The 56,995-nt window shown below is 48.6% G+C and carries 63 protein-coding genes, 1 tRNA gene and 1 pseudogene (2 of these 65 only partly in view); 13 read left to right on the forward strand and 52 right to left on the reverse strand.

Going from position 1 to position 56,995, the window contains the following annotated elements:
- From gltX to IEW70_RS11835, 5 genes are all read right to left on the reverse strand, one after another.
- A protein-coding gene (gene gltX, locus IEW70_RS11815) for a glutamate--tRNA ligase (RefSeq protein WP_188648131.1) crosses the window boundary here: on the reverse strand, positions 1-220 show its start. 1,268 nt of this gene lie to the left of the window's left edge; 220 of the gene's 1,488 nt are visible here — the first part of the coding sequence; its start codon is at positions 218-220; the stop codon falls past the left edge of the window.
- Between the two features lie 233 nt (positions 221-453).
- Complete coding sequence (ispF, locus tag IEW70_RS11820) at positions 454-936, reverse strand: 2-C-methyl-D-erythritol 2,4-cyclodiphosphate synthase (RefSeq protein WP_188648132.1); 483 nt, start codon at positions 934-936, stop codon at positions 454-456.
- Entirely contained in the window at positions 929-1,624 is a 696-nt protein-coding gene (gene ispD, locus IEW70_RS11825; RefSeq protein ID WP_229751957.1) for a 2-C-methyl-D-erythritol 4-phosphate cytidylyltransferase, read from the reverse strand. The genes ispF and ispD overlap by 8 nt, the downstream gene beginning before the upstream one ends.
- Before the next feature lie 85 nt (positions 1,625-1,709).
- A complete protein-coding gene (locus IEW70_RS11830) occupies positions 1,710-2,792 on the reverse strand; it encodes a PIN/TRAM domain-containing protein (RefSeq protein WP_188648134.1) in 1,083 nt (360 codons plus the stop codon).
- Between the two features lie 80 nt (positions 2,793-2,872).
- A complete protein-coding gene (locus IEW70_RS11835; protein ID WP_188648135.1) occupies positions 2,873-3,364 on the reverse strand; it encodes a CarD family transcriptional regulator in 492 nt (163 codons plus the stop codon).
- Between the two features lie 267 nt (positions 3,365-3,631).
- On the opposite strand from IEW70_RS11835, the gene IEW70_RS11840 reads away from it, so the two are divergent.
- Positions 3,632-4,027 (forward strand): DUF1573 domain-containing protein, encoded by a 396-nt coding sequence (locus IEW70_RS11840; protein WP_188648136.1) that lies wholly within the window; start codon positions 3,632-3,634, stop codon positions 4,025-4,027.
- Between the two features lie 186 nt (positions 4,028-4,213).
- Here IEW70_RS11840 and pssA read toward each other — a convergent pair whose 3' ends face one another.
- The 9 genes from pssA to IEW70_RS11885 all read right to left on the reverse strand — a co-directional run bounded on the left by pssA (position 4,214) and on the right by IEW70_RS11885 (position 14,235).
- Positions 4,214-4,927, reverse strand: a complete 714-nt coding sequence (gene pssA / locus IEW70_RS11845; RefSeq protein WP_188648137.1) for a CDP-diacylglycerol--serine O-phosphatidyltransferase — start codon at positions 4,925-4,927, stop codon at positions 4,214-4,216.
- A gap of 99 nt (positions 4,928-5,026) precedes the next feature.
- Positions 5,027-6,106 carry a DNA integrity scanning diadenylate cyclase DisA gene (disA, locus tag IEW70_RS11850; protein WP_188648138.1) on the reverse strand — a complete coding sequence of 360 codons (1,080 nt, stop codon included), beginning with the start codon at positions 6,104-6,106 and terminating at the stop codon, positions 5,027-5,029.
- Between the two features lie 4 nt (positions 6,107-6,110).
- Positions 6,111-7,493, reverse strand: a complete 1,383-nt coding sequence (gene radA / locus IEW70_RS11855) for a DNA repair protein RadA (protein ID WP_188648139.1) — start codon at positions 7,491-7,493, stop codon at positions 6,111-6,113.
- Between the two features lie 177 nt (positions 7,494-7,670).
- Positions 7,671-10,121: an ATP-dependent Clp protease ATP-binding subunit gene (locus IEW70_RS11860; RefSeq protein ID WP_229751958.1), complete on the reverse strand. Its 2,451-nt coding sequence runs from the start codon at positions 10,119-10,121 to the stop codon at positions 7,671-7,673.
- Between the two features lie 81 nt (positions 10,122-10,202).
- Positions 10,203-11,297, reverse strand: coding sequence for a protein-arginine kinase McsB (mcsB, locus tag IEW70_RS11865; protein ID WP_188648140.1), 1,095 nt, complete (start codon positions 11,295-11,297; stop codon positions 10,203-10,205).
- Positions 11,298-11,308: 11 nt separating this feature from the next.
- Entirely contained in the window at positions 11,309-11,836 is a 528-nt protein-coding gene (gene mcsA / locus IEW70_RS11870) for a protein-arginine kinase activator protein McsA (protein ID WP_188648141.1), read from the reverse strand.
- Positions 11,837-11,840: 4 nt separating this feature from the next.
- A complete protein-coding gene (locus tag IEW70_RS11875; protein ID WP_188648142.1) occupies positions 11,841-12,311 on the reverse strand; it encodes a CtsR family transcriptional regulator in 471 nt (156 codons plus the stop codon).
- Positions 12,312-12,452: 141 nt separating this feature from the next.
- Entirely contained in the window at positions 12,453-13,148 is a 696-nt protein-coding gene (locus tag IEW70_RS11880) for an MgtC/SapB family protein (protein ID WP_188648143.1), read from the reverse strand.
- Between the two features lie 346 nt (positions 13,149-13,494).
- The gene (locus IEW70_RS11885; protein ID WP_188648144.1) at positions 13,495-14,235 is read right to left on the reverse strand and encodes an HAD family hydrolase; all 741 of its coding nucleotides are present in this window, start codon (positions 14,233-14,235) and stop codon (positions 13,495-13,497) included.
- Between the two features lie 169 nt (positions 14,236-14,404).
- On the opposite strand from IEW70_RS11885, the gene IEW70_RS11890 reads away from it, so the two are divergent.
- From IEW70_RS11890 to IEW70_RS11905, 4 genes are all read left to right on the forward strand, one after another.
- Complete coding sequence (locus tag IEW70_RS11890; RefSeq protein ID WP_188648145.1) at positions 14,405-14,620, forward strand: hypothetical protein; 216 nt, start codon at positions 14,405-14,407, stop codon at positions 14,618-14,620.
- A gap of 128 nt (positions 14,621-14,748) precedes the next feature.
- Positions 14,749-14,943, forward strand: a complete 195-nt coding sequence (locus IEW70_RS11895; RefSeq protein WP_188648146.1) for a hypothetical protein — start codon at positions 14,749-14,751, stop codon at positions 14,941-14,943.
- Between the two features lie 105 nt (positions 14,944-15,048).
- Entirely contained in the window at positions 15,049-15,957 is a 909-nt protein-coding gene (locus IEW70_RS11900; RefSeq protein WP_229751959.1) for an ABC transporter ATP-binding protein, read from the forward strand.
- The gene (locus IEW70_RS11905) at positions 15,944-16,756 is read left to right on the forward strand and encodes an ABC transporter permease (protein WP_229751960.1); all 813 of its coding nucleotides are present in this window, start codon (positions 15,944-15,946) and stop codon (positions 16,754-16,756) included. Before IEW70_RS11900 ends, IEW70_RS11905 begins: the two co-directional genes overlap by 14 nt.
- A 169-nt stretch (positions 16,757-16,925) precedes the next feature.
- Here IEW70_RS11905 and IEW70_RS11910 read toward each other — a convergent pair whose 3' ends face one another.
- The 15 genes from IEW70_RS11910 to IEW70_RS11980 form a co-directional block, all read right to left on the reverse strand.
- Positions 16,926-17,711 carry a carbon-nitrogen family hydrolase gene (locus IEW70_RS11910; protein ID WP_188648147.1) on the reverse strand — a complete coding sequence of 262 codons (786 nt, stop codon included), beginning with the start codon at positions 17,709-17,711 and terminating at the stop codon, positions 16,926-16,928.
- 554 nt (positions 17,712-18,265) lie between these two features.
- On the reverse strand, positions 18,266-19,357 hold the full coding sequence (locus IEW70_RS11915; protein WP_188648148.1) for a site-2 protease family protein: 1,092 nt from the start codon (positions 19,355-19,357) through the stop codon (positions 18,266-18,268).
- Between the two features lie 148 nt (positions 19,358-19,505).
- Entirely contained in the window at positions 19,506-19,889 is a 384-nt protein-coding gene (locus tag IEW70_RS11920; protein ID WP_188648149.1) for an ABC transporter permease, read from the reverse strand.
- Entirely contained in the window at positions 19,886-20,572 is a 687-nt protein-coding gene (locus IEW70_RS11925; protein ID WP_188648150.1) for an ABC transporter permease, read from the reverse strand. Before IEW70_RS11925 ends, IEW70_RS11920 begins: the two co-directional genes overlap by 4 nt.
- Positions 20,569-20,733, reverse strand: coding sequence for a permuted SH3 domain-containing protein (locus tag IEW70_RS11930; protein WP_505712053.1), 165 nt, complete (start codon positions 20,731-20,733; stop codon positions 20,569-20,571). The genes IEW70_RS11925 and IEW70_RS11930 overlap by 4 nt, the downstream gene beginning before the upstream one ends.
- Before the next feature lie 12 nt (positions 20,734-20,745).
- Positions 20,746-21,384: an efflux RND transporter periplasmic adaptor subunit gene (locus tag IEW70_RS11935; protein WP_229751966.1), complete on the reverse strand. Its 639-nt coding sequence runs from the start codon at positions 21,382-21,384 to the stop codon at positions 20,746-20,748.
- Between the two features lie 72 nt (positions 21,385-21,456).
- Complete coding sequence (gene yknW / locus IEW70_RS11940) at positions 21,457-22,143, reverse strand: YknW family membrane protein (RefSeq protein ID WP_188648153.1); 687 nt, start codon at positions 22,141-22,143, stop codon at positions 21,457-21,459.
- Positions 22,144-22,396: 253 nt separating this feature from the next.
- Positions 22,397-23,119, reverse strand: a complete 723-nt coding sequence (locus IEW70_RS11945; protein ID WP_188648154.1) for an amino acid ABC transporter ATP-binding protein — start codon at positions 23,117-23,119, stop codon at positions 22,397-22,399.
- The gene (locus IEW70_RS11950; RefSeq protein WP_188648155.1) at positions 23,119-23,781 is read right to left on the reverse strand and encodes an amino acid ABC transporter permease; all 663 of its coding nucleotides are present in this window, start codon (positions 23,779-23,781) and stop codon (positions 23,119-23,121) included. The genes IEW70_RS11945 and IEW70_RS11950 overlap by 1 nt, the downstream gene beginning before the upstream one ends.
- A gap of 32 nt (positions 23,782-23,813) precedes the next feature.
- Positions 23,814-24,539: an ABC transporter substrate-binding protein gene (locus IEW70_RS11955; protein WP_188648246.1), complete on the reverse strand. Its 726-nt coding sequence runs from the start codon at positions 24,537-24,539 to the stop codon at positions 23,814-23,816.
- A 381-nt stretch (positions 24,540-24,920) separates the two neighbouring features.
- Positions 24,921-24,996: transfer RNA gene (locus IEW70_RS11960), tRNA-Ala, on the reverse strand.
- Between the two features lie 140 nt (positions 24,997-25,136).
- Positions 25,137-26,402, reverse strand: a complete 1,266-nt coding sequence (locus tag IEW70_RS11965; protein ID WP_188648156.1) for a glycosyltransferase — start codon at positions 26,400-26,402, stop codon at positions 25,137-25,139.
- A gap of 397 nt (positions 26,403-26,799) precedes the next feature.
- The gene (locus IEW70_RS11970) at positions 26,800-28,980 is read right to left on the reverse strand and encodes a tetratricopeptide repeat protein (RefSeq protein ID WP_188648157.1); all 2,181 of its coding nucleotides are present in this window, start codon (positions 28,978-28,980) and stop codon (positions 26,800-26,802) included.
- 574 nt (positions 28,981-29,554) lie between these two features.
- Positions 29,555-30,457 (reverse strand): glycine betaine ABC transporter substrate-binding protein, encoded by a 903-nt coding sequence (locus IEW70_RS11975; protein ID WP_188648158.1) that lies wholly within the window; start codon positions 30,455-30,457, stop codon positions 29,555-29,557.
- Positions 30,458-30,940: 483 nt separating this feature from the next.
- A complete protein-coding gene (locus IEW70_RS11980; protein ID WP_188648159.1) occupies positions 30,941-31,246 on the reverse strand; it encodes a hypothetical protein in 306 nt (101 codons plus the stop codon).
- 61 nt (positions 31,247-31,307) lie between these two features.
- Between IEW70_RS11980 and IEW70_RS11985 the strand changes: the two genes are divergently transcribed.
- From IEW70_RS11985 to IEW70_RS11995, 3 genes are all read left to right on the forward strand, one after another.
- Complete coding sequence (locus tag IEW70_RS11985) at positions 31,308-31,472, forward strand: transposase (protein ID WP_188648160.1); 165 nt, start codon at positions 31,308-31,310, stop codon at positions 31,470-31,472.
- A 218-nt stretch (positions 31,473-31,690) separates the two neighbouring features.
- On the forward strand, positions 31,691-32,110 hold the full coding sequence (locus IEW70_RS11990) for a transposase (protein ID WP_229751961.1): 420 nt from the start codon (positions 31,691-31,693) through the stop codon (positions 32,108-32,110).
- A 270-nt stretch (positions 32,111-32,380) separates the two neighbouring features.
- Entirely contained in the window at positions 32,381-32,794 is a 414-nt protein-coding gene (locus tag IEW70_RS11995; protein ID WP_188648161.1) for a YxiG family protein, read from the forward strand.
- A gap of 259 nt (positions 32,795-33,053) precedes the next feature.
- On the opposite strand, the gene IEW70_RS18675 is transcribed toward IEW70_RS11995, so the two are convergent.
- The 4 genes from IEW70_RS18675 to IEW70_RS12010 form a co-directional block, all read right to left on the reverse strand.
- Positions 33,054-33,158 (reverse strand): YxiF family protein, encoded by a 105-nt coding sequence (locus tag IEW70_RS18675; RefSeq protein ID WP_444543240.1) that lies wholly within the window; start codon positions 33,156-33,158, stop codon positions 33,054-33,056.
- A 61-nt stretch (positions 33,159-33,219) separates the two neighbouring features.
- The gene (locus IEW70_RS12000; protein ID WP_188648162.1) at positions 33,220-33,507 is read right to left on the reverse strand and encodes a hypothetical protein; all 288 of its coding nucleotides are present in this window, start codon (positions 33,505-33,507) and stop codon (positions 33,220-33,222) included.
- Between the two features lie 562 nt (positions 33,508-34,069).
- On the reverse strand, positions 34,070-34,447 hold the full coding sequence (locus tag IEW70_RS12005) for a hypothetical protein (RefSeq protein WP_188648163.1): 378 nt from the start codon (positions 34,445-34,447) through the stop codon (positions 34,070-34,072).
- Positions 34,444-34,704 carry a hypothetical protein gene (locus IEW70_RS12010; RefSeq protein WP_188648164.1) on the reverse strand — a complete coding sequence of 87 codons (261 nt, stop codon included), beginning with the start codon at positions 34,702-34,704 and terminating at the stop codon, positions 34,444-34,446. Before IEW70_RS12010 ends, IEW70_RS12005 begins: the two co-directional genes overlap by 4 nt.
- A gap of 254 nt (positions 34,705-34,958) precedes the next feature.
- Here IEW70_RS12010 and lepB point away from each other — a divergent pair, with 254 nt between their 5' ends.
- Genes lepB through IEW70_RS12030 form a run of 4 tightly spaced genes read left to right on the forward strand, consistent with a single transcriptional unit; the run spans position 34,959 to position 37,711 of the window.
- Complete coding sequence (lepB, locus tag IEW70_RS12015) at positions 34,959-35,426, forward strand: signal peptidase I (protein WP_188648165.1); 468 nt, start codon at positions 34,959-34,961, stop codon at positions 35,424-35,426.
- An 18-nt stretch (positions 35,427-35,444) separates the two neighbouring features.
- Positions 35,445-36,047, forward strand: a complete 603-nt coding sequence (locus IEW70_RS12020; RefSeq protein ID WP_188648166.1) for a Yip1 family protein — start codon at positions 35,445-35,447, stop codon at positions 36,045-36,047.
- Positions 36,048-36,077: 30 nt separating this feature from the next.
- On the forward strand, positions 36,078-37,118 hold the full coding sequence (locus IEW70_RS12025) for a hypothetical protein (protein WP_188648167.1): 1,041 nt from the start codon (positions 36,078-36,080) through the stop codon (positions 37,116-37,118).
- 20 nt (positions 37,119-37,138) lie between these two features.
- Positions 37,139-37,711 (forward strand): hypothetical protein, encoded by a 573-nt coding sequence (locus IEW70_RS12030; protein ID WP_188648168.1) that lies wholly within the window; start codon positions 37,139-37,141, stop codon positions 37,709-37,711.
- 127 nt (positions 37,712-37,838) lie between these two features.
- On the opposite strand, the gene IEW70_RS12035 is transcribed toward IEW70_RS12030, so the two are convergent.
- The 18 genes and pseudogenes from IEW70_RS12035 to IEW70_RS12120 all read right to left on the reverse strand — a co-directional run.
- Positions 37,839-38,861 (reverse strand): hypothetical protein, encoded by a 1,023-nt coding sequence (locus tag IEW70_RS12035; RefSeq protein WP_188648169.1) that lies wholly within the window; start codon positions 38,859-38,861, stop codon positions 37,839-37,841.
- 27 nt (positions 38,862-38,888) lie between these two features.
- Positions 38,889-39,968: a Tle-like phospholipase domain-containing protein gene (locus tag IEW70_RS12040; protein WP_188648170.1), complete on the reverse strand. Its 1,080-nt coding sequence runs from the start codon at positions 39,966-39,968 to the stop codon at positions 38,889-38,891.
- A gap of 20 nt (positions 39,969-39,988) precedes the next feature.
- Positions 39,989-40,501 carry a hypothetical protein gene (locus tag IEW70_RS12045; protein ID WP_188648171.1) on the reverse strand — a complete coding sequence of 171 codons (513 nt, stop codon included), beginning with the start codon at positions 40,499-40,501 and terminating at the stop codon, positions 39,989-39,991.
- Between the two features lie 26 nt (positions 40,502-40,527).
- Positions 40,528-41,295, reverse strand: a complete 768-nt coding sequence (locus IEW70_RS12050; protein ID WP_188648172.1) for a polymorphic toxin type 44 domain-containing protein — start codon at positions 41,293-41,295, stop codon at positions 40,528-40,530.
- Positions 41,296-41,352: 57 nt separating this feature from the next.
- On the reverse strand, positions 41,353-41,883 hold the full coding sequence (locus IEW70_RS12055) for a hypothetical protein (RefSeq protein WP_188648173.1): 531 nt from the start codon (positions 41,881-41,883) through the stop codon (positions 41,353-41,355).
- A 344-nt stretch (positions 41,884-42,227) separates the two neighbouring features.
- The gene (locus tag IEW70_RS12060; protein ID WP_188648174.1) at positions 42,228-43,022 is read right to left on the reverse strand and encodes a hypothetical protein; all 795 of its coding nucleotides are present in this window, start codon (positions 43,020-43,022) and stop codon (positions 42,228-42,230) included.
- A gap of 37 nt (positions 43,023-43,059) precedes the next feature.
- Complete coding sequence (locus IEW70_RS12065) at positions 43,060-44,100, reverse strand: hypothetical protein (protein ID WP_188648175.1); 1,041 nt, start codon at positions 44,098-44,100, stop codon at positions 43,060-43,062.
- Between the two features lie 31 nt (positions 44,101-44,131).
- Positions 44,132-44,500 (reverse strand): TadE/TadG family type IV pilus assembly protein, encoded by a 369-nt coding sequence (locus IEW70_RS12070; RefSeq protein ID WP_188648176.1) that lies wholly within the window; start codon positions 44,498-44,500, stop codon positions 44,132-44,134.
- 21 nt (positions 44,501-44,521) lie between these two features.
- Positions 44,522-45,100 (reverse strand): flp pilus-assembly TadE/G-like family protein, encoded by a 579-nt coding sequence (locus IEW70_RS12075; RefSeq protein WP_188648177.1) that lies wholly within the window; start codon positions 45,098-45,100, stop codon positions 44,522-44,524.
- Between the two features lie 3 nt (positions 45,101-45,103).
- The gene (locus IEW70_RS12080) at positions 45,104-46,423 is read right to left on the reverse strand and encodes a VWA domain-containing protein (protein ID WP_188648178.1); all 1,320 of its coding nucleotides are present in this window, start codon (positions 46,421-46,423) and stop codon (positions 45,104-45,106) included.
- Positions 46,424-46,484: 61 nt separating this feature from the next.
- Entirely contained in the window at positions 46,485-46,688 is a 204-nt protein-coding gene (locus tag IEW70_RS12085) for a hypothetical protein (RefSeq protein WP_188648179.1), read from the reverse strand.
- Positions 46,689-46,791: 103 nt separating this feature from the next.
- Positions 46,792-47,706: a type II secretion system F family protein gene (locus IEW70_RS12090; protein ID WP_188648180.1), complete on the reverse strand. Its 915-nt coding sequence runs from the start codon at positions 47,704-47,706 to the stop codon at positions 46,792-46,794.
- A 14-nt stretch (positions 47,707-47,720) separates the two neighbouring features.
- Positions 47,721-48,647, reverse strand: coding sequence for a type II secretion system F family protein (locus tag IEW70_RS12095; RefSeq protein ID WP_188648181.1), 927 nt, complete (start codon positions 48,645-48,647; stop codon positions 47,721-47,723).
- Complete coding sequence (locus tag IEW70_RS12100; protein ID WP_188648182.1) at positions 48,647-50,020, reverse strand: TadA family conjugal transfer-associated ATPase; 1,374 nt, start codon at positions 50,018-50,020, stop codon at positions 48,647-48,649. The genes IEW70_RS12095 and IEW70_RS12100 overlap by 1 nt, the downstream gene beginning before the upstream one ends.
- Before the next feature lie 11 nt (positions 50,021-50,031).
- Complete coding sequence (locus IEW70_RS12105; protein WP_188648183.1) at positions 50,032-51,210, reverse strand: CpaE/TadZ family protein; 1,179 nt, start codon at positions 51,208-51,210, stop codon at positions 50,032-50,034.
- A gap of 31 nt (positions 51,211-51,241) precedes the next feature.
- Entirely contained in the window at positions 51,242-51,985 is a 744-nt protein-coding gene (gene cpaB / locus IEW70_RS12110; protein WP_188648184.1) for a Flp pilus assembly protein CpaB, read from the reverse strand.
- 152 nt (positions 51,986-52,137) lie between these two features.
- Positions 52,138-52,587, reverse strand: coding sequence for a prepilin peptidase (locus IEW70_RS12115; protein WP_188648185.1), 450 nt, complete (start codon positions 52,585-52,587; stop codon positions 52,138-52,140).
- A 331-nt stretch (positions 52,588-52,918) separates the two neighbouring features.
- Positions 52,919-53,545, reverse strand: a pseudogene (locus IEW70_RS12120) (gamma-glutamyltransferase); the annotation flags it as partial.
- 712 nt (positions 53,546-54,257) lie between these two features.
- Here IEW70_RS12120 and IEW70_RS12125 point away from each other — a divergent pair.
- Complete coding sequence (locus IEW70_RS12125) at positions 54,258-55,127, forward strand: glycerophosphodiester phosphodiesterase (RefSeq protein ID WP_188648187.1); 870 nt, start codon at positions 54,258-54,260, stop codon at positions 55,125-55,127.
- 423 nt (positions 55,128-55,550) lie between these two features.
- On the opposite strand, the gene lysS is transcribed toward IEW70_RS12125, so the two are convergent.
- Positions 55,551-56,995, reverse strand: partial view of a lysine--tRNA ligase gene (gene lysS / locus IEW70_RS12130; protein WP_188648188.1) — the 3' portion only. The gene runs 43 nt beyond the window's last position; only the last 1,445 of its 1,488 coding nucleotides appear in the window; the start codon falls outside the window, past its right edge; it ends in the stop codon at positions 55,551-55,553.

Consider the following 56,995-nt stretch of genomic DNA (forward strand, 5'->3'; position numbering starts at 1 on the left):
CCATGCCCTCATCCCAATCGATTCCGAGCCATTTAAGGCCGTCCATCTGTTTTTCCGCAGCTTGTTCTACATTCCGTTCCACATCCGTATCTTCGATCCGGACGATAAAAGAACCTCCATTTTTGCGGGCCCACAGATAACTGAAAAGCGCCGTCCGGGCTCCCCCGATATGCAGATGACCTGTAGGGCTGGGAGCATATCGTGTACGTACTTCTGCCATGGTCCATCCTCACCTCGTTGATTCGATCCAGTTCAGGAAAGGCTCTATCCCTCTTGACGCGCTCTCTTCAACTTGCTTGGTACACCGATGGATCCTCGCGGCGCCTTTTTCTTTCGTTTTCGACGGAAAACGGATGCACCGCATCATTTGAAAAAAATGGATTTTTATCACCAAATGCGCATCTTGGCCAAAGAGCTTCCCACTACCCATGTTCGCTGATACAATCTTGCACCTTATGAAGTTTCTTTCACCAGCAGCACCACCGCCATGGCGGCGATCCCTTCTTCCCGGCCCGTAAATCCAAGCTTTTCCGTCGTAGTAGCTTTGATATTGATATCGGATAATTCCCCTTGCAACAGCTCCGCCACCCGCTCCCGCATCTGCGGAATGTAAGGAGCCATCTTCGGCTTTTGGGCGATAATGGTGGCGTCCACATTGCCGAGGCGATAGCCGGCTGCATTTACCATCTCCCACACCTGCTTCAACAATTCCGCGCTGTCTGCATCTTTATAACTCGGATCCGTATCCGGAAAATGTGTTCCGATGTCTCCTTTACCCACTGCACCCAACACCGCATCCGTGATTGCATGGAGAAGCACATCGGCATCCGAATGCCCCACCAGTCCTACAGGATGGGGTATTTCTACGCCGCCCACGATGAGGGGACGGCCGATGGCAAACTGATGTACGTCAAAGCCTTGTCCAATTTTAAACATCCTGGGTCCCTCGCATCTTCCAAATTGCTTCTGCTACAATCCGATCATCCGGAGTGGTCAGTTTGATATTGGTATAATCCCCTTCTACCACCCGGACATCGATACCCATCTCTTCCACCAGCATCGCATCGTCGGTGGCGAACAATCCGGCTGCCTGTCCGCGTTCATGCGCTTCCAACAGAAGCTCTCTGCGAAAAGCCTGGGGTGTTTGCACCGCCCACAACCGACTGCGATCCGGGGTTCCTTCCACCACGCCGGCGTTCGAAACCTCTTTGACCGTATCCTTGAGCGGTACGGCCAAAACGGCAGCGCCATGCATTTTCACAGCATCGAGAAGTGCGTTGATCCGATCATGGGTCACAAAGGGGCGCACAGCATCATGCACCAGCACCCACTCGCTACGCGATTCCTTCAGCGCTCGGTAGACGCTGTGCTGCCGCTCTGCGCCTCCTGTCACCAGCCGGATCCCTTTCTCTGCTAAGCCGGAAGCGTCCAGCAACTGCACCGTCTGTTCCCAATCATCCTGACTGACAGCCACTACAATCTCATCCACTGCAGGATGCGTCACAAACACCTGTAGTGTACGGATAAGGATCGGCTCTCCCGCCAAGTGAAGAAACTGTTTGCTCTGACCCGCCCCCATCCGCTTCCCTTTCCCTGCGGCAGGAATAATTACGCCCACGCTCACCTGTTCAAAGTCTCCTTTCAACACACAGCATCGCCCGGCGACGGTCATTCCTTCGCCCGGGCGATGCGGATCAGCGCATATCCGGTTAAAGCGCGCGTTCCAGCAATTTGGGTTTGGCGAAAATCATTCTCCCTGCTGATGTTTGTAACACACTGGTGACAAGAACGTCAATCCGCTCTCCAATGTATTCTCGGCCGCCTTCGATGACGATCATCGTTCCATCGTCCAAATAAGCGACTCCTTGGCCATGTTCTTTCCCATCCTTAATCACTTGGACGTTGATCTCTTCACCAGGCAAGACCACCGGCTTCACCGCATTGGCCAAATCGTTGATGTTGAGCACTTTGACTCCTTGCAGCTCGCACACCTTGTTCAGGTTGAAATCGTTGGTCACCACTTTGCCGGAAAGCACCTTGGCAAGCTTGACCAGTTTGCTGTCCACTTCGGAAACTTCTTCAAAGTCCCCCTCGTAGATCAGGACGCGCATGTTGAGTTCTTTTTGAATCTTGTTTAGAATATCAAGCCCTCGACGGCCGCGATTCCGCTTCAGCACATCGGAAGAATCAGCGATATGCTGCAATTCTTCCAGTACAAAACTAGGAATCACCAGTGTCCCTTCAAGGAACCCGGTACGGCAAATATCTGCGATCCGCCCGTCAATAATCACGCTGGTATCGAGGATCTTGTGCTCCACATCGTCTTTTTTTCCTTTGTCTTTGGACGGGCGTCCCATAGTAAAGAGGGAAATCAGTTCGTCACGCTTTTTGTATCCAACCCGGAAACCGAGATAACCCAATAAGGCACTGACGAACAACGGTAGTACTGCTGCAACGCCAGGCAGAGGCAGTTTGGAGATCGGCGGTTCGATCAAAAAAGCTACGATAAGACCAAAGATCAAACCAAGGGCTCCAAACAATGTATCCGCCGCGGGTATGCGGGTCAAGCGGTCTTCACTCCACCGAATCCACTGAACCACATTTCCTGAGAACCACATGGTGGCAATATACAGGAGGATTGCCCCCAATACAGCTCCGATGTAACGGGGGGCAGGCACATCACCGAAATTCAGCGGGGATTGGCGAAGCATCTCGAACAGAGTAGGGCCCAAATAGTATCCCAACGTTGCTCCGATCACTGCGAAAGCAAGTTGTACAAATCGTTTCAGCACGGGGCTTCACCTCCTTATTCACCATTATAGACAAACCCTACCCAGGAAAAACCTGCGAATGGGATTTTATGTGAATCCGTTTATGCTTTTGCGGAGGATGTGACTGTCTCATCCAATAAGTCCAGCGCCTGCCCTTCATCCATGTTTTTGGCTAAAGCCAGTTCACTGACCAGAATCTGGCGGGCGTTGTCCAACATCTTGCGTTCCCCGGTGGAAAGTCCCTTTTCTTTTTCTCGGATCATCAGAGTACGGACGACATCAGCCATATCATATATGTTCCCGCTTTTCATTTTATCCAAATTGGCGCGGTAACGGCGGTTCCAGTTACTTGAAACATCCGACTCGGGCACCCCCAGCCTTTGGATCACTTCTGCGATCGTCTGTTCGTCCACCACCTCGCGCAATCCGATATTGTCCACCTTGGCCATCGGAATCATCACTTTCATGTCGCCGATGGGCATCCGCATGACATAATATTTCTGTGACTCCCCGAGGATCTCCTTTTCCTCTATGGATTCGATGATTCCTGCACCGTGCATGGGATAGACCACCTTGTCGCCGACGTTGAACAAATAACCCACCTCCAAGGGCAATATCTTTTTCCAAGATATCACATCCTTGGGTAAAAGTCAATAATTTTAAAACAAATATATTAGCACAGGGAAAACAGGTACGTCAATATGTATTTCCCAAAAAAATAAGGTGATGCTTTTCGCTAAAAATTGACACCTCTCCTTGGCCGCCGATATAATAAAGCTTAGATTGAATCTTCTGTCGTTTCCGGCATTCTTCACCAAATCCGCCGGCAACCAGGCCACTGAAGGAAGAGGTGAAACCCCATGAAAGATAACGGATTAAAAGAGTTTCAACTTCAGGTATCTGATTTGCTGCTCCGTCACCGTAGTTTGTTGGATGTTTCCTCCAAATTCCAAGAATCCAACGCCCGTGTCAACCGTGCACTGATGAAGGCGGTTACCGAATGCGGATGTATCCAAGTGAAAGCCCGACGGCAACCCTTCAAAAAAGGAACCGCTTTGTCCGCCATGAAAAGGGAGCTGGAAACCCACGTTACCGGCAACTTGTGCGACCATTGTTCCGATGTCATTCAATCGGAAATGGGGAAAAATTTATTTTATTTAACGGCATTGTGCAATACACTGGGCCTGGAATTGGAACATGTGGTAAACAACGAGGCCAAAAAACTATCCACCCTTGGTGTATTCAATTTGCGGTAAACGAGCGGGGCATAAAGTCCTATCCTCATGTTCGCCGATCATCGACTATCCCCTTCCTTTCTTTTTTTAAAAATGTAAAAACCTTGTTGTATCTTTCATAACGATTTTCGTCATCAAAAAGTTGCGGAAAGTCGCACATGTTCAATTTCCGTTCACGAAAAAACACCTCCCGCAACGGGAGGTGTTTTAAGGCTTCAGTTCTTCGATGGGTTCTTCCCCGTTTTCTCTTCGCCGGCGAGCCACTGACCGCTTCACTCCATAAAAAGCATAGAGGGCCAATGGAATAAAGACGATCTTCGGAAACTCCTCCGGAAAGCGCGCGGCCATCCATCCCAACAAGATAATTAGCAAGGGAGCAACCCAATAGGCACTCCGGGGGATTCCCATCTTTTTGAAGTTGGGATACTTGATTTGGCTCACCATCAAGAAGGAGAGAAACAACATGCCCAAGACCATAAACACCGGGCTGGCCACCAGATCACTGTATAACGCCATGGTAGCCAATACTCCGCCCGCCGCGGTAATGGGCAAACCGATAAAATATCCCGGGATTCCCGGATGAACGTTGAAACGGGCCAAACGAAGTGCACCGCAAATCGGGAAAATAGCGGTAATAATCCATCCTGTCGGACCGATCTCGTGAAGAAGAGAAGTATACATAATAAGTGCAGGTGCAACACCAAATGAGATCACATCCGACAGCGAGTCCAACTCTTTTCCGAATTCGCTCTGCGTGTTCAGCAACCGGGCAACACGACCGTCGAGACCATCGAGAAACATACCGATGATCACCATGATCGCCCCATATTTCCATTCGCCCTGAACCGCGAGAATCATGGCTACTATGCCTAAAAACAAGTTCCCAACGGTTAAAATGCTGGGCAATGCTCTTGCAAACATGTCAGGGACCTCCTAAATGTTCGATAGATATTCGCCAGGGGCTGGGCGAAGACCCCCTCCTTCCAATGCACACGGCACGGTGTTACCATTCTAGGGAATTTAGATATGTCTGTCAATAAAGACTTGTTCCTGAATTCGCTTTAACCCTTCTTTGATGGCCCTTGCCCGAACATCCCCGATACCTTCCACATCGTCCAATTCCTCGATGGTAGCCATCATGATACGGGGAAGTGTCTCAAACTTATCGATCAGCTTTTGGATAATGGGTGCCGGCAGCCGGGGAATTTTGTTCAATATACGGTATCCCCGTGGAGCCACTGCTTCTTCTTGGATATTTGACACACCGCTGTAGCCAAGGATACGCACGATATTGGCATGTTCCAAAAGCTCATCCGCAGACAGCTCCTTCAAGGCGCTGAGAACAGCGGAAGGAGACTGGCACTTGGGTTCCTTGCAGTAATCCTTGATCAGAAGGTACGCTTCTTCTTCCACATTTACCACCAGTTCTTCCAACTGCATGCTGATCAGGCGGCCTTCGGTACCCAGTTCATGAATGTAGCGCTGGATCTCACTCTTGATCCGTAACACCATTTCAATCCGTTGAATCACCATCGCCACTTCACTTAATGTAACCAGTTCCTCAAATTCCAAGGCACTCAGGTTCGTAGTCGACTGATCCAATACGGATTTATATTTTTCCAGGGTTTGAATCGCCTGGTTGGCTTTGGTCAGAATCACCCCGATATCTTTCAGGGCATAGCGGTAGTTCCCTTGATACAAGGTAATGACGTTGCGCCGCTGGGAAATGGAGATGACCAGCTTGCCGGTCTGGCGAGCTGTACGTTGTGCAGTGCGGTGACGAATCCCCGTCTCTGTGGAGGGGATGGAAGAACTGGGTACCAGCTGGGCATTGGCGTACAAGATGCGCCGTCCATCATTGCTCAAAATAATGGCGCCGTCCATCTTGGCCAACTCGTACAAATATGCCGGAGAGAAGGGACAGTCGATGTGAAAACCGCCGTCCACCAATTCCCGGACGCTGTCGTCATAGCCTACTACAATCAATGCACCCGTCTTGGCTCCGAGAACATTGTCCAATCCTTCCCGAAACACGGTTCCCGGTGCTACCAGACGCAGTATCTGACTTTCAAACACGCTGTTTTTGCTTTCTTCTTTCACCGGTTTACCCTCCCAGCGCCACTTCCAACGCTTCTTCCACTGTATGAACCCATACCAGATCGATCCCCTTAGGAGGTGTCCACCCCCGCCGGTTTTTCGCGGGAACGAATGCACGTTCAAAGCCCATATTGTGAACTTCCGCCACACGCTGTTCCAATCGGGTGACTCCGCGAACTTCTCCGGTCAGGCCCACTTCTCCGATAAAAACATCCTTGGGACGGGTTGCCCGATCCCGGAAGCTGGAAGCGATGCTGACCGCTACAGCTAGATCGACAGCCGGTTCATCCAACCGGACTCCGCCTACCACATTGACATAAGCATCTTGGTTTTGCAAGAACATACCCAAACGCTTCTCCAAGACAGCCATGATCATCGTTACCCGATGATGATCCAAGCCGGAGGCCATCCGTTTGGGAGTGGCAAAACTGGTGGGTGCCACCAAGGCCTGCATCTCAATCAGAACCGGCCGGGTCCCTTCGATGCTGGCGGCAACTGCGGAACCCGCAACTCCGGAAGGTCGCTCCGACAAAAACATTTCCGAAGGGTTGGCCACTTCCGCCAATCCGGCATGGCGCATCTCAAACAGGCCGATTTCGTTGGTTGAGCCGAAGCGGTTTTTGACTGCCCGCAACACACGGTATGTATGATGCCGTTCGCCTTCGAAATATAATACGCAGTCGACCATATGCTCCAACATGCGCGGACCCGCAATGGCTCCTTCTTTGGTCACATGACCCACGATGATCACGGCCACCCCGCGCCCTTTGGCCAATCTCATCAACCGACCGGTACACTCCCGCACCTGCGCCACACTGCCGGGAGCCGATGTCACCTCCGGGTGATAGACGGTCTGGATGGAGTCGATCACCACTAGTCTGGGATTCACCTCGTCCACCAAACTTTCCACCGCGTCCAGGTCCGTTTCCGCCGCTACAAACAACCGGGCGTCCAACGCATCCAACCGGTCGGCCCGAAGCCGCGTCTGTTCCGCCGACTCTTCGCCCGACACGTACAAAATGGGCATATCCCGCTGTGCCAACCGGTGGGAAGCTTGCAACAACAGCGTAGACTTGCCGATTCCGGGATCCCCGCCAACTAAAATGAGGGAACCCGGAACCAACCCCCCGCCCAGCACCCGATTCAGTTCACGAATCCCGGTATCCGCCCGGGGCTGATCCAGTTGTTCCACCCGCGTGATGGGAGTGGCAGACTGCCGGGTCCGGCCCGGACTGCTGAGGCCCCAGCCCTTTGCCTTTCCGGCGCTGCCCGTGAATGTCCGCTCTTCCACCATTGTGTTCCATTGACCGCACCCCGGACAACGTCCCATCCATTTGGGTGATTCATACCCGCATTCTTGACATGCGAATTTGGATTTATTTTTAGCCACCTGAGCGACCCCTATTCGTTCGGTTGGTTTCCTCCCCATTATATCAAATCCTTCACAAAACAGAAGTCCCGGGCTTTCATCCAGGTCATGGACAACCGATATCATTTTCTACACCGATGTCACGTAACCTCAACAACAAGCAAAAACCCCCTCCAAAATGGAGCGGGTTTGCTTTTCTTATTTGGACTCAGCCGCTGCTTTTTCCGCTTTTTCTACGGTCAGCTCCCCGTCTTTCACATCGATGGTGAGGGTGTCCCCGTGTTTGATGTTGCCTTTCAGCAATTCCTCAGAGAGGCGGTCTTCGATGTGTTTTTGAATCGCGCGACGAAGCGGACGAGCCCCGTAAGCGAGGTCAAATCCTTCTTTCGCCAGTTTCTTTTTGGCGGCTTCCGTCAGGATAAAGTCGATGTCCTGTTCTTTCAGGCGTTTGCGGAGTTGTTCCGCCATCAAGGAGACGATTTCCTTAAGGTGCTCCTCTTTCAGGGAGTGGAAAACGATCACATCGTCAATCCGGTTAAGAAATTCCGGACGGAAGCTCCGTTTCAGCTCCTGCATCACGTTTTCCTTCATATTTTCGTACTGGTCTTTATCCTGATCACCCACAGCGAAGCCCAGCTTGGTGTTTTTGCGGATCAAATCGGCCCCGACGTTGGAGGTCATGATCAACACTGTGTTGCGGAAGTCGACAGTCCGCCCCTTACCGTCGGTCAACCGGCCGTCTTCCAACACCTGAAGCAGGATGTTGAATATTTCCGGATGCGCTTTTTCCACCTCGTCAAAGAGAACGACGGAATAAGGCTTGCGACGGACTTTCTCCGTCAGCTGGCCGCCTTCCTCATACCCCACGTATCCCGGCGGAGAACCGACAAGGCGGGAGGTGGTGTGCTTCTCCATGTATTCGGACATATCAATCCGGATCATGGCATCTTCATCCCCGAACATGGCCTCCGCCAAAGCACGCGCCAGTTCGGTTTTCCCGACACCGGTGGGTCCGAGGAAAATAAAGGAGCCGATCGGGCGCTTGGGGTCTTTCAGACCGGCACGGGCCCGGCGGATCGCCCGGGAGATGGATTTGACGGCTTCCTCCTGGCCGATCACCCGTTTGTGCAAGATCTCCTCCATGTTGAGAAGGCGTTCCGACTCTTCCTCCGCCAACTTTCTCACCGGAATGCCGGTCCAGCTAGCTACCACTTCGGCGATATCTTCGCTGTTCACTTCGGAATCCGTGCGGCCCTGATCTTCTTTCCACCGATTGCGGGTGTTTTCCAGCTCCTCACGAAGCTTCTGTTCCTTATCCCGCAGGGAAGCCGCTTTTTCAAACTCCTGGCTTTGCACAGCGGCGTCCTTTTCTTTGCGCACTTCCTCCAACTTTTGCTCCATTTCCTTCAATTCCGGAGGAACGGTGAAGGATTTGAGACGCACTTTGGAAGCTGCTTCGTCGATCAAGTCGATCGCTTTGTCCGGCAGGTAACGATCCGTGATATACCGGTCGGACAATTTCACCGCCTGTTCAATCGCTTCATCGGTGATTTTTACCCGGTGATGGGCTTCATAGCGATCCCGCAGCCCTTGCAGAATCAACACCGCTTCTTCCGGTGTCGGCTCATCCACAATAATCGGTTGAAAACGGCGTTCTAAAGCCGCATCTTTCTCGATATATTTCCTGTATTCATCCAAAGTGGTGGCACCGATGCACTGCAGATCTCCCCGAGCCAGCGCCGGTTTGAGAATATTGGAAGCATCGATGGCTCCTTCCGCCCCGCCAGCACCGATCAGAGTGTGCAGCTCGTCGATGAAAAGGATGATATTGCCGGCTTGCCGGATCTCATCCATAATTTTTTTCAACCGGTCTTCAAATTCACCCCGATATTTGGTTCCGGCTACGACCGTTCCCATGTCCAGGGTCATCACCCGTTTGCCCCGTAAGGTTTCCGGGGTTTCCCCGTCCACGATCTTCTGGGCCAAACCTTCAGCCACCGCTGTTTTTCCAACACCGGGCTCCCCGATCAGCACGGGGTTGTTTTTGGTGCGCCGGGACAAGACCTGAATCACCCGTTCAATCTCTTTGCTCCGCCCGATCACCGGATCCAGATTCTCTTCCCGGGCCGCCTGCGTCAAATCCCGGGCCAGACTGTCCAGAGTCGGCGTATTCGCGTTGTTGGCGCCGCCGCCTTGATGCGAAGATACCGCCTCGGAACTGCCGAGCAGCTGCAGCACTTGTTGGCGGGCTTTGTTCAAGCTGACGCCCAGGTTGTTGAGCACCCGCGCAGCCACGCCTTCCCCTTCCCGGATCAGGCCGAGCAGGATGTGTTCCGTGCCCACATAGGTGTGACCAAGCTTCCGGGCTTCGTCCATAGATAGCTCGATCACTTTCTTGGCACGAGGCGTATAGGCGATATTGGCGGGCTGTCCTTGCCCCCGGCCGATGAGGGATTCCACTTCTTTTTGGATTTTTTCCAAGCCCAGCCCCAATCCTAGCAGCGCTTTGGCGGCAATTCCTTCTCCTTCCCGAATCAAGCCGAGCAGAATATGTTCCGTACCGATATTGCTGTGTCCCAGGCGGACAGCCTCTTCCTGGGCCAAAGCCAGCACCTTTTGCGCACGTTCTGTGAAACGTCCAAACATCATGAGCTTAGCACCTCACTCGGGATAGTTATCGTCTCAGCTTCAAGCTTTTTCGAGCTCTTCTGCTTTGCAAACCGGAGATCCTTACCTAGTCTTCCCCGACTCTTCCGGATTCCCCTCGGTGGACAACCGCTCCCGGATCAACACAGCTCGGCGAATATCCCGTTCTTCGGGATCCAGGCGCTGTCCTGCAAATTGTTGCAAAAAGCCTGGCTGGGTCATCACCATCAGCTCGTTCATCACCGATGCGGAAACATTGTTGAGCAGTCCCATGTCCACCCCCAGTCGGACATCGGACAGCCGTTCCATTGCCTCTTTCGTACTGATGAAGCGGGCATGGGACAAGATGCCATAGGATCGGTGAATACGGTCTTCCAACTGAATCGGGGAAGTCTCCCGCAATCGGCGCCGCGCATTCTGTTCGTGCTCAATCATTTGCATGACGACGCCTTGCAGCTTGTCAATGATTTCATCTTCCCTCTGTCCCAAGGTGACTTGATTGGACACCTGATACAAATTGCCTAAAGCTTCGCTGCCTTCACCGTAAATTCCTCTCACAGCCAACCCTACCTGAGTAATGGCCGGAAACAGACGATTCAACTGTTGCGTCATCGCCAACGCCGGTAAATGAACCATCACCGACGCCCGAATCCCGGTCCCTACATTGGTGGGGCAGCTGGTGAGAAAACCGCATTCTTCGTTAAAGGCATAGGATAAATGCTCCTCAAACCAATCATCCAACTGGTCAGCCAACCGCCAGGCATCATCCGGCTGAAATCCGGGAAACAAACACTGGATCCGCAGATGATCCTCTTCATTGATCATGATACTGACCGCTTCATTTTTGCTGAGGATTACCGCCCCATGACGGGACTCTTCCGCCAATTGGGGGCTGATGAGATGTTTTTCCACCAACACCCGCTTTTGCAGTTCGTTAAGATCATCCATGCGAATCAGTTCGGCATCCCCCAACACCGGGTGCTTCTTGGCCTGGTGAAGGGCTTTCTCCACCCGACGCACCACTTCGGCAGACTGAGAGGAAGTGGCCAACATCGGAAAGGGCAACCCTGACAGGTTTCGGGCGATTCGTACCCGGCTGCTGATCACGATGTCGGATTGGGGACCTTTCCCCTTCATCCACTCACTCAACGCATGCTGGATAAACCGTTGCAGTGACATGCGGCTCCCCCCTAACTTTCCAATTTCTCCCGAAGGGCCCGGATGCGATCGCGCAGGCGGGCCGCTTCCTCAAACTCTTCGTTGGCCACCCGTTGATTCAATTCGCTTTTGAGACGCTCAATCTCCCGCTGGATCTTCAACTGCCCTCCGGTTCGCTGCGGCACCTTTCCGCGGTGTGCCGTATGACCGTGCACCCGGCGAAAGAGCGGACCCAAGCGCTCGCGAAATGCTTGATAACAGTCGCTGCAACCGAATCGTCCGATCTTGCTGAACTGACTGTAAGTCAAGCCACAAGTGGGACAGCGCAGAGTCTCTTGTTTTACTCCGGTTTGCTCTTGGCCGCCCGCTTGGGGATGACTGTCAAAGTTCAGCAACCCGGAGAGCAAATGATGGATGGAAAAGCCGCCTTCGGCTCCCGGCATTTGTTCTCCCTTCTCTTGTGCACACACTTCACACAGGTGAAACTCCGTCTTTTCTCCATTGATGATTTTGGTGTAATGAAGTGTGGCCGGTCGTTTGCCGCACTCTTGACAGAGCATCGACTCACTCTCCTTTGCTCGCAAATAGGGTCGTTACCAGCGCACGCATGATCCGTGCCCGCACCTGGTCCCGCATACGGACCGGCAGCTGCAGGACATCCCGGGAGATCACCTTCTTCGCCATCCTGGCTTCCCGATCCGACATCACTTTTTCTTCCTGCAGCCGATCAATCACATCCTCCGCCGTCGATTGGGTAATGGCATCTCCGATCTGCCGCATCAAGACGTCAAAGTAGGCTTTGGGAGAAGCAAACCGGACCTTTCGGATGCGAATGTAGCCGCCGCCTCCCCGTTTGCTTTCGACTATATATCCTTTTTCCACTGTAAAACGCGTACTAATCACATAGTTGATCTGGGAGGGGACGCACTGAAACCGGTCGGCCAGTTCGTTCCGTTTGACTTGAATGGCTCCAGAAGGAGCTTCCTTCAATGCTTTGACCAAATATCGTTCGATAATGTCCGAAATACTGGGCATCGGACTACCCTCCACTGACTTTGACTAACTTTGACTTTCTGACTTTATTATAGCGGAAGGGAAGGGCCTTGCCAAGAGGGGCGCTTCTATAACATTTTTTCCGGAACCCTTTCGGTTTCATACAGGATTTTTCGGATTTCTCTAATCCGTCTTCACTTCCTTGACACCAGAGATCTCTCTGGCCGCTTCTACGAGTTTAACCACAGAGATCCCTTCTGGCAGGCGTACCGTAAACGTAATCTCAATGGTTTCTTCCGAGGGATCTCCTTCATCGATCCGCACTTTGCGTACACTGCCTCCCACTTCACCGATGCTGGTAGCCAGCTCGCCCAGTTTTCCCGGCTCATCCGCCACCAAAATACGAATCAGCTTCAGGCGTTTGCGGGTAAATATAAACCGTTCCAGCCTGTTCAACACCTCTAAACTGACCAACGCCAACACCGTGGTCACCACCGCCGGAAACACAAACCCGGCCCCTGTTGCCAAGCCGATCCCGGCTACGACCCACAGAGAAGCGGCGGTCGTCAAACCGCTGACGGTAAGCCCCTGGCGTAGAATCGTACCGGCCCCTAAAAAGCCGATGCCGCTCACCACTTGGGCTGCCAGCCGCGCTGGATCCATCCGCACATTTTCTTCATCCACAAAATCTGAAAATCCATAGATGGACAATAACATGATTAAAGCCGATCCCACGGAAACCAGGATATGAGTCCGGAGTCCGGCAGGATGATTGTTATGCTCCCGTTCCCAGCCGATCAACCCGCCGAGCAGGGTAGCCACCAACAATCGAACCGTAGCTTCGCTGTGAGAAATTACCCATACGCTGTCACTGTCCATGTTCGCCGCCCTCCTTTTAAGTTTCATACCCGTATCTACCATATTATGTTTGGGATCGGGGAGGATAAACCATGAATTTTAGCGGCTGGATGACTGCTTTACCTTCCACCAGCCACCCCCCAAGAATGGATACCCACCCCTGATTGTTTGAAATCTCACAAACTAGCTGGAGGCAAGATATGTGTCAAAAAGAAAGCCGAAAAATCGTTTCCGTCAAAGGACACCGTCCCAAAAAAGGCCGATCCTGGAATTAAAGTGCCAGTGGTACTAGGTGAGCAGATCCATCGAATCTCCATGATGAAACGATCCGCTATGGAAATCCAAGTCATAAAAACCTGTGTGAAGCTCACCCAATACCGTCTGCTCCTGCCTCACTACCCAGCTGTTTCTTCGGGGATTTATCCGTAAGGCTCCCTACGGTTTCAACCACGGCTGAAAAAGAATCCGCTACGACATCCGCCTCTGCCAACTCCGTCTCGGCACTAAATTGCGGATAACCGGCATAGCGACAGCCGATAACCGTAAGCCCGTTGGCTTTACCCGCCCGAACATCCGAACTGCGATCGCCGACCATATATCCCTGCTGCACACCATGGGATTCAATCAGGCGCTGCACCAGATCTTCCTTCCGGGCCGTGTGATAATCCCCGGCAGTGTACACACCTGTGAAAAACTCACTCAGCCCGTAAAAGTCCAAGATCCCTCGCACATATGGACCCAAACCGTTGCTGGCAACAAAAAGCGCCCAGCCCCGTGCTTTCAACCTGTGAATACCTTCCGTCACACCGGGATAAAGTTCGCCCATGCCTTCGCTGATACACTCCAGTTCATGTTCCAACCACCACCGATCCGCTTGTTCCCGTACCTGTTCCTCCGCATCCGGCAACAAACGCTCCCAAATCTCTTCCTGAACCATGCCGAAAGTAGCCGTTACCTGCTCATCCGTCGGTGTCGGACCTGTATACAAGCCCGTTCTCTTCAGCCGTTGAACCGTGCGATGAAACGCCGGTACCGCCACTTTTTCCGTCTGAAACAATGTCCCATCCATATCAAAAATCACTGCATAGGGTTGAACTTGTTTATTCATTTGGCCCTCTCCTCTCACCTGACGTAACAATTGGGTGAATCATACAATGAGTCGCTCCGGCGGACAAGCCTGTTTTAATTTTTTCACTATTGACAATAGATCTAAAAGCGAATTACAATAAGTTCATCGTTTGAATGGTTTCCATTTTTTTCGAGAGGAGGTCGTCATTATGATCAAGCACGGATCGATTACAGCCACCAACGGGATTCGTCTGTCTGTTGCAGGTCGTACAGCCGTTCGTCCTGTTCGTAAAGTCATTGCAACCGTCACGGGGGCAGTCGTCCCTGTTGCTGTGCCCGCTGCCGGTCTCACCCAAGGCACCCGTATGTTCACAAGCATATATCACTATCGACGACCTCTGCGAAGGGTGAATCCCACTCCTTAATTACCATCCATCAAGGGTAAACCGCCGCAGGTCGTCCAGACTGCGGCTTTTTGCATCCAGTATTCGTTCCTCACCGCAGTCCGATCACGGTCTGCGGCGTTTTTTATTTCTACAGGAGGGATGAGATCATGTTTTTGGATCATTACAGTGTGGATCACTATGTCCAACAAAAACAAAGGGAAGTGGAGCAGTACCGCCAGATGCCCAGGGATCTCTTGCCCGCGCTTTTTGACCGAATATCCAAACGGAAGCGCCGAGGCTTTAGAATCACGATCCGAATCACCATCGAACGGGAAATAAAAGAGCAAAAGCCGATCGCTTAGTGGAAAAAGCATCTGTAGCTCAAGAACATCCGCCGTTATAAAGTACGGTGGCAGGCAGTGGGTTTGTCTCTGCTGCCTGCTCTTGCCACCGAAAGGAGCTGGATCATGCCGAAGATGTTGGAAAAACACGCGGAAAAAGCCGCCGAGACTACAGTTTGTCCATCGTCTCCACTTGATCTCCCACAGGTTTCGGATACCGATATCGCGATTTGTTGTGAAGCGGTTTGCAAAAGTTTTTTTGAGCCGGTAGAAGGCAGCCGCAGTTGGCGCAACGGTTTTCTAGGCGAAAAAAAGCGCGTACAGGCAGTGGACCATGTATCCTTGGAAGTACGACGGGGAGAGATCTTTGGTGTGCTGGGTCCCAACGGTTCCGGCAAATCGACACTGATCCGCCTGATGTCCACCCTGCTCTTACCGGACAGCGGCACCATCCAGGTGTTTGGAAAGGATGTCGTGCAGCATCATTACGAAATCCGCCATTGGATCAACCGGGTTTCAGTGGAAGCCTCTTTTTTCAAGAAACTGTCTGCGGTGGAAAACCTCCGCTATGCGGCACGGATTTACGGGTTACCCGTGAAGCAGGGGGAGGAAAAAGCACTCCACATCCTGAAGCGTTTAGGCATCTCCAAAAGCAAGGCCTACTCTCCTCTGGAGACCCACTCCCGGGGGATGCAGCAAAAAGTAGCCATCGCCCGTGCATTGATGACAACGCCCGTCTTGATCCTGTTGGATGAACCCACCACCGGGCTGGATCCCAAATCCAAGCGGGATGTCCAGCAGTATGTGGCAGAGGTAAAAGCCACCCATGATGCCACTATGATTTTAACCACCCATGACATGGATGAAGCGGAAAAGCTGTGCGACCGGGTCGCCATCATCGACCGGGGAAAAATCATCGCTCTGGACACGCCGCAAGGGTTGAAAGAGCAAGCGGGAACCGACTCCTTGGAAGAGGTGTTCTTCCGCTTCACCGGTGTAGATTGGGAGGAGGTCTTGGCAGATGAAAGCCGTTAGCCAAATAAACGCCATGTACGCCTTTGTGGAACGCAGCTTCCGGTTGATCCGCCGCTATTTGGCGTGGGAAGCGGTCTTCCTGTTTTACAACATTATCAACGCCCTCACGATCGGCCTCATCGGGATGACCAATCCCATCGCTCCCGAAAAACAGGGCGAGGTCGTGTTGTACTTGGTGGTGGGTGCCTTATTTTGGGGCTTTATGTCGGTGTTGTTTGAAGAGGTCTCCAACTCGATCACCTGGGAGCGGTGGGAGGGTACGATCGAGTATACTTTTATGGCGCCGATCCGTCGCATCACTCACCTCGCGGGGATGTGTCTGTTCGCCATCCTGTATGGAATGTGCCGGACGACGATCGTACTGCTGGCGGTGGTGTTCTTTTTTGATCTGTCGATCGATCCGGGGCGGATCCTGACAGCCTTGGTCGTCTTGTTCACCGGGAGTCCGGCCTTTATGGGGCTGGGTCTGATCGCAGCCATTCTCCCGCTATTGTCTCCGGAACGGGGTGCCCAGGCTACCCACATCATTCAGGGATTGATCCTGCTGGTTTCCGGTGTCTACTACAGCGTGTCGGTGCTTCCCGGTTGGTTACAACCACTGTCGATGATTTCTCCAGGAACCTACGCCCTGGAAGCGGCGCGTGCCGCCTTGCTAAAGGGAGCCGGTATCCCCGAGCTGCTGCCCCAATTGCTTATTTTACTTTTGACCGGCTTGGTCCTGATTCCCCTGGGACTGTGGATATTCTCGCTGGCGGAACAATATGCGATGCGTACGGGGAAACTGAAACGAAACGGGTAATGAACCAAAAGATGAAGAACGAGCAGGTAAATCAAGACAGACGGTCGGATACTGGAAAGAACTCGAGGGGCTCCGAGACAGCTGACGAACCCATCGTGAGATGTCGGAACGGTCTTCCGTCTCTGCTCCAATACATTCACACAGCACATTGTTTGTTATTTAGTATCCCTTAATAGAGTTCGGGCACCCGGCTGGAGAAAACGGGGACGTCTTTGCGGATTTTTGAAACGAGATCCAAGGAGAGCTCCGCCCGGAGGGTTTCTTCCCGGTCTTCACTGCCCGTTGCAACCACTTCTCCCCACGGGTCGACGATCATTGAAGTCCCGGCGAAATCCACCCCGTCATGGGAACCGACGCGATTGCAAGAGACGACGAACATCTGGTTTTCGATCGCCCGGGCCAGCTGGAGCGCTTTCCAATGATCTTTCCGTGCGCTCGGCCACTCGGCGACGATATGTAGAACCTGGACGCCCTCCAACGCCAATTTCCGCGCCAACTCCGGAAAACGCAGGTCATAACAGATAATCAGCCCCATTTTGACGCCATCTAGCTCGAATCCCTCGGCTTTGTTCTTTCCGCCCGCCAGGTACTTGGGCTCGTCCAGCATCGGGACGAGGTGGATTTTGTCGTATTGATGGACGATGTTTCCTTGTCGATCCACTACCAAGGCGGTGTTGTAAAACCGTTCTTCTTTCCGGTTGGCTACCGAGCCACCGATGATGTGGACGTCGTATTTGTTTGCTAATTCCTGTAAAAAGGATGTGCTCGGCTCGCTATCGCGGTCGGCCACTTCATCTAGCCGCGATAATGTGTAGGCGGTGGTCCACATCTCCGGCAGTACGACGATGTCCGGCTTGTTGGTTTTAACCGTTTCATCTAACCAAGCTCTCACTTTGCGGCGGTTTTGTTCCGGATCCCCTGCGACGACATCCATCTGATACACCGCATACTTCATATTGACTTCCTCCTGTCTTCAGGTTGCTCGTGCATCCATCGGTAGGCGTACGAGAGATGTTCAGGGCATCTGCGAACTCATTCTCCGTATAGTACACACCCGTTGAAAGCTTGTCCGATAGAATCGCCGTCTTCAACCGCTTGTAGGCGGCCTCATGCATAGTCTCCCTCTTGATCGCCGACCCGATATCAATTTCCACACCTTTTTTTAATGTTTTATGTATACATAATACACGATATATAAAACAGAAGCGAATTAATAGTCGGACTTTTTTATTAGTCATCTCCTCCTTTTGTCGAGTGTACACGTTTCCTCCATCTTTATTATTCCTTTGGTTTTTCCTATGATATTAGACGTGTAGTTTGGCTCTCCATTCTTTATTCGCAAAACAACGAACAGCCGGTTCCTGAACCATCAACGCGTCAATCGTGTTGGGAGATATGATCTCCTTTTTTCTATTCCTTTTGGTCCCCTAATCGAAGACAACCTAACATCACATGACAAAGCGCCGTCCAAGCAGACGGCGCCTTTTCCCATGCGGTTTTCCTTTACATTCAACTGACCACCATCGGACCTCTGGGAATCGTTTGTTCCAACATGGCGACCATATACACCAAAAAGACAGCCAGGCCCAAGCGAACTCGTGCGGGAACACGGTAATATTCCCGGTCCCGTCGCAGGACGGTCTCACTTTCACCCGGCAAGTAATCCGCTGTCATATGCATACGCACTTTCCGTTCTCCCCGGGGAGTGGTTCCCTGTTCCGTTTTCAACAGGCGCACCCGCCGAAAGCCCCCGGTAAAACCGTTAAAACGATGAATGACGCCGACGCCGGGATAGTACACATCACACCAATGCTGCTGGTTCTCCACTTCACAGTATTGGTGGAAGGGCAAATCCCGCTGATGTTCTTCCGAGGGAATCCACATACCCGACTGTTCAAAAAGAGCCGTATCCACGTCGGCTGCAAATTTTATCGAGCGAGCGCCGGCCCGTTTTCGGGAAATAAAGGACTCCCACAACTGCCAAGCAAAGAGAAGCCAAATGAGAATCAGCAGCCAACTCATCGTATATACGATCAACACCAGACCGCCAATCAAACCCAGTACCCAGAACCACCGGGAGATAGCGGTTACGATCCGTCCCCCGTCGAGGGGATGAATCGGCAGCAAGTTAAACAGATTCAGCATAAACCCAATCAGGGCGATGGCGTACAGGACCTCCACTCCCGTCCAGCGAGCGAGCAAGAAAGCCAGTACGGCTCCCACGGTTCCCAGAAGAGGTCCGCCCAGCGCGATATAAGCTTCCGTCCTGGCGTCCTGAGGCTGTTTCTTCATTAGGATCAAGGCGCCTAAAAAGGGAATAAACACCGGAGCGGTCACTTTCAGCCCCTTTTGCTTGGCTGCCAGCACGTGGCCCATCTCATGAATAAAGATCATGATAACCAGACCGATGGAGAAGGTCCAAGGAAAGATCAAGGCATAAGTCCCCACCATCAGCAACATGCTCCACAGCGAACCGCCCACTTTTCCCAATTTGAGCAGCCCCGGCAGGTACTTCAATCCGCCCAGAATCAGGGCGCCGATACCTCCGAGTCGCCCCCAAAAGCCTCCCCGTTTTCTTTCTCCCCTATGCTTCAAACCCATGGGAGCCCCCCCTTTCGTCAACAAGATTCGACCGCAGTTTATCATATATTTATTTCCCCGCCTATCCCCTTCTACTCTTTTGTCGGGAATCTTCCTTATTTTTCGGGAAACGGCGAAACAAGCAAAGGACTCCCGTAGGAGTCCTCTTTCAATCATACCGCAAACACTCGATCGGGTTGAGGCGGGCTGCTTTGTTGGCCGGAAGAAGGCCGAAGACGACGCCGAACAGCATGGAGAACCAGACCGCACCCACAGCCACCCAGGGGGAGATCACCGCCGGCAACGGGGATAGGATTGCGATCAGCCCCGCCGCTCCCGCTCCCAATCCGATCCCGAGGATTCCCCCGATCACTGACAAAGTGACGGCTTCTATGAGGAATTGAACCAGGATCTGACCCCTCGTTGCTCCCAGAGACATGCGGATGCCGATTTCCCGGGTCCGTTCCGTGACAGAGACGAGCATAATGTTCATTACGCCGATACCGCCGACCACCAAAGAAATCCCGCCGATGCTGCCGATGACAATCGTCATGATATTTTGATTCCCTTGACGATCTGCTCCAGGTTCATCACCTGGTAATCCCCTTCGGTCCGGTGGTTCCGGTTAAGGATCTGGATGGCCTGGTCACCGACGGATTGAATCTGATCCGCCTTTTTCACCTGCAACGTGAGTTGGTTGATCTGGTTTTTGCCAAAGACGCTTCGCCACGTCTGATACGGCAGATACACTTCCGACTGGGTAAACGAGCTGAACACACCCTTGGGCGGTTCCAAAACGCCGATAACCCGCAGCGGCTGTTCCCCCACCCGGATCACTTGGCCCACGGGGTTTTGGTCCGGAAAAAGGTCTTCCTTCACCTTCGGGCTGATTACCGCTCCGGCGTTCCCCCGCAAAAAATCGGTCGGTTGAAACAGCCGCCCCGCCTCCGTTCCTTGATTTTGCATCTCCATAAAGGCATTGCTGTTGATCCCGAAGACAACCACCTGATCCAGCTTTTCCGAGCGGTAGTAGACATCTTTCATGTCATAGCTGGTGGACAGCACCGGGCGATCCAGACACCCGATCAGGTTCATCAACGTGGATTTGCCCGATCCGGAGGGACCCATGATAGCGACATACTCCCCTTCTTCCACTTCCAGATCGATTCTCTTTAATACAGGGACGGATAATGTACCGGACTGATACGTTTTGGTGACGCCGGTCAACTGAATCATGGGGCTTTCACTTCCGAGCCGTTTTTCAGCTCGGGATCCGGCTGCACGATCACCTGATCCCCTGCTTTTACACCGGAGAGGATCTCCACCCGTTTCCCGTCGCTGATGCCCAGTTTAACTTGCTTTTGTTTGGCCACACCCTTTTCCACCACATAGACCACCTGCTTGCCGTCTCACTCCACCACCGTACTTTGCGGAAGCGACTTCACTCGTTTCGGATCCGTCTGGATCTCGGCCATCAGACGGGAACCTAGCTTTAACGGCAGGTTGTGCTCCAGCTCAATGGTCACCGGATAACGAATCTGCTCCGACTCAGCCGATCCCTGCTTCTGGCTTTTTTCCGGCAAGTAGGCGACCTCTTTCACCCGACCCTTCCACTTTTTCTCGGGAAGAATATCCGACTGCAAAGTGACGCGCTGCCCTTTCTTCAGCTTCAGGGCATCAAATTCGGATGCTTCCGCAGTCACTTGCTGTTCATCCAGATCAGCAATCACCACCACCGGTTCCGATTCACCGCCCAATCCCGACGCCGGGTTTTCGTTTACCTGAATAACCGTTCCATCTTTCACACTACGAACGGTACGAACCGGGAGCTCATACCGAAAGAGGGCGGCACCCTCTTTCACCTTGTCGCCCGGCTTAACCCGAACCTCCCGGATTTTTTGCCCTTGATCGGCATAAATCTTCTCCTGATCCACCGGTTCCAGCGTTCCGGAGGTGATCACCGTCTCCTGAATTGTTTTCGTTTCCAAGGAAGCCACTTTTACTTCCTCAGCCTGATTATTATTTTTGACGATACCAGCTGCCACCATGCCGCCCACCAATATGGCAATCCTATCCACACTTTTTTATTCATGTTCGGCCTCCAAAGGTTCCTCAAAACATCACTGCGGGGGTCCGAAGGTTTCACCCACGGCGGCAGTTACAGCGGCCAGTGCCAGCCCCGCCGCATACAGGATCAAAGCGACGGCCCACCCTTTGCCGCGGGATACCTGGCCAATCACCGACAGACCCAGAGCGGACACCGCCAGATTCCACAGTGAGAACACTTCAATTCCGTTCAATATCCCCGATAATGCTCCTTTCGCCGAAATCAAGGCACCCAGGCTGGTCGGTAAAGATTCCGGATTGTCACCGGGTCCGGCTGTCCACAGCACAGCGACATAAACCACATTGGCCAACAGCGGAAAAATCCCCAGGTAGGTGTTCATGGAATACAGCTGTCCAAAGGTGGCCTCCCCCTGAAACAACATCATCAACAACCACTGCACCAGCGAATACAGGAGGAACAAGAGCGGGATGACGAACAGAGTAGTAACCGCGATGGTCCCCGCCATGATGGTGGCGCCGTTCTCCCCCATCACCGCCAATTGTTCCTGATACAACGGATGCTCCGCCATCTTCAAGCCTGCCAAATAAGCGACCACCGCCGATAACAGCATAATGGTGATCAATGCACCAACAAAGCGGGGCTGTTGGCGAATCCGCTCCATCTGCTTCCCCGGTTCCACTAACATCCCCCACATGGACGGTTTTTCCGCCGCTGCTGCGCGTCCCAGTTCGGCATTCACATCCATCCCCCCTGATTCATTGCAAAATCGATTGATTTTTCCCCCTGTTTACATTCCATCAAAATAAAGGGAAACCCTCCACCAAATGTACGCCTGTTTGCAGAAAAAAGAACGTTTCACTCATTATTCATACATCGTTCCATAAGCGGAGAAAAAAGGCTGCTCCAATGAGCAGCCTCTGTTTTATGACAAACCTCTTGGTTCCAGAAAAAAGAGGCTTTTCTACCCGTCGCTTCCTCTCCGACGCGGCAAGTCACAACACTTTGCTCAAAAACTCCCGGGTCCGTTCTTCTTTCGGATATTCGAAGATTTCTTCCGGCGTTCCTTCTTCCACGATGCGCCCTTCATCCAGGTAGACCACTTTGTCCCCCACTTCCCGGGCAAAGCCCATCTCGTGGGTGACGATCACCATGGTCATACCCTCCCGGGCCAGCTCCTTCATCACACCGAGCACTTCCCCCACCAGCTCCGGGTCCAGAGCCGAAGTGGGCTCGTCAAACAGCATCACCCGGGGCTCCATCGCCAAGGCCCGGGCAATGGCCACACGCTGCTTCTGACCGCCGGAGAGTTGGGAGGAGTAAGCATCCGCCCGATCTGCCATCCCCACTTTCTCCAAGTAGGAAAGAGCCAGCTTTTTGGCCTCTTCTTTTGCCATGCCCTTCACCTGAACCGGGGCTTCTATCACATTTTCCAGAACGTTCATATGAGGAAACAGGTTGAAGTGCTGAAACACCATTCCTACCTGCTGCCGCACCCGGTTGAGGTCATCCTTGCGGGGATCCACCAGTTGTCCCTGAATATAGATCTCCCCGCTATCCTCGATTTCGAGAAAGTTGAGACAGCGCAGCAGCGTACTCTTGCCGGAACCGCTGGCGCCGATCAACACCACCACATCGCTTTCATTCACCTGCAAGTCGATGTCTTTTAACACATGCACACGGCCAAAAGATTTGTTCAGCTTTTTTACCTGGATCATCAGCGGGTCCCTCCATCCACATCCAAACGCTTCTCCATCCGGTTCAGCAACAAGGTGAAGATCAATACCAGCACCAAGTAGTACAAGCCGTTAATGGCATAGGTCTCAAACTGCTGATAGTTGGCCGCGGCCTCCGACAGGGCCACGCCGTACAAATCGCTGACACCGATGTAAGCCACCAGGGAGGAGTCCTTCAATCCGATAATGAACTGGTTGCCCAGCGGAGGCAGGGAGCGTTTGAAAGCCTGAGGCAAAATAATGCGCCGCATCGCCAGCCGCTGGGACATCCCGAGGGACCGTGCCGCTTCCATCTGTCCCCGGTCGATGGACTGAATCGCTCCCCGGAAGATCTCTGCGATATACGCCCCGGCATGAATGCCCAGTGCCGCTACCCCGGCGGTAAAGCTGTCCATGTTGATCCCGATCTGGGCCAAGCCGAAGTAAAAAAAGGCGATCTGCACGATCAAGGGCGTTCCCCGAATGATGGTGATATACAGATTGGCCAGCCACTGCAGCGGTTTGATGGATGAAATCTTAAAAAAAGCAAACACCAGTCCCAACACCGTGCCCAAAATCAATGACAGGGCGGTAATCTCAATTGTGACCCAAGTCGCTTCCAAAAACGAGGACATTGTCGATCGAAAAATCTCTCCAAATCCCATGCCGTTGTATAACCCTCCCTCTCCCTATTCCATCAATGGAGAATATTTCGACGAAACCACTTCTTGCTGATCCGGTCATAGGTCCCGTTCTCTACGATGCGATCCAGCGCCTGATTGATCGCTTTCACCAACTGTGGATTCCCCTTGCGTACGGCGATCCCCATCTCATCCTGGGTTAAGGGCTTGCCCACTTTATCGATAGGCAGGTGATCGTGCAATATCGCATAATCCCCCAGTCCTTCGTCGGTGATCACCGCGTCCACCCGTCCGGTGGGCAAATCCTGCAGCGCAGTCACATCACTCGTGTATTCCTTGATATCATCGGAATACTTCAGGGCCTCGTCCTTGTAGGTGGTCGCTTTCACCACCCCGATCGTCTTTCCTTTCAAATCTTCCGGAGACCGGATGTCCCGGTTGCCTTGATCCACGAAGATTTGGGCTCCCGAACGATAATAGGGTTTGGAAAAGTCGACCGCCTTTTTCCGCTCTTCCGTAATGCCCATACTCCCGATCACAGCATCATATTTGCGGGTTTGCAACCCGGCGACAATCGTTTCAAAAGGATTGGTCACCGGCTTCGGCTTCAGCCCCATTTCCTTGGCCAGGGCCTTGCCGATCTCTACGTCAAACCCTGTCAGCTCCCCTTGTTGGCGAAAGTTGTAGGGTTTGTACAACCCGCTCATGGCGAAGGTGAGCGTCCCTTCTTCCCTCAGCTTCCACTTCCTCACTCCCTCGCTGGAACCACATGCGGTCAACATCAGCACCAACAGCAGTGTCACCACGCCACCCGTCCACCATCGTTCATTGAAAATCGTCGGCTCCCCCTTCTATCGGTTTGTACACCAAAAAATATGTAGTCACAGTCCGCAATATGAAAATCTGAAAAGAGGGAAAATTCCCCTGGTTCTATGCTATAGCAAAAAAACCCCCCGGGCAAAAGACCTTTCGGGGGTTGTAACGGGAGTGGGCCGACTCAGATATAGTCCAAAGGGATTACAGCCACATCTCGCCAAAGTCCCATCAGATACTCGAATATCCGTCCAGATCGGCTCAAATGTTGTTACATTTCGCCATACTATCTAAAAAACGCACCTAAACCGGTGCGAAGAGGCCGTGACAATCTCCTTCATATAGATGTTTGGTGGAGCTGAGCGGGCTCGAACCGCCGACCTCCTCGTTGCGAACGAGGCGCTCTCCCAGCTGAGCTACAGCCCCACGAGAAAAGCACATCCTGCGCAGACACCATCATACTACGAATACCGAGCCCGATTTGTCAAGCGCTATTATTATATATACAGCCGGATTCAGTTGAAAAGAATCTCAGCGGGGAATTGAACCGATTTCTCTCCCCGCCGTCACAATTGCCGCAATTGCGGCTTGATGGAGTAATAGTTGCTTTCCTTTTCATGCTCTTGTTCCGTATAGATGTTTTCATACAGCTGAATCAGCCGCTGTCGCTCCGACTCCCACTTCCACGTGTTTCGCGCCTTTATACAACCTTGAATAAATGGCCCCGGGTCAGCCAGCATCTCCTGTAACGCCTTGGCCACTCCGTCCGGATCCAGCGGATCGACGGATTTCCCCGCGCCGCTCTGGCGGATGGGCAGGGTTTTGCCTGGTTGAGGACTGGTCAATACCGGCACACCTGCATGGATGTATTCGTGGGTGGATGTCGGTGTCGCCAGATCACTCTCCCGAGAAGTACGGGTGTAAAAGACCACTCCGATATCCGCATGACAGGTGACAAACAAGAGATCCTCCGGCAACAGCGGCGGGTGGAAAAACACCCGGCCATCTACACAGTGGTGAAGTGCCCACCGCTCCAAGTACTCCTTCCATTCCCCGTAACCGATCATGACCAGCTTTACGTTCTCCGGCAGATGACTGACCGCCTCGATCAAAGTCTCCAAGCCCCGATTGCGAATGAATACTCCCTGATACAATACGATCTGGTCCTCCGGCTGCAGCCGGAACCGGTTGTGAAAGTATCTCTTCTTTTCAGGAAGCTCGGGCAAAACAGAAGGAACGTTGCGGATCACGACGGAGCGGAGGGAATCGTTCCGCTTGCGAAACTCCTCCTCCATCAGTTCGTTGGTTGTAATCAGGCAGTCCACATGGTTGATCCACCAGGATTCCGCCTGATAACCAACCATCTTTTCCAGCCGTCCTTTGCCGTATTTCTCCCGATACAGCTCCTGGCAGTCGTAAATGAGGGAGATGCCTTTTTTCCGTTTCAGATAGACGCCGATACTGAGGGTATTCAAGTCGTAACAATGGACAGCATCATAGGAAGCTTGTTCACACAACTCCCACACTTTTTGAGCAAACTGGCGCTGTGCCACCACATCTTTCGCCATTTTGACCACCGGGGTGCGTACCACTCGGTATACACCCTGCTTCAGCCGCTGATCCGCTTTTCGTTCGACGTAACTTTTGATGCGACGGGTGGAGATTGGGAAACGCAGCAAGCGGATTCGTTCATGCAGTTCCGGCGGAGGCTGAAGGGTGGTATGCAAGCAGGCGATGTCCACCTCCCAGCCGGCTTCGGCCAGTGCCACAGCTTCGCGTTGTACCCGGGCAGCATAGTGAATGTCTCTCATTAAAATCATTAATACACGCATGATCGCCTTCCTCGCTTTTTTTAGCTTTCAGCACTTCCGGCGCTGGTCCCTCGATGTCCACTCCGGAAATCCGGGCTTCACTTTACTCTCAGTCATTGACCGCCTACCTTGATCTTCTCCAGGGACGCGACAGCTTGGAGCAAAGAAAAGAAGCATTACAGTCTGCAGAAAAAGCAAGGTCCGCCAGTTTGTTGGCAATAGAACGTGTTCGCTTATTCCGAACACCGACACTCTCTTGTCCACTGCCACTTCCAAAAAAGACGGGGGCACAGGGGGAAGGAAGGATCTTGCGAGTCCATGATCCGTCATGTTTTCCGGGTAGACAGCCATGCCGCGTTGACGGGAAATCACCTCACCTGCCGGTATGACAATTCTCCCCCTATTCCCCATACCGGCTTTATTGTGCCGACTGTGCCGCCTTTTGGTAGGTGCTGTTGCCGGGTTCCAGGTTGGCAGCCGTCTGGAAGCACTCCGCCGCCTGATCCTTCTCTCCCAGCTTGAATAAGGTAATTCCCAGCTGGTACTGGAAGAGGGCCGTTTTAGGACTGATCTCCACCGCTTTGGCAGCGGAGTGGGCTGCGTTTTTATATTGACCGAGGTAATACTGGGCGACAGAGAGATGGTAGCGGGCGATACCGCTCTGTGGATCCAGCTGTACGGCTTTTACCAGATACTGCAGGGCTTTATTGGCCAATCCCTGGCGTTGGGCGGATCTCTCCTTGGCGGAAAGGGACTTATCCTTCCCCACCTGTTTTCGATCCTCCAAATAAATAACACCCGTCGTCAACCAATACTCGCTGCGTTTGGGATCCAGCTTGGTAGCTTTGATGGCGTTTGCTTTGGCATCCGCATATTTTCCCTGATCCAGCAGAAATACGGCCAAATCATGATAATACAGCGCATTGTCCGGCTCTCTCTCGATCGCTTGAATGATGTAGTCGATAGCGCGTTCGTACTCTTTTTGGACACCAAAAATTTTCCCTTTGTGGAAGACGTACTCGCCGTTGTCCGGATCTTTGGCGATGGCTTGGTCGATCGCTTGATTTGCCTTGTCCATCTCGTTGGCGGACAGGGCCATCATGGCCAATTGATCATACACTTCAGCATCAGGGATGCGCTTCACACCGGCTTCCAGCGTTTTGATCCCTGTGGTGTAGTCCCGTTTGGCACGGTACAAATCCCCCAGGTGCAACAAGTACTCTTTTTCTTTGGGCGCCGCCTTGACCGCTTGCTTGCCGAAGGAGACGGCTTCATCCAGCTTCCCTTCCTGATAAAACTGGACCGACTTGGCATAGGCTTTGGCCGCCTTTTCCGTCTGAGAAGCGGCCGCCTGGTCCGCCGAGGAATCCTGGGTCACGGAGTACACTACCGCCCCGCCGGCTCCGAGGAGGAGCAACACCCCTGCCGCCGTAGAAGCAATCCATACCTTGGTCTTGCGACGGTTTCCTTTTCGTTCACCGCGGGCAGGCAGCTCCCGGGAGCTGTCCTCCGTCACCTGCGGGCTGCCGGAACGGGAAGGAGTCTCTTCGGGAAGGGGTTCCGTCCGGTGCCATACGGGTTGCAACTTCTCAGTCGCATCATTGGCCTTCTGTGTCAGAGTCAGCTCTTTGGCAGCCGGCTTCGATGCCCGTTTCGACGCACTTGGTGCCGCGCCGTCCAGATCGCCGGCGGACCATCCCTCCCAGTCACCGGGCGACGCGCTTTGAGAGGTAACACGGGGCTGATCCTTTGCCGCCACCTGCTGGCTGAAGATGTCGGAAGCGATCAGGCCGGCGGTCCGGCCCGGGAAAGCTTCAGCTTTTTTTTTTAGGAGCTCGCCCCCTTCCCGCCGCATCTCCTTCTCCTTGATCCACTCCCACAGATGAGACACCGTGGGACGTTGGCCGGGGTCCAGCGACAACGCATGAAGGATAAACTGTTCCAGTTGCGGAGGCACATCCCGACGGAATGTACGAATCGGTTTGATCTGTCCTCCGGCGTCGGGACTTGTACCCGTCAGCATAATATAGGCCAATGCACCGAGTGAATAAGCATCCAGCGCTTGTACGTTCACCCGCCCGGAACCGGCAGCAGAACTTTTGGAACGGATGCCCTTCGGCAACACATTGGACGGCCCGCCGTACAGGAAGCGGACTTCATCACCTGTCAGCAGCATGTTCTGCGGATGTACCACAGTAAACTGTCCCGACTGGTACAGCTGCATCAAATGCTTGGTGATCTGCTTTACGATATGTACCGTTTTCTCCAATGAGAGGGGAACGCTCCGGTACAGATGATGAGCCAACAGCGTCCCATCCAGCCGATTGAATACCTGATACAGCACTCCCTCTTCCACAAACAGTCCCCGAAGCGGGAAAAAGGCCGATCGATCCCGCTTCAGCAACGTGTCCAGCTTGGCGTTCCGGTTGAGATAGCGCACATCCAGCGCATGGATGAACCGTGTGCGCCGCGGCGCTTCCTCTTCTCCGTCTTTCGCGCCGGATACCTGCGTATAATATAAAACCCCTTGCACAAACGGAAAAACATTTAACACTTCATATGTATCACGAATCCACTCGCCTTTCTGCCAAATCTTCATACTCCTTCTTTCTCCTTCACACACAGGATTGTCCCATCCCGGGCCAAACGCCCATCGATGGGAATCTTCGGATTTATCTGCACAAAACGGAAAAGTTTCAGACTCGATTTTTATTTGTTTGTTGTTGAGGCGAAGCCCTGCAAGACTTGCCAAAGAAGCCCGCCGATACCTCATTTTCAAACAGCTGGGATTTCCTTGCCTTTGGTTCCCATTTCCATTCACAGAAGTATGTAAAATGAACTCCTTAACAAGAAACGGACAAAACCCGCAAACTTTCGTCACCGTTCTACATATAACATCTTGCCTATTATTTTACCATGAACCCTTCAGGCAGGACACCCTTTTTTACCGCAAACCCCCTGTATTCCGGGGTTTTTTCCTTGTTGGATTTTTCCTTAAAAGAAAGAGGGGAAATGGTTTCAAGTGGAAAATGTTACATGATGATAGCAGATTTCGCTTGGAGGAAAACACCATGGCCGATCAACGCGCCGTACGTGCCGGGGTTCTGACTGGGCCGACTCCGCTTTGCCACTACCATGAAAACACCCGACCGACAGGCCGGGTGCAGGCAGGTTTATTTCGTCCACTGTTTGATGAGATCCGGGTGCTTCTCCATCCATTTGCGGACGCCTTGTTCCGGATCTCCCTTTGTATTTTCCACTTCCGCCATCAAGGTACCCAGGGTGTGATCATCCATCTCCCACTGGTTAAACCATTTCACCACTTCCGGGTGATCCTTGGTAAAGCCTTTTCGGGTCATGTAGCGGATGTTTTCCCGATCTCCGTAGACATTTTTGCTGTCTTTGAGATACTTGAGATCATATTCCGAGAAAGACCAATGCGGATTCCACAGGGTGACCACGATCGGCTCCTTATTCTTGATGGCTTTTTCCAGCTCCGACAGCATCGCCGGCTCCGAGCTCTCGATCAGGTTGTAGGGCAGCTTGTAATCCTTAATCGCTTTTTCCGTCAAACTCATCAAGCTGGCCCCCGAGTCGATCCCGACGATGGAAGGCTTCCCGTCCCGCTGAAGCTCTTTCTGGAACTTGGGTTTTTTCAGGTCTTCCATGGTGTTGATATCCTTCATATAGGTAGGTACCACCAGACCCAGGTTGGTTCCTTTGTACCACACCTCATGCAACTCCACCTGATCTTTGTACTTCTCATAGTACGGTTTGTCCGTGTTGGGAAGCCATACCTCGGGCACGATGTCGACATCCCCACTGGCCGTCCCCGCCCAAGTCGGAGCTTTTTCCAACCGGACCAGCTCCACTTCGTACCCCTTTTTCTCCAAGATGATCTTCCACATATGTGCGGTGGCGATGCTTTCCGCCCAGTTGTTATACCCGATCTTGATCGAGCCTTTGTCGTCTCCCGCCTCCAAGTTCATTTTCTCTCCCCCGATCCCGTGATACAAACCGATGACGATGGCGTATATAACAAGGAGAATAATGAATTGCGTCCGCCGCTTTTTCATTTCCACTCAACTCCCCTGAGCATGTTCCCGTCAACGTTATGTAAATCGGCGGGGGATGTCAAATAGGGTGAAGCGGGGATAGAGCGTATGCCGTAGAGTTAGAGTGGAATAGGTGAGGGAAGGTAGCGGGTTCGCAGAATGGCTGAAAGGACGAGGATGTCCCAAACAAATCCCCCGCATCTGTGGGTGCGGGGGAATCTTCTTCACTGATTCAGCATGTCGTTCCCTTTGCGTTCGATTTCCTCTTCCCGTTGACTGTGAATCTTCGTCATCACATCCAGGATCTGCTGGTCCCGTTTGCCCCTGTAGTCATCGATCTATTTTATAGCGGAGCGCAATCTGTCTTAGGTGGAGGCAACCACGTCCATAGATGGTATATGCGAAACATCATTAATGAATTCGATTTGCTTAAACAGTTGAAACAGTGGAGGTAAGTGTTTATATAAGCTGTGTGCTTGACTTAATTCCATTCACCTCTATAAATTATCTAATTCTCACACACTCCCTTATTAAATCCATAATCTTATCTGCAGCATTCAAAATCTCCATTTCTTCTTTTTTGTCATACAATTTACATGCAGACACCATCACAGGGTATATATCTACAAATAAATCTACTGCTTTTTTTGGTATACAATGTTCATCTGACCACTCTTCTGCAAGTGTCTCTAATATATTAAATACTTTTTCCAAGTTATTTTTATTTAACCCATCACCAAATCTAAGGGATATTAACAACCCTTCATCACCTACTAAAAGTTTCTCCAGCATGTCAATTTTATTTTCCATACTAACCCTTTCTTTCTACAAGCTATTTCAAAAACATGATCTTCCAATGTAGAATCAAAGTATGAGTACGAGACACGAGCTAACCGACGAACAGTGGGCTGTAATTGAATTGCTTCCCAAACCAAAATCCGGTCCCGGCCGTCCACCCGCCGATCCGAGAAAAACCCTGAACGGGATTTTATACGTGCTGAAAACGGGATGTGCCTGGGCGGATTTGCCCCGGTAGTACGGTTCTCCCACGACCTGTTGGCGACGGCTGAAAGAATGGTCGGAAGACGGAACGTGGGAGCGAATTTGTCGTGCCTTGCTGAGCCAATTAGATGCCGAAGAAAAAATCGAGTGGGTTCAAGCCTTTCTGATGGCAGCCTTGTCCCCGCTAAAAAAGGGGAGATGGGATTGGAAAAACCAAGGTGGGTAAAGGGACCAAAGTGATGATTTCGGCTGATGGCAACGGATTGCCGATTGGTTTACATCTGGACAGGTGCACAGCACCATGAAATTCGATTGGCGGAACCGACCTTGCAAAGCATTCGTGTACCGAAGAAAAGGGGGCGTCCCTGGACACGTCCCAAGGAACTGGTCGCTGATAAAGCCTACGATAGCCGTTCGTTCCGCAAGAGTTTTCGGAAGAGGGGGATCAAGACTACCATTCCTTCCTTTGACCGAAACAGGAAAAAGCCGCGACGAGGTCGACCGATTCACGTAGGGCAGGGATACCGTCGCCGTTGGATCGTTGAACGTTGCTTTGGATGGATGGATAACTACCGTCGGTTGGTCGTTCGATATGAGCGTTATTTACATATCTACAAAGCCTTTTATTTGGTTGCACTTATTTTATGGTGCGTAAATCGAATTTTGAAATAGATTGTATTGATAAACACGTTTACCCAAAAAGCCATTTTACGAAGCCATATTGCTTGGCGCAAAAGAGTTTTACAAACATTGCATCCTATGTTTCGGTCCAAACTATGCAGATTATGATTTTGCTTTTAAACAGATTAAAGAAATAAATGAGGTTTCCAAGTTAGTGCTTTACTAAAATTAACAAATATTACTGTCAGGTGAAACTGCTAACCTGCTGCCTTTTTCAACAGCCTCCTTTTATTGAGTTAGTATTAATGAGGTGATATCAATATGTCTTGTAAGCTTAAAGAAGCTTTAGATGATCTTTGGGGAGGTATCATTAGGAATTTTGAATTCGATTTATACAAGTCAACAATAAAAATGGACATCGTAACAATTGAAAAAGCAATTAAAAATGAATATCTCCTACTCTTTAAGAACGTAACAGCACTATATTTTAGTAATCCATTGTTAAAAAATGCTCTTAAAATTAAAAACGTAATAGATGATGAAAAGGAGGAAGAAGGATTTTATTTAGAGCTCACCTCTATTTCATTTGAAAACAATGAGTTAGAAATGAATTTAAAAGTTGATAACAACTGGTTCCGGCAATACAAATCACAACTTAATTTTGTAATAGAAGTTGGGGATAGTGCTTTATTGATTGAAGCTGATCAAATCGTTATTAATGGTCACGTATTTTAATAATTTGCTCCACTTATATGAAACAACAAAAGCCTGTACAGACGTGGAACTCTCCGAAGCCCTTTATCAGTTATCCGAAAGACAATAGCGTACCTATGAATGTCTATAACCTTATAGAACAAATCATCAAAGAGCTAGATGGAAATGTCGAAGACCTTTATTCAGGGTTGAAGGAGCCTTAGAAGAATAAATCCTTTTTTGAGACGGTAAGTACCAAGTGCACCCAGAATGGATTGGAGGTGAATTGTATTGGGTTATTTCAAAGTTTATATTTATTACTGGGTCGGAACCCCCAAGTACTAAGTTCATAATGATATTCTGTTCTTTCAACACAGATTCCAAAACTCAAATCATCAGTAACCAAATTTATCTCCTCTGCGTTCTATAATATATTTTTTCTTACCGCTAATGCCATTAAAAATAATCTAATTGCCTACATAAGAGACTAATTGATTAAAAGGGTGTTGTGTTATAATGGCTGGATTTATTTCTTGAACTTCCTTAAGTAATTTTTTCGCCTTCCGATCTAACTCTGCTTTAAATTCATTATAAATTGGTAAATCTTCATCGTAAAATCCTAAAGTTTCATTATCAAAACACAAACAAAACTGACCTTCTAAATCTGGATAACCTCTTTCGTTCCATGATTTTTTATCCATTTCTTCTAATTCTTCATATTCTTTTTCGCTAATCCTATACTTAATTTGAAACACAAGATTCACTCCCTTCACCTAATCATTTTCTTCCCACTATCAACCAATTCATCGACTATCCTCTTCTCCTCTAAAGGCTTTTCTCCTGCTTTACTCTCTTAGACCCTTATCCAGCTTCCTTAGATCGCTGACAGCCCTAGTTTTACACCCTTGACCACATTTCCTGCGGGAATAATGGACACACAGCTGAGTCCTTGCTCACCGAGTTCCATCTGATGGCCTTCCATCACTTTACCAACCCGACACATCATCCAGGATGAGGAAATCTTCTGTTTTCTTCACTATATATCCTGTATCCTTTAATACTTGACCGGATGTAACGTAATCCTTGGCTTGACCCCAAAATCCTTGATCCTTTTTTGGCGGAAGTGGAAGTGGCGGACTGGATGGTTTGTTTGACCCTTGATCCGGCTTCTTTCTGGGCGAGGAGCTGGATTGTCATCTGGGCCATTGTCAGTGCTGCAACACTTAGCTTACAGCTTTATATATATAGTGGATATACAAATAGACTGATTATTTTTCCTTACTATGAAATAAAAGTTGAGCAAATTTATCCCATTTATTAGTCGATTTGTAGAGCAACTTGAGCAGCCTTTTCTATACAATTACTTCTCAATAAATCTCGAATTTGATTTACTTCCACTTCCCAATCCGGACCACTGTGTATATCAACATAATCTACAAAACTTTCTATTAAACGTACATTCATCGGATTTAACTCAATTGCTCTTTGGTATACCTCAAACATGAAAGAGGTACTTAAATACATTAGATCACTAATATCTTTGTTTATTGCTTCGATAATTACATCTGGATCTGTTTCTTTTTTGATTTCCTCTTTTAATACATCGTATAATTTTTGAATATCTTTTTCTTTTTCTGGCTCATAATTTTTGTGTAGAAAAATCAATTTTTCAAAAAGGTCAGGAATGTAGCTCACAAATTTTCCACTCCCTGTTGCGTGAAGACGATTATAACCATGTCCAGATTTCTATGTCCACCAGCTTCAATTTCTCTTATAAGCTCTTTTCCTGTACCCCGAGTATTTTTAATATTAGTTTTTACTCGCGGACAAGCACATGCCGCCTTTTTGCCCTTCCGAGCAAGGTCATCTAGCTTGCTCTTCCCGGCAGATAGCGCATTCCCACCTAATTTACCAGCAATTTTGATGCCCTTAGCTGGTTTAAATACAACCATTCCGCCCCGGAGTAAGCACTCAAAGGGACCTGGTTGGGATGGTATGTGGGTACAAACTGCATGCCATTGTCTGTCTTTTCGGGGTTGCTTCTTCTATGTGTTAATCACAACACAAAAGACCTATATATTTACTACTGCTATTCTAAAGTACTATTTTAGACCTAACAATATTCAGGCGCTTGGAAACCAATATTTACTGTGCAATAATAGAAATTGTCTCAAATACGTATTATTTGGAGGAGGTCGAGTATGGATTGACGATAAACTGGAAAAAAGTCTGGCTCATTATTTTGATTGTTATCTTGTCTTTTGCGGCTCTGATACTTCTATTCTTTCAAACGTTTGGTTTCTACAGGGTGTCGGGTACCAGTATGGAGCCTTCTTTGAAAAACGGCGGCACCGTTACTCTGTTAAAGTGGGATCATAGTCCAAAACCAGGAGAAATCATTGTCTTTAGTCATGGCTCGTATCACTTCATAAAACGCGTAGTCGCCATTGAAGGAGATACGGTAGAAGGAAAAAACAATACCGTTTATGTAAATAAGAAACCGTTAAAAGAAGAGTATCTTAAAACAAAACCGAGTTTTCAAGATTTTGGTCCGGTAAAGGTACCAGAGAATGCCGTGTTTGTTCTCAGCGACAACCGCACAAACAGCCTGGACAGCCGAGATATGGGACCCATCGTCAAAGATAAAATTCGTGGAGTCCTCATTGCGTACTAAAAAAAAGGAGTGTCTTGCGTGAGTTTTACAGAAGCATTCAAGTCTATTTGGCTCAAACCTCGTGATACTGTTTCCGAACTATTACAATCCAACTCCAGCTTATATATCATTCTTGTACTGCTTGCAGGAGTAAGCTTGCGTCTCGATCAAGCTGCCAACAACAACTTAGGAGACCGAACCGGTTTTTCTTATATTTTATTCTCTGCACTCGTCATCGGCCCCATCATTGGTTTGCTTGCCTGGTTTTTTTACAGCGGAATGGCACATATAACCGCTCGGTGGTTGGGCGGCCACGGTTCTTGGAAGGAAACACGAACAGGAATTGCTTGGTGCTCCATTCCCCTTTTACTTAAGTTGATCCTCTGGATTCCACAGCTGTTCTTGTTTGGTGGGGAAATGTTCACTTCGGCTACACCTGTATTGGATAGTAGCATGACGTTACTTGGTCTCTTTTTCCTATTCGCAATTTTGGAAGTAATTATTAACGTATGGAATCTCTATATCCTTTCCCAGGTTCTAAGCGAACTCCATGGTTTTTCCGCCTGGAAAGGTTTTATATCGATTATTGTTATTCCTCTGATTCTTGCTGTTGTGTTGGTGTCGGTAGCCATCATCGCATAAAAGCGAGATACAATAAGGAAGGGATACTCTTTGAAAAAGTTCATAACGTCCATAATGATTAGATCGATCACCGTTTTCGTTTTGTGCGCGTTCGTTTTCACTTCTATTTTCCCATTAGGGTCGATCAATCAGGCTGAAGCATCACCAACACTGAACCCTCCGGAGTTAAATCCTCCGGAGTTAAACCCTCCGGATATTCAATCGCCCGAGATAAAACCAACGGTTCCAGATAAAAATTCACCCGAAAAAGACAAAAAAGATGAGAAAAACAAGAAAGATAAAAAGAAAAGTCCCAAAAAAACGGAAACCGAGCCAAGTAAAAAAGAAAAAGGGTTTTCGGGTTTCCTGTCCGAAGTAAAAGATTGGTTTGCGCGTAAAGGTAAATATATTAAAGATACTGCCGTTGCAGCAAAAAACGAAATTAAAGCCGGAATCAAAAGCGAAGTTGAATATGCCGTCACCAACCCGATCGGTTGGTGGTTCTGGGATGATTTAAAATCCGGCGTCACAGGGACCGACAATAAAACCGGTGATAAGCTCGGTTTGTTAGATAGAGCCGACCGCTTTATTAGCGGAATTCCCATTGGAGTGGGAAAAGGATACAAGTATGGTTCAAAAGGATTGAAATTTGGCAGCAAAGTTCTCTCTAAGGTCGACGACTTTGCGATCGGGCTTGCTTGTGCTCAAAAGAAAAAGATGGATTCTGATGATGATTCTAATGGTTGTTCCATATCACAAAAGAGTAATAGTAACGGTAAAGATAAACCTAAAACAATAACAGTTGACAACAAAGACTATAATTTGTTTGGTAATAATCCCGTACCCAAGTATAAAAAAGGCAAGTTGTCAAGAATAAATACCGATATGCCAGGTGGAAGAAAAAAAGCAGAGAGTATTTTTAAACAATACTCACAAGGTAATAAGGTAGAAGTAGAGACAAGAGGCAACACAACTTTTAAAATTATTTACGATAAAAATGGTAACAGAATAATGCAATTGAGATTAAGAAGTGATGGTAAAACAAACCTCGATGTATGGAAAAATGGAGTATATGAAGATATACATTTTTGATATACAGTGGGGGTGAGAAGTTGAAAAACAGCAAAATCAACCTGAAGTTGAGTAATAAGATAATGACAGAAATAAGAAAAGCTAAGAAAATAGAGATATATCTAATAAAAGATATCTCTAAAGCTTCTAAAGATCATAAAGATACTTTTACTTGTAGTACTGTATTTCTAAAGACAGATCAAGATATATTATATACTATAGAAGGGGTTATTGAAGATTTTGGGGTAGATCGTGATGAAGTGTTTGGAATTAGCGTATATGAAGGTTGGAGAGAATTTGAAATAATTAAAAAAGGTAACAATACTAAAGTTTTTTATGGGAAACTGATATATAAAGTAGATGAAATTGCAAACACAAAAGATCTGTTTTTGTATGATATATTTACTAAAGAAGAAGACTCCTTCTCTTCTATAGAAGTTAATAGCTATAAGGATAACTTAAATGGCCTGCTTGATGTTGAAGTTGATGAAGCAATATTATTTAAACGAAATAACCAATTAATTTATATTGGTCAACATATTTTTCCATCTACTATTGTAATCACTAAAGATGAAAAATACATCGAAAAATTATTAGATGGAGAGCTTGAATAGTAATGTCTTGTCTAATCATACAGATATAATTTGAATAACCTCTATATAGCCCGGAAACCATACAATAAAAAGGCTTCTGTAAAAATACAGAAGCCTTTTTTATTCGGTAAGTAATGTTAGAAACCTTCTATTTCACACTCCTAAACCCTGCCTCTACATCTTTCAACGTCTTGACTTGAGACACATCATCAGACTCAAACATGTATTGCAGAAAGTTGATATGGTCCCCTTCGTTATCTATATTCACTTGCTTTACACCATTTTGGAGTAAGCTTTCATGATAATACCGGATTTCAATGGTGGCATTGATGTTGTTTTTGTTGAGGTAATTGATAAAACGCAGCACTTTTTTCATCTCATCTGTCTGGTTGTTTCGTGTTAATGTCCGAATGACGTAAACCGTAATATGCTGATTGTAGTCATCCGAACGTTGCCGTATTTCTTTGTAATCGGGGATTTTACCGCCTTGTACGGCTTGATTTTTAAGTGATGGATCAAAGCCGATTTCCGTACGAAAGCTGGAATATTGGGGAAAGCTTTTTTGAAATACAGGCGTTAGCTCTTGTTTTGCTTGTTCAGACCATAGCGTACCTAACAAGGTATCTTTAAACTGTTTATCCGATTGAATGACCGAAAACGTGACGTCTGGCTCTGTTTTTGCTTTGGCTTTCATCAGGTACTTATCTGTTTGCCAGACATATTCAACATCCCATACTGTGAAGTCCCGTTTATATTTCTTTTTTAAGTACGCTATTGCTTCTTTTTGTACCTTTTGCTGGTCGGCTTGAGTTATCTGTTCGGATTGTGGCGCAGGACTCGTCAACCCTTCTCCGTCTTCTTTCGTTACAAACTCGTTGATCATATAAGTGACAGGTACAGCGATAATCAAGGCAACCACTACTTCAACCCAAATATTCTTCCCTTCCAGTGTGTCGATCTGCCCTTTATTTAAACGAACCGCATCCACAATCGCGTCAATGATGCCAATAATGTACAACAGCGCCACAGGAATAAACCCCAAAGACAATTTAAAAGCTGTCACAATAAAGGTAATACCAATCAAACCGATTCCTTTCCAACGGCGTCCATTGTATATCTGGGCAATACCAGGATGTAACAAGGTAAACAGTATAACCAGTAATATTCGCATGCAGTCTCACCCCCACTAACGCACGAATTATTCGGCATGAATATATCCATCCTTAAAATGTTCTTTAAACACTTTCATATCGTGATCCCGGAAGTTCCCCCAACCTCCGTTGCCCGGCAACAACTGATCGCTTTGTCGGAACGCTTTGAATGGTACTTGATCTTCAAACTGCCTGAACAACGAATAGTCAGTAACTTCTCTTGGTTTTTCCCCTTCATCGGTCATAATTACCCTACCATAGTGAACACCATATGTCCCGACAATATCATCCTTATCTACATAATTTACGATATCGTCGTCGTATTGGCCGGTTATATTTTTCAGATCATCTAATCCGTTCATATTGGGATTCGAAGCAGATCTCAGGAAATCATAAAACACTTTCGCACTGGGTGCATTACGTAAGGGCTTTGGCTTCATTCCCGGAGCATTGTATGTAACAGCCTGCATATTGTTTTCAGCCGCCATCTTTTGCGCCAAAAACCCCCCTAGGGAATGACCTGTAAACACGATGGAGTTAGAAGAACCATACACCTTTTTTATCTGATTGGCAAAGTTTCTTGCATCTTTCAACTGGGTTGCAGGCAATTGTAAAAAGATTTTTGAGTTGGTTTTTGTAAAATCCACCGGTTCGTCTGATCCACGATAAGCTACAACGATTTCACCTGTTTTATGATTTTTAAATGCAAGTGCTGCAAATCCTGTCTCCGGATTATAATCACGTCCTGCAATCGACCATTCTTTCCCCATCAACTCTTGCAATTGCTCGTTTGTTAATTTTCCATCTTTCTCATAAGATAGGTCCGCCAACTCCATAAGCTGCTCATGGGTAACATCGACTTCATTTAAGCTTTGCGCCTGTTTTTTCTTTTTTTCCGGTACCTTACGATCAGCAAAAGTAGGGGCAGCACCATCCACTCCTTTAGGAGGCGCTTTGAGCTTCTTTTGGTGTATATCTTGTTTTGGCGGATGGAGCTCAGGTGGATTGAGCTCAGGTGGATTTAATTCTGGCGGGTTCAACGTAGGGGAAGCAGCGTATGCGTTGTTTATAGAGAAAGCCATCAAACATACAAACAGCAATAAAATGAATCGTTTACCGCCCTCCAACGAAATTTTCCCCCTTTGATTTATATGGATGACATACGAATAATCGCTTCATAGGAACTTAATATACATACTGATAACCCTATCAACCCTAATATTTTCATTAACTCAAAAGCTTCTACCTCAACCGCTTCTCTGACTTTATTCGAAAAAAGGTAGAGCAGAATGCAGAGAATGAGCAAAATATATATGGCACTAATCTCCCAACCTTGTGCCCCTGTAACCAATGACCTGACCAAGATTGTAAGTTCTGAAAGGGATAAATAAATCAAGTACCCCCCACTTAACCACCAACCCCATTGCTTTCTAAAAAATAAAAGAATACCACCAAGCAAAGGGGGCAATCCAATAAATACAATGATAAAAAGCAAATAAGGAACCGTTACAACAAATGGAGTGCAACCACCAAATCCGGTGCAAACGGATTGAGGTATTCCCAACTGTCCACTGAGTTGAAGGGATTGCAAAATGGTTACAAGCGCCCCATATAGTATTTCTATAATGGCTAATATACGAAGACCTAAAGGTGCCTTCATACTTATCTCCCCTCTACTATCGGAAGTTATTTCCCATCTTTAATTCCTTGAACCTGTGTTGTTTCTACGCTTTCATACTTCTTCCGTTTAGCCAAAATGGCTTGCCGAATCTCTTCAGCGGTTAATTTGGAAGGATCCCCTTTATGTTTGTCATACAATTCATAGCCAATATCCAAGGAGATGTTGTCCCCCGGATCGGTTCGCCCCACACCCGGTAAATGAACATTGGAGGCTCGTGTTAACAAAGACTCCGGTAACCCCGCCGCTCTACCGATATAGGCATAGTGAATATTGGAGTATAGATCGTAAAAGTATTCATGTTGGTTATCCCCTTTGATGGGGTAATAAAAGTCATCGATTTTTCTAAGGTTCATTAGCTTTTGCAACTGTGGTTTATGATCCCAAGGTCCATTGGCCTTTACCACCTGGTAAAACTTATATAAAGCCTTAGGCTTTTTCAGCCCCCAGCAACAGTTCCAATCATTTTTTATTTCTTTGAGCTCTTTTGAATCGAGATTTTTGATAATTTCTTTGTGAATAAAATCGATGGATGTATCCCCACGGGTAAAATCCAAGGCCGGTTGATTCGTCCCCGAAGGCGTATTGTCCTGGCTGGAAGATGGATGATTGTCTGTATGTATATCCGGAGCTTTTAAATCGGGTGGATTTAACTCCGGAGGGTTTAATTCAGGTGGATTTAAAGTGGGAGATCCCGCATGTACGGTGGTACCAAAACACAGTATTAAAACGAGAGTAAATACCAGCACCCCAACAAAAACTTTTGTTCTTGTCATATGGCTCCTCCGTTATTCAGTTGTCAAGGAAAAAGAAAGGCCTCCTTTGAGGCCTCCTTAAAAGTTGGATAACACGGGTTGTCCAACATCCTCTGCAGGATCATTGACCGGTTCATCTTGTATCCAATCCAAATATTGATACGTAACGGCAAAAACAAAAAGCGACAGCGTCAAAGCGGTGGATATAGCCAACGCCAGGTTTGCGATCAGAGTCAAGTTGGTCGTGGCGATCGCAATAAAAGACAAGATAAAGCTTACAATAAAATCACCCAGTACAAATAAGAGCATCCAACCCAGTAATTTGAAAAAATGAGCCTTTCCAAAGGCAAAGGATTGCTTCACTCCCTGCCACCCGGTTTTATCATCCACCACTGCCGTAACAACTACACTCTGAAAGAGGATGAGCAATATCAACCCCAGCAGCAAGAACAGCATCGAACCCAAAGTGATCAAGAAGGCAAACAAGATACTTACAACATAAATAGAAAAACCATAACGAAGCAGGTCCCCATATACTTTGGAAGTTTTCACTTCCCCTGTTCGCGCGTATTGTAAAGCCATATTGGCAAAAGGAATCTGAATAAACATGAAACAGATCACGGTAAAAAACAGGTTAATTATATGTGGTAATACCGGTATAAAAAATACGTCTAAAGGAAAGGTAAGGTAGTTTACCACAAAAGCGTATAGAAAAACTGCCGGAAACACGACCGTGATCGAGATAAGAAAAATCTTGCCCAGGTTACTTTTATATAAATCCAGACATTCACGAAACATTAGATCACCTTCTTAGATTCTGTCCACCTTATAAAATCTGTCTGATAGATTGTTTTATAGAGTGGCCGTCTCCGATCTCATACAAAGCCAATAGATCTTCATCGACTCACCCACTCTCCCCATCACTTACGAGCTCTCCAATTTCCTGACACACCTCAGTCAGGGTTTCTCAGCTTCTTGATCTTTTTCGTTGCCAACTCATTTTCTTCCAAAGGTCGATCCTCTTTTGAGATTAATTGTTTCACTTCGTCTCTTTCAAAGTGATTCGTTTTAGACTTTGACAACATTTTCAAGTCATGCCACTTTAAATAAAGATAGAGCGGCCAGTACCTTGGCTTTTTCACTAAATAATTTAGGACAATCTTTCTTTGCTTCTCTGTTTTTAGTTGTATTTCATTTTGTTCAAAGGCACAGATCACCATTTGGCGGTTATACTCTCGGATAATTTTATAATCCTCTTCTGTTACCAGTTCTCTATCGTTGGTTATACCAGCTTGGTCTATTCCTTTCTCAACTGCTTCCTCCAGCTTTCGTTGATATTCCATAATCTTGGCAGGGAGGGAAGCGAATTCTCTCAATGCATCTTTTACTTGGGAAGGTGCTTGATGTTCCAAGCTTTTTACAGCTGACTGCAACATCACATGTAATTTCTCCAAACCTTTCCGATCATGACCTTTAACCCACTTAAATCCAATCCCTATAAAGTGTTTATAAGATGTATTATAAGCAGAGGCTAAGAAAGCAATATCTTTTGCCTCCCCTTTTGTGGGCACTGAACCATCATCTCTGAGAACCAATGTTTGCTGCGAAGGTATAAAAACAAAATAGTAATAAAGCTGATTATTTATTTGAATCTTGGACGGAAATACTTGGTATTTTGTGTCTTGTTCACATAAGAAATTTTTAACCTGTTCCTTAATATGTTTTGGGAGCCCCTCTTCCGTAAGCATAATTAATCAACCCTTCCCTTTACTGATTACCGGGCCTTTAACCAAACCAACCTTTTACTGTGTCGATGGCTTTTTCTGCCACATTCTTTACTCCATCACTCACCGCTGATTTTACAGCACCCACTGCCTGTCCAACCGGCGTCGCATTGTAAATAGCACTTGCTGCTTTACCTATAAACGCCCGGTGTTCATAGATTTTTGCTCCGACCCATAATGCACCACCCGCCACGGCAACACCAGCAGCAACGGGCGCTCCTACCCCGGAAGCGGCCAACAATGCAGAGCCAGCCATCAATGCCTCACCCGTACTGGCAATACCCGCATTCACCTCGCCATTGGCAAAGTTAGCTACAGCGTCCACTGTACTCGATGCCGTTTCATACACAGCGAAAATGGGACTGGCTTTACCAAGAACCTTTAAAGCTCCTGATTTGGCAAGCCATTTTACTTTTTTGCCAAAAACACCACTCTCATATGCTTCGGCTAGATCTGCAGTTTTAGTGATTTTACTCCAAAATTCCTTCCCTTTACCAGCATACTTACTTAATAGTTTAAATCTATCTTTATAGCTTTTTTGATTTTTCAAATCTTCTAGACTGTCATCTTCCATCATTGCATTCCAAGCTTCTTTCATGTCAGCGAAGCTCTTGAAATGCGTTTTTAACAACTTATAGTATTTGTATCCATCCAAAGCATCACCAGCAAATTGCGCACCCTGTATGGCAGTGATTGTGGCCGATATAAGGTTGGTCCAATCGCTAGCTTTATTTATCATCTCTTCTCCGGACATATCATTTAATGTCCCAAGTGCAGAATCGATAGTAGGACTATTAAATGTAGGGTGGTCACCGTTCAGTTCCGTACCTTGAAGGTCCGGTGATTGCAAGTCTGGTGATTGTAAATCAGGTGATTTTAAGTCCGGTGAGTTCTCATTAAGATCCGGGGGATTTAATTCCGGAGGATTAAGCGTCGGGGAAGCTGCGACATTTCCTACAGATAAAAACGGTGAGAGCAAGAGAGCCACATACATACACAATACCGAAATCGCCAAAAAACGGCGGTGTTTTTTTAAACTCATCATTCTCCCCCTTGTATATTCAATTGTGATTTCATTTTAAAACCGGTGCCTGAGCCGTTTTGGTATAGCTGATCGTAGAAGACATAAACAGCACATCGATATCCGTCTTAGCGGTCACGACAGCTCGATCATTTTGAACATCGATTGATAGGTTGCTCAGCTTATAGCTGGATGGGTTCCCGAATGTTTTGTACGCCTGTTCCCTGGCGGCATCTTCGTCTTCCGTAATCGAAGCGACACGCACGGCATCTTGCAAAGCCGTCTGTGTATTCATCACCGCTAAACCGGCAATCACCACTTGCCAAATGAATAATGCCATAAACATAAACAACGGAATCAAAAACATGAATTCGATCGTGACAGACCCTTTTTTGTTTTTTAATTGAGTGAACCAGCTCATAACATGAACCTCCGGTCACGATTAATATTCAATTTTAAACTGTTTATCTTGGAAAACACTTAAGTATTCTCGTTCCGGACCCAGGCCTTCCCCTTCGATCTTTTCATCTTTAAAAAAATCGGCAAAGATCATCGAGTGGAAATCTTTTTTTGCTTCTACATGAATATGGTTGTCATGCACCGGAAAGACGATGACACCATGAGGCTCTCCACCGTTTTTTAGTACATATTCCCGGACCGTTTCTCTCATTTCGTCTTCTCTTTGTTCCAACATTTTTTCAGCAATCTTTGCCAACAACTTTTTGTCCATCTGATTGAGTTGTTCACCAACCGTCGTATCATCCAACGGTGTATTTTCCGGAACAATTTTATCCAAACCGTTCTGAACGTTTTGATCCTGCAGCAACCACTCATCCAGTTTTTTTGTGGCGGCGATACTGCCTGCTTCTGCGGCTTGATTGGCGGCGGAATAATCCATCATTACTGTTGCCAGGGTGGCAAGGAATAAAAAGACAACCATAAATACAGGGATGGACGCCACCCAGGCCATGGAGGCGCCACCCTTTTTTTTCTGTAAAACGAATAGAAGAGAATCTTTCATCCTCTATTTTTCCTCCCCGGAGGAAGTATTTCGGTCATATTTATCTTTAATGTAACTTTCGTTATCCCAGAAAGAATCCTTACGAGCTTTTTCTAACTTTTTAAATCGATCAATATTATATTCATCCAGTTTCCAGAATCGATCTTTAATTAATTCGTCCAATTTCCAGTAATCTTCCAGTTTTCCAGACAATACATCCTTCAATTCATGCAGGCGATCGTTTTCCTGCCGATATTTCTCTCTCATACCGTCATTAATATCTCGGAGCTCATCCAGCTTTTTGGAGGATTCATTGCTGTTTTTATCGTAATTTTTTTCCGCCCATTCCCACCATTCTTTCTTCAGGCGTTCCTTCTCTTCTTCCAGACGTTGCTGCAAATCGTCGGCGGTATTAACCGTTTCATATGTTCCGCCTCCCGCTTCCGCAGCCTTTTTCAATGCTTCTTGTGCCTGGCTGTCCACATCAAAGCCAATAATGTTGACAACGGCCTTCACATTGGATTGGTTCAGGGTCTTTGCTTCTTTTACCGGATCCCCGTCACAGGTTTCCACCCCGTCGCTTACCACATAAATCAGGTTTTCCACATTTTCTCCGGACTGGGATGGGAAGCTTTCTTTGGCAGAACGAATCGACGCAGCCAGCGGAGTCCACCCAGCGGGTTTAAATTGATTCAGTGATTTGTTAAACTTTGCTTCATTGTAAGGACCCATCGGATAAACCTCTTCGGTGCTTTTGCAGGACTCCACTTTGTCTGCCTTGCTGTTGGTCCCTTTATGACCATATACTTGCAAGCTGACATTCACGCCTTCAGGCAACTGGGATGCAAACTCCTTGACTGCCTGCTTCGCCAAATCCATTTTTACGCCGCCGTTCACTTTGCCGGCCATACTGCCGCTGGAGTCAACCAAAACGGCGACGTTCAGTTTTTTGGCTGTTTTCCCATCGGGTCCAGCTCCAGCATTTGGACCTTTCTTGTCCAGCTGCACTTTGGGATCCAGAGCATCATATCGCTTGACATAAGGCTCATAATCTTCCGCTACCAGTTGAATCAACCGGCTGTAGGCTTCTTCCCCCGACATATCCTTCGGCCATTTGCTCACCATCTTCTTCAACTTTTCTGCATCATACTTATCCCCCGCGTATTGACCGGGACCTTCTGTCAGCATCCCTTTAATATCCTTAGCGGCTTTTGGGGGTTTATTGGCCTGTTTTTCCGCTTGCTTTTCATTATTGGAGTTGGTTGGCGCGGAGCAAGCCGAGGTTACAATAAGAGACGCAGCGATCAATAGGGCGCCTAGGCGAGAAAAGGTAGTATGTAACAAGAACATCCCTCCAATAAAAGAATGGAAGGTTTAGGGAGATCCCCTAAACCTAACAACAATATTACTTATCGGCATTACTAATCCATTCTTTAACCTTACTTTTTAGCTCACCCGAAACCTCCTCACCGCCCAACACGGTTTTTAACAGAGCAGCAACAGCAATCACACCGGCAATCAAAAAGATGTACTCCAGGGTTTGGGAACCTTTACGGTTCATCATGGCCACTTTATACTTTGCATAAGTTTTCAGCAAAACGTTTTTCATAAAAAATTCCTCCGTTCTAATTTAAATATCAAGATAAAAAGCCATCATGATAACATCAGAATTAGATCAGGGGTGCGACTCTTTTGTCACTCACCTCCTTTAATTAATTCACGTCAAACATATTGCTGCCGCCAACCACAAATTGGAGGATCATCACCCCGATGATGACTACTAAGATGGAGGGGGCGATGACGATGCTACTAACTACAGTGATCTGCGGACCCGCTTTCCCTGCCGCCTCCTTGGCCTGCTCGGAGCGCATCCGCCGCATTTCCTCCGCTTGTTGAGCAAATGTCTCCGAAATCGGAGTTCCCAAGTTGTGCGCCTGGATTAAAGATTGGATCAATCCTTCCAACTCAGGGGAAGAGGTCCGTTTCAAAAGTGCACGATAAGCCGTTTCCCTTTGAACCCCGAAGCTGATCTCCTGATTTAACCGGTCGATCTCTTCACTCAACGGCCCCCGGGAAGTTTGGACATAATATTTGAGTGCTTCATCCAAGCCCATCCCGGCTTGCAGCGTAATACTCATCATATCGAGAAAGTCAGGCAATTCATAGCGAATCTCTGCCTGGCGTTTTTTTGCCAGATAACGAATCCACAGGATCGGAGCCAGATAACCCCCGATAAAAAAGGTGACAAAAAGAAAAGCACCCAGAGGTAAACCCATCAGGTAATAAGGGAAGAAAATTGCCAATCCAGACAAAGCTCCAAACACTTTCAACCCTTGTATGTCCCGAACCGACAGATTGTAAGGATAACCTGCCTTAATCAGATGATCCTCCAGCTCCAACGGTTCACTTAACAGGTGGATCTTTTCACCGATGGGAGCGAACTTGTCACTCCATTTCAAGATAAAGCTCAACTGATCCAGGCTTTTCTTTTTTACCTGTGCCACCTTGTCCTGCTCTAGGTGGTTTCGGATTTCTTCCTCTTGTTTTCGGTAGGAAACATAGGAGGACGCTAAAACGATCACACAAACAAAACAACCTAAGGTCACCAGGTATATTAAACCCGTCACGCCAAACACACCCTTTAAACGCGGATGTCGGAAATCTTTTTCACGAGAACAATTCCTAATAATTGCAAGGCTGCAAATATAAACAGGACAAGATAACCGAGAGGGTGCTCAAACAACAGGTTAAAACCCTCCACCATCTTGCTCATCACAAACATCACGATCATTGAAGCCAGCGGCAGCATGTATGCCGTATAACGGGATTGGGACGTATATGCCTTAATTGTTTGGTGAATAATTTTTCTCTCTTCCATCGTCCGTGCCATTTCAGCCAAAACTTTGGCCAGGTTCCCACCGGCACGGCGCTGGATAATTAAAGCGTTGACAAAAACCTGCAGGTCTCGACTGGAAACCCTTTTTAGAAGGTCTTTTAGCGCACTTTCAATATCCCTTCCCAGTTGTACTTCCCGCACCACCGTGCTCAGTTCGCCTCGGATCGGGTTCGGCATTTCCTTGACCACGATCTCCAAACCCTGCGGGATAGAAAGCCCGGCTTGGGCTGCACTGCTCAGCAGGCGGCAAGCTTCCGACAGCTGTGCATCAATACGTGCGGCATATACATTGCGCCGGGACTTCAAAAACCAGTTGGAAGCAAAAGGCGTGACAGTGGTGGCCAAACTGACGGAGAGCAAGGGGCGGGCCCCCATTCCGTAAATGAGCAATGCTGCTAAAGCAGCCCCTGCCGCAACCATAAGAACTCCGTACTCTGCCGGTCGAAGGCTGATACTTGCCCGCTCCAGCTTCGGGGCCAGATTTTTGGCCCAATTCATTTCATCCAGCCGCTCCACCAGTTCATCTGACCAGCTTAATTGCTTACGGGCTTGGTACAACCAGTTGCTGACACGCTCTGTAGTGACTTTCTTTTCTTTCAATACTTGAAACCGATAGTACAACGCCCAGATACCACAAAAAACCGCGGCAGCTCCTATTATTGCTATTGCCATCAGACACTGCTCCTTTGTCGAGCCGGTTCAAAAATGGCGGGATCCACAGGAGTACCGTATGCCTTCAATCGTTTCAAGCATTGAGGGATGACACCTGAGGCAGTATGGTATCCTTGAACTACTCCCTCATCGTTTACGTGGGTTTGTTCAAACCGGAAGATATCCACCATCTTAAAGGAGCCGTCCTCTTTTTTCTGCAGTTCCGCGATCGTTAGCATCTTCCGCTGACCATCCGGCAACCGGGAGATCTGAATGATGTAATCAATCGCTCCCACCAGATATTCACGAATCAAGGATGCCGGTAATTCAGCACTAGACATCATTACCATCCCTTCCAAACGACGAAGGGCATCATCGGTGGAGTTGGCGTGCACGGTGGTCAAAGAACCTTCGTGACCCGTATTCATCGCCTGCAACATATCAAAGGCCTCCGCTCCACGAACCTCACCGACAATAATCCGGTCGGGCCGCATCCGCAGAGCGTTTCGGACCAGCTGGCGGATCGTGACTTCCCCTTTTCCCTCTACGTTGGCAGGGCGTGCCTCCATCCCTGCTACGTGTCCGTGAGGAATACGAAGCTCCGCCATATCCTCAATCGTGATAATCCGCTCATTCTCGGGAATAAAGTTGGCTAAGGCATTCAACAACGTCGTCTTACCGCTACCCGTACCACCGGAAATAATAATGTTCAGCTTCGCTTTAACCAGCGCTTTGAGAAACTCACCCATTTCAGGTGTAAAGCTACCGAAATTAATGAGATCCTTCATGGTAATAGGATCTTTTCGGAATTTACGAATGGACAAAAGAGAACCTTTCAAACTGATCGGTGGAATTACAGCGTTCACACGGCTGCCATCCGGCAACCGTGCATCCACCATGGGGGAGCTTACGTCAATCCGTCGGCCAATGGGAGCTACGATACGATCGATCACATGACGTAACGCTTCTTCGTCACGAAACTGGATATCTGTCTTGTGAAGCTTCCCTTTTTTCTCATAGTAAATTTCATAAGGACCGTTAACAGCGATTTCTGTGATTTCCTCATCTTCCAAAAGCGGCTCTAAAGGTCCATAACCTACAGATTCATCAATAATTCTTGAAATGATTTTATCCCGTTCTTGCCGGCTGATCACTACTTGTTCATCTGCCAGGTACTGACCGACAATACGGTCCAATGTCATCCGTAATTCGGAAGAGGGCATTTTTGTGAGCTTTTCCAAATCTGTTTCCCTTAGCAAACGAGCTTTAAAGTGATTGGCAAGCTCTTCAATTCTCGTTTCATTAATTGCAGTGTGATTACTGGGTCCTTTTCTGACCTCAGCCTGGTTTCTATTGTTTGAATTATAGTTAGCCGCTCTTTTAAACAACGACATGGCATGACCTCCTATGACACAGAACGACTAGACTCCTGAGACAACAGCCAACGAGCAAGCTTTTGGATATCTTTTGAAAAAATAGTCAACCCTCGTTCCCTGCGAGAAGCCCGCAAAGGCTTGCCGCGGTTGATCATCTGCTGGATTTTTTTCGTGTCTTCCCGAAGTTCACCTACAATGGGATATTCAAAATATTGTTTGACATCCTTTGAGGTGAGTTCCGTCTCTCGCGAAATCCGATTCAACAGAATTTCCAACCGACCATTAGGATCCACACCCAGCTTATTAAATAACTCCAGTACACGATTAAGCGTTCGCATCGAAGGAGCATCGGGATTCATCACATAAAACATCCGATCGGCTTCTTCCAGTGCACTATACACGATGGCATTCATCTCAGTGGGCAAGTCCACCAAAATATAGTCATAATACAATCGGGAAGCTCGAAGTAAGCGTTGAATATGTTCCTCGGTCACCTCTTCTGCGATCTCTGCATCACAAGGGCTGACCAACACTTCCACTTGTGAGTTTGGTTCAATCGTAGTCACATTGCGAATATGGTTGTCGTTTAACTCTTGCAAAACGGGGGTTAAATCGTAAATTGAACGGGAGTTTTCCACGTTCATATACGTTTCCAACCCGCCGTATTGTAGGTTCAAGTCAACTAACAATACACTGGAGTTTGAATCCAGCTGAATCGTTTGAGCCAAGGTGGAAGCGATCAAGCTACGTCCACAGCCCCCTTTTCCTCCATAAAAGGCAATCACCTGACCGCGTCCCCACGAAAAAGAAGCAGTTGCTTCTGAGACAGCCTTTTGCTTAGCCTCTTTTGCCTTCACAGCACGGTTCAGCACATCGCTCAAAGCAGTAATTTCATCCGGCAAAAACAAAATGTCAAAGGAACCTGCCCGGTTCACATCCCGTGCCCGAATCGGATCCCGGTATTCTGTAAGATAGATAACCAGCGTAGAGGCCAGTTCTTTTTTGATATAATGCAAGAGTTGCAACCCCGAATCGTCTTTCGGTTCATGCAGTAAAACGATATCCGGTTGAATCCGAACGATTTCACGCCTTACTTCTCGAGGTGCTAGATACTGATTGTTCGGAAATATGTTGGACACCCGTGCTTTTATTTCTTCAGCTTGTCCGACGTCATCACTAATGATAAGAAGCTTTACGTCCGCGCTCATTTATATAAAGGCAACCTCCCATGACATCAGATTATTGTTGAGATGTTCCCTGTTGACCCGATTCGCCATCAGACTCATTACCACCGCTTTGGTCTGTACCAGCAGTACTTTGACCCACTTCAGTTCCCTGTTGTGCTGCACCGGTTTGTTCAGAAGCTTCTTGCGGTGCTTTCAATACCCTGATCGCAACAGCGAAATTCTGAGCGTGAATCAACTCTCGGGCTTTTTCAAGTGACACCTCGAGGCCGATCGCTTCTACACGATCCGTCTTTTTATTTTCGCTAACACCAACTACTCGTACGTCGGACATGAATATTTGAGTTGTATTTTTTCCGCTTTCATCGTCAGATACAATAATATCCACGCGGTCATTCGCTTGGATACCGCCGTCAAACAACACCCGATCGTTCTGAACCAGTGTCACCATCCGATTCTTAGACGAAGAAAGACCTGAAACAGGCTTCAGATTGTTCGTGGTCAATACTTCCCCTTTTTGTAAGGGAGTCACAGTAACCATTTGCTCGATGTTGTCAATTTTGGTTACCACAGATCCTAACTCTTTTACATACTTCACGGGGACTTCCCTTGCAGTGAAGTATCCTTGTTTCAGCGGCTCTCGGGAGGCAATGGATTGATTTGCTACATATACTGTCGTTTTCTGTCCCATTTCCGCATCCACTTCATTCAGTTTTTGTAAAAAGAGTAACCCTGCAACTGCTGCTAAAACTACCGACAAAGCTGCAAAGATCATGGCCCTTCGCTTTGCATCTTGCATTTGTTGTTAACACCTGCTCTACGAAGATTTAGAATGGATGAATGATGCTAATTTTCTTACTCAACTCAAATATCGCATCCTATAATAGCAAGAAATTCCACCCTTGACAATACATCTTTTCACATAATCTTCTTTTTTTCGACAAATTTCGTTTACATGACCCATCTGAGAGTGTATGTGATGAGAATGCCGAGAAGAATAAAAGGAGCGAATGGGAACTCGGTTCCCCACTTCACGCTTTGAGAACGGATCAGTTTGACACCGATCATATATAAGGCCGCAAGCACATGGGAGATGCTGAACACGATGAAAAACCCTTCAAACCCCAGGGCAAACCCGATCATGGCAAAAACTTTGATGTCACCTCCGCCGATGGCGCTGCCGCCAGTGAGGACGGCGATGGTAGCTAGTCCAAAGAGGACTCCGATCCCAGTGAAGAGATATTCCAGCCAGGGGGGCTGGGGTTCCCACAGATGAAAGATCAATGCTGCCAAAACACCGCCGATGACCACGCGGTCATAGATCAGTCGTTCTTTGAGGTCGGTGTAGGTAGCATAGGTAAGTAAGAGAATCAATGTCATGTACAAGAGATGTTCGGTCACGAGATTGCCCTGCCTTTGATCAAAAAATAGTTTTGCCTACCTGGATGAAAGGGAAATATATTGATTGCGTTTATTATAGCAAGGAAGTATAGGAATTTTCCCAGAGACATCTAGGATTTATTTCTTTTATCTTATATATTTAATACTTAAGGAATATTCACATCCTATTTTCATGCATAGTTAAGAGATCACTTCCAATTCCCTCTGTGAAATTTTTCGTTCCACTTTAACTACTCAGCTGTCGAAAATAAAAACCCTGGGTATACCCCAGGGTCAGCTTAGTTGAAATCGAACCTGTCCTACCAAACAGAGAATATCCTTCTACCTTTACTTACCGTATCCCATTCACCCCGATCGCCATGCCTTCCCGCGTCGAGTCGGCGGCTCCTAGGTAGAGACCGGTATCCGGATCGGTCCAGATCGCCTGGACATTTCCGATATTCGCGGGTTCGGCTTCCCACTGGTGGCCCATCTGGGTGAGTTTTTTTCGGGCTTCTGCCGGGTTGCCTTCCTCCCAGAGGATGGTCGGGTATTTGTTGCTGTAGATACGGGGTTCTTCGATGGCAGTTTTGAGGCCCATGCCATACTCCAGGCGGTTTAAGAGAACCTGGTAGACGGAGGCGATGATCGTCGGTCCGCCGGGAGAGCCCACGGTCATGATCGGCTTGCCGTCTTTGAATACAATGGTGGGGGACATGGAACTCAGGGGCCGCTTGTTGGGCTGGACTTCATTGGGGCCGCCGGGGACAGCATCGAAGTCGGTTAGCTCGTTGTTCAGCAGAATCCCGTAACCGGGTACCATGATGCCTGTGCCGAAGAGCTGCTCAATGGTGGTGGTGTAGGAGACGACATTGCCCCAGCGGTCGGCTACGGTGAAGTGGGTGGTTTGCCCGATTTTGCGGTCGTCGGGTTGGGGGACTGCCTTTTCTTTGGAGCCTTCTGCTTGAGAAGCCAATGGATGCGCATTGAGACTCTACACGGCTGAAGCCGTGGGATTCTTGGGTAGTTAGCGCCCTCAGTTCATTTCTGTTTCGGACAACTCCCAAGTTCAGGGCTGTCTCATCAGCCCATCCCATGCAGTTAGAAATGTACCCGCATGGGCGGCATACCTGTTACCAGTACGCTAGTTCCTCCATCTCACTCTCATGGTTTTACCCAGTAGGAGAGATTGGTTCGCTACTGGAACCCCATACCATGACGTTTACAAGGAACGAACCCACTACCCGTGGGATGAGCACCGCTCATACGTTCGATTATACCCGGTATTGGTTGCTCTTTCCACCCCGAAAGGGGTGTTGAGCAACGCCGCCTTTCATCCCACGATTAAAACCGTGGGCTTTCAGCGTGCACTTTCTGTAACCACCATCCCGTCTTTCAAGGGAGAGGAGGCAAGAAGGGCTTTTGAATGCGCTTCCGGGATATTCAAAGATTTTTAATGGTCGGCTTACACTCTATTAACGCTCTTTTTCTAAGATAAAGAGGAATCATCTGCGGGGAAGTTCATTCCGGCCGCTCTCCAATCCCTCCGGATAGCCGTTGCTTGTCCCCTGTGCTATCCTGTTTTGATGCGGGTCCGGATGAACTCTATTTCTCCGCGACTTTTTTGTGCAGACTACATATGAAGACGTGCTGGTTGTTCTCCTGACCCGAATGGAAAGGATGAGATCCAGATGAAAATAGCTTTTAAACGTGTGGGGTTGATGCTTGTCGCCGGATTGTTGTTTGCCTTGGCTACTCCGCACAGTTACGCAGAACAACAAGCACTGAATATCGCTCACCGCGGCGCTTCCGGATATGCGCCAGAGCATACCATTCCCTCTTATGAGCTGGGGGATCAAATGGGTGGCGACTATATCGAGATCGATCTGCAAATGACCAAGGACGGTCACCTGATCGCCATGCACGACGAAACACTGGACCGGACCACCAACGGCACCGGCAAAGTGAAGGATCACACGCTGGCCGAGATCAAGCGGTTGGACGCCGGCTCCTGGTTCAACAAAGAGTATCCCCAATACGCCAAGCCAGAATATAAAGGGCTGAAAGTGCCGACCTTGGACGAAATACTGGATCGCTTCGGCACCGATCACAAATATTACATCGAAACCAAAGCACCGGAAGTATATCCGGGCATGGAAGAAAAACTGCTTGATACCCTGAAGAAACACGGCCTATTGACAAAGAGCGCACTGGAAAACAAGCGAGTGATCATCCAGTCCTTCAGCAAAGAGAGCCTGAAAAAAGTGCACAATCTGAACGCCGACATCCCGTTGGTACAGCTCCTCTGGTATGAGCAAAACCAAAAAGGGGAGATCACCGATGCGGAACTGAACGACATCGCCCAATACGCCATCGGTGTAGGCCCCAACTATGAAAAGATCGACCAAGCCTATGTGCAAAAAGTGCGGGACAAAGGGTTGAAAATCCATCCCTATACCGTCAACAAGCAAAGCGAAATGAAAAAGCTCCTCGAATGGGGTGTAACCGGGATGTTTACCAACTTCCCGGACAAGCTGGAGGAAATGCTGAACAAGCAGTAAATCCTTCTGGATTCATCTCTGCGATATCTATTTACGCTCCCGGCCCGTAGCGCGGTTTGACGACAATCCGTTTGCTGCCTGTCCCGAACTCTCCTGCTGCCCAAAGGATGAACGGATCCACCCTCTTGTCTACCCCGATGCTGCGGCATGTGCCGTCTTGAGGACACCGTTTCAAACAGGGACCGGCCCGGGAGCAAGCATTCCTCTCATATGGATTCCATGGGGTCAGCAAGCCCTTCTCCATGTAAAAGCCGGCCAGGCTTTTGCACCCCTCCGATGGAATCACTGGGCTAAAGATGGACGGGAACTCGCACGTTGCGGAGTCCCGTTCGGATCCAATCCTCTTTACCGTTCATCCAATCGGATGGGCGGTCTTTTTTATTGCATAAAAGAACAAGCGGCATGGCTGCCGCTTGATCATTATCAATCCCGTTCGCGCATGGTCGGGAACAGGAGCACGTCACGAATGGAAGCACTGTCGGTCAACAGCATCACCAGCCGGTCGATACCGATCCCCAGGCCGCCGGTGGGAGGCATGCCGTATTCCAAGGCTTCCAGGAAATCTTCGTCCATGGGGTGGGCTTCGTCGTTGCCTTGGGCTTTTTCCCGAAGCTGGGCTTCAAATCGCTCCCGTTGGTCGATCGGGTCATTCAGCTCGGTAAAAGCATTGGCATGTTCCCGGCCGACGATGAAGAGCTCAAACCGGTCGGTGAACCGGGGGTCTTCATCGTTTTTGCGGGCCAGCGGGGAAATTTCCACCGGATGGCCGTAGACGAAAGTTGGCTGGATCAGCTTGTCCTCCACTTTTTGCTCGAAGAATTCGTTCAGAATGTGGCCGAAGGTGTGGTTGGGCTGAATCTCCACCCCGTGTTCTTCTGCCAGCTTGCGGGCTTCTTCGTCGCTCAGCTGCTGGGAGAAGTCAACACCGACATGTTCTTTGACCAGATCGACCATCGATTTTCGGGCCCAGGGTTTGGCAAGGTCGATCTTTTGACCGTCGTATTCTACCTGCTCACTCCCCAACACTTCCTTCGCCACATGGGTGATCAGGTTTTCCGTCAGGTCCATGATGTCGTGGAAGTCAGCGTAGGCTTCATAGAGTTCCATCATGGTAAATTCGGGGTTGTGCCGGGTAGAAATCCCTTCGTTGCGGTACACACGGCCGATCTCATAAACTTTTTCCATCCCGCCCACGATAAGCCGCTTCAGGTGCAGCTCGATGGCGATCCGCATATACAGATCGATATCCAGGGCGTTGTGATGGGTGATAAACGGCCGGGCCGCTGCACCGCCGGGAATGGTGTGCATCGTCGGCGTCTCCACTTCTAGATAGCCCCGGTCATTCAGATAACGCCGGATCGAGCTGATGATACGGCTCCGGGTAATGAAGGTGTCTTTTACTTCCGGGTTCATAATCAGGTCAAGGTAGCGTTTGCGGTAACGCAGCTCCACATCTTTCAGCCCATGAAATTTTTCCGGCAAGGGACGCAGGGATTTGCTCAGGAAGGTGACCGAGTCGGCTTTGACGCTGGTTTCGCCCCGGTTTGTCTTGAACACGACGCCTTCCACCCCGAGCCAATCACCCAAGTCTGCCATGCTGAACACATCGTATTGCTCTTCACCGACGCGGTCTTTCCGCACATAGATCTGAATACGGCCGCTCATATCCTGTAAATGGGCAAAGGAAGCTTTCCCCTGTTTCCGCTTGGCGATCAGACGGCCGGCGATGGCGACGCGCTCTCCTTTTTCCTCCAACTCTTCTTTGGACAGCTCATCATACCGGTCCAATATTTCTTCCGCCGTATGGGTCCGATCAAACTTGCGACCAAAGGGATCAACCCCTTTTTCCCGCAAGGTGTCCAATTTAT

Origin of the sequence: Marinithermofilum abyssi, from assembly GCF_014641195.1 — a bacterium.
Classification (GTDB): Bacteria; Bacillota; Bacilli; order Thermoactinomycetales; family DSM-45169; genus Marinithermofilum; species Marinithermofilum abyssi.

Bases quoted from the DNA above. Each gene is read 5' to 3' on its own strand.
- ispF (WP_188648132.1), bottom strand. From the start codon at position 936: ATGTTTAAAATTGGACAAGGCTTTGACGTACATCAGTTTGCCATCGGC.
- IEW70_RS11840 (WP_188648136.1), top strand. From the start codon at position 3,632: ATGAAAGATAACGGATTAAAAGAGTTTCAACTTCAGGTATCTGATTTG.
- pssA (WP_188648137.1), bottom strand. From the start codon at position 4,927: ATGTTTGCAAGAGCATTGCCCAGCATTTTAACCGTTGGGAACTTGTTT.
- IEW70_RS11860 (WP_229751958.1), bottom strand. From the start codon at position 10,121: ATGATGTTTGGACGTTTCACAGAACGTGCGCAAAAGGTGCTGGCTTTG.
- mcsB (WP_188648140.1), bottom strand. From the start codon at position 11,297: ATGTCACTGCAACGGTTTATCCAGCATGCGTTGAGTGAGTGGATGAAG.
- mcsA (WP_188648141.1), bottom strand. From the start codon at position 11,836: ATGCTCTGTCAAGAGTGCGGCAAACGACCGGCCACACTTCATTACACC.
- IEW70_RS11875 (WP_188648142.1), bottom strand. From the start codon at position 12,311: ATGCCCAGTATTTCGGACATTATCGAACGATATTTGGTCAAAGCATTG.
- IEW70_RS11880 (WP_188648143.1), bottom strand. From the start codon at position 13,148: ATGGACAGTGACAGCGTATGGGTAATTTCTCACAGCGAAGCTACGGTT.
- IEW70_RS11885 (WP_188648144.1), bottom strand. From the start codon at position 14,235: ATGAATAAACAAGTTCAACCCTATGCAGTGATTTTTGATATGGATGGG.
- IEW70_RS11890 (WP_188648145.1), top strand. From the start codon at position 14,405: ATGATCAAGCACGGATCGATTACAGCCACCAACGGGATTCGTCTGTCT.
- IEW70_RS11895 (WP_188648146.1), top strand. From the start codon at position 14,749: ATGTTTTTGGATCATTACAGTGTGGATCACTATGTCCAACAAAAACAA.
- IEW70_RS11900 (WP_229751959.1), top strand. From the start codon at position 15,049: ATGCCGAAGATGTTGGAAAAACACGCGGAAAAAGCCGCCGAGACTACA.
- IEW70_RS11905 (WP_229751960.1), top strand. From the start codon at position 15,944: ATGAAAGCCGTTAGCCAAATAAACGCCATGTACGCCTTTGTGGAACGC.
- IEW70_RS11910 (WP_188648147.1), bottom strand. From the start codon at position 17,711: ATGAAGTATGCGGTGTATCAGATGGATGTCGTCGCAGGGGATCCGGAA.
- IEW70_RS11915 (WP_188648148.1), bottom strand. From the start codon at position 19,357: ATGGGTTTGAAGCATAGGGGAGAAAGAAAACGGGGAGGCTTTTGGGGG.
- IEW70_RS11920 (WP_188648149.1), bottom strand. From the start codon at position 19,889: ATGACGATTGTCATCGGCAGCATCGGCGGGATTTCTTTGGTGGTCGGC.
- IEW70_RS11925 (WP_188648150.1), bottom strand. From the start codon at position 20,572: ATGATTCAGTTGACCGGCGTCACCAAAACGTATCAGTCCGGTACATTA.
- IEW70_RS11935 (WP_229751966.1), bottom strand. From the start codon at position 21,384: ATGGTGGCAGCTGGTATCGTCAAAAATAATAATCAGGCTGAGGAAGTA.
- IEW70_RS11945 (WP_188648154.1), bottom strand. From the start codon at position 23,119: ATGATCCAGGTAAAAAAGCTGAACAAATCTTTTGGCCGTGTGCATGTG.
- IEW70_RS11950 (WP_188648155.1), bottom strand. From the start codon at position 23,781: ATGGGATTTGGAGAGATTTTTCGATCGACAATGTCCTCGTTTTTGGAA.
- IEW70_RS11955 (WP_188648246.1), bottom strand. From the start codon at position 24,539: ATGTTGACCGCATGTGGTTCCAGCGAGGGAGTGAGGAAGTGGAAGCTG.
- IEW70_RS11965 (WP_188648156.1), bottom strand. From the start codon at position 26,402: ATGCGTGTATTAATGATTTTAATGAGAGACATTCACTATGCTGCCCGG.
- IEW70_RS11970 (WP_188648157.1), bottom strand. From the start codon at position 28,980: ATGAAGATTTGGCAGAAAGGCGAGTGGATTCGTGATACATATGAAGTG.
- IEW70_RS11975 (WP_188648158.1), bottom strand. From the start codon at position 30,457: ATGAAAAAGCGGCGGACGCAATTCATTATTCTCCTTGTTATATACGCC.
- IEW70_RS11980 (WP_188648159.1), bottom strand. From the start codon at position 31,246: ATGGAAAATAAAATTGACATGCTGGAGAAACTTTTAGTAGGTGATGAA.
- IEW70_RS11985 (WP_188648160.1), top strand. From the start codon at position 31,308: ATGAGTACGAGACACGAGCTAACCGACGAACAGTGGGCTGTAATTGAA.
- IEW70_RS11990 (WP_229751961.1), top strand. From the start codon at position 31,691: ATGGCAACGGATTGCCGATTGGTTTACATCTGGACAGGTGCACAGCAC.
- IEW70_RS11995 (WP_188648161.1), top strand. From the start codon at position 32,381: ATGTCTTGTAAGCTTAAAGAAGCTTTAGATGATCTTTGGGGAGGTATC.
- IEW70_RS12010 (WP_188648164.1), bottom strand. From the start codon at position 34,704: ATGGTTGTATTTAAACCAGCTAAGGGCATCAAAATTGCTGGTAAATTA.
- IEW70_RS12035 (WP_188648169.1), bottom strand. From the start codon at position 38,861: ATGCGAATATTACTGGTTATACTGTTTACCTTGTTACATCCTGGTATT.
- IEW70_RS12045 (WP_188648171.1), bottom strand. From the start codon at position 40,501: ATGAAGGCACCTTTAGGTCTTCGTATATTAGCCATTATAGAAATACTA.
- IEW70_RS12050 (WP_188648172.1), bottom strand. From the start codon at position 41,295: ATGACAAGAACAAAAGTTTTTGTTGGGGTGCTGGTATTTACTCTCGTT.
- IEW70_RS12055 (WP_188648173.1), bottom strand. From the start codon at position 41,883: ATGTTTATTCAGATTCCTTTTGCCAATATGGCTTTACAATACGCGCGA.
- IEW70_RS12060 (WP_188648174.1), bottom strand. From the start codon at position 43,022: ATGCTTACGGAAGAGGGGCTCCCAAAACATATTAAGGAACAGGTTAAA.
- IEW70_RS12065 (WP_188648175.1), bottom strand. From the start codon at position 44,100: ATGAGTTTAAAAAAACACCGCCGTTTTTTGGCGATTTCGGTATTGTGT.
- IEW70_RS12070 (WP_188648176.1), bottom strand. From the start codon at position 44,500: ATGAGCTGGTTCACTCAATTAAAAAACAAAAAAGGGTCTGTCACGATC.
- IEW70_RS12075 (WP_188648177.1), bottom strand. From the start codon at position 45,100: ATGAAAGATTCTCTTCTATTCGTTTTACAGAAAAAAAAGGGTGGCGCC.
- IEW70_RS12085 (WP_188648179.1), bottom strand. From the start codon at position 46,688: ATGAAAAACGTTTTGCTGAAAACTTATGCAAAGTATAAAGTGGCCATG.
- IEW70_RS12095 (WP_188648181.1), bottom strand. From the start codon at position 48,647: ATGGCAATAGCAATAATAGGAGCTGCCGCGGTTTTTTGTGGTATCTGG.
- IEW70_RS12100 (WP_188648182.1), bottom strand. From the start codon at position 50,020: ATGTCGTTGTTTAAAAGAGCGGCTAACTATAATTCAAACAATAGAAAC.
- IEW70_RS12105 (WP_188648183.1), bottom strand. From the start codon at position 51,210: ATGAGCGCGGACGTAAAGCTTCTTATCATTAGTGATGACGTCGGACAA.
- cpaB (WP_188648184.1), bottom strand. From the start codon at position 51,985: ATGCAAGATGCAAAGCGAAGGGCCATGATCTTTGCAGCTTTGTCGGTA.
- IEW70_RS12125 (WP_188648187.1), top strand. From the start codon at position 54,258: ATGAAAATAGCTTTTAAACGTGTGGGGTTGATGCTTGTCGCCGGATTG.